Below are 56,800 nucleotides of genomic sequence, written 5' to 3'. Positions count from 1 at the left end.
ATGCAAAAATCGAGGATGCCGCAATAATCATTAGTATGGTGGCGGTTGTTTCTAATGTCTCGCTGGACACCCGCAACATCGACCTCCAAGTCAGAGTTTTATACACAAAGAAACCTAAAAACATGGTGTAGGCTACCGCTGCAATTGCAGCTTCGGTCGGTGTGAAAATCCCTGTAAGAATACCCCCCACTATAATAATAGGGGTCATTAAAGGGGCCACAGCACCTTTAAAAGCATGTAAAAATAAACGGAACTGAAAAGAAGCGTCTCTTGGATAACCTCGTTTACGAGAATACCAAGCCACCATCATCATTAATGAGCCAGCCATTAATATGCCGGGAATAATCCCAGCAGCAAACAGTTTACCAATCGACGCATCCGCAATAACGCCATAGACAATCAAAGGCAAAGATGGAGGAATGATAGGTCCAATCGTTGATGACGCAGCAGTAATACCGACGGAAAAATCTTTATCGTAACCGGCTTCTTCCATGGCTTTTATTTCTATATTACCAAGGCCACCGGCATCCGCGACCGCCGCCCCAGACATACCGGCAAAAATCACACTCGCACCAACGTTTACATGGCCTAAGCCACCATGCATCCAACCCACGGCAGTACGAGCAAAATAAAAGATTTTATGGGTAACACCAGCCACATTCATAATATGACCAGCCAAAATAAAAAATGGAATAGCGATCAATGGAAAGCTATTTATACCGCTAACCATATTATGCAGTACAACCAAACTTGGCATACCGTTGAAAACAATAAACAATAAAGAAGATAGGCCTAAGGAAACAGCAACGGGTACACCTATAACTAACAGGCCGAACAACATAACAAACAATAATAAAATTGACACAAGCGTCTCCTAATCTGAAATCGCGCGTTCTTCAATTTCAGAAACCAGTTGGCTCCCAGAACTTCGGATTTTATGAACCAGCCAAATCAATGAAAAAATAGCCATGGCAGCAAAACTCAGTGAGACAGACCAATATATGTAACTTTTAGGAATCGGAATCGACACCATATTTTGTTTAGTTTTCATGGCAAGGTCTGCCCCCACCCATGCCATGAGTGAATAAAAACCTATGGTGATGGCCTCGGCCAGTACTGCCAACCACTTGGCAGCACCAACGGAAACAAACCGATAAAAAAACTCTAAGAAAATATGAGCCCCTTTGCGAACACACAATACAGAGCCTAAGAAGCCGACTAGAATGAGCAGAAAACGAGACACCTCTTCTGTCCAGCCCATTGAGTCATTCAACACATAGCGTGTGAAAAACTGCAAAAACACCACAGCCATTAACACCCAAAAAACAATCAACCCAGGTAACGCTACCCAGCTAAATTGAAAAGTATTTTCTTCAGGTGATTGTGTATCAGCCGCAAGGGGCTGCGTTGATTTCTCTAACTCTGATTTCGACATTCTTTAGCTCTCTATCCGTATACTGCTTAGTTAAAGCGACTTTAGCCTTTCAACTTGCTCAGCCGTGAACGGTGTATCCAAGTCTTCCATGTAGTTTAGAACCATATCCTGAAAAGCTTCTCCGTCTACTTTCTCTACCACTATACCCTGAGATTTAAACCATTCACCTAACTCTTGCTCAGACTGATTAATCTGATCAGAAGCGCGGTAAGAAGCTTGTTTAGTAATCTCTTTAATTGCTTGATAGTCAGCATCTGAGACTTTAGATTTCACTAATGAAGAGACGATAGTTAAAGACGAAATGGTAATGTGCCCAGTTAAGCTGATGTGAGATTGCACTTCATGAAATTTCTTCGCTTTAATGGTTGAGAGTGGATTTTCTTGTGCATCTACAACACCTTGCTGCAAACCAAGATACACCTCAGAGAAGGCCATTGGCGTTGGGTTAGCCCCTGTCGCACGAGGGAAGATCATGAACAAAGGAGCGTTGGGCACACGAATTTTCAAATCTTTCATATCACTAGGCTTTACGATTGATTTGTTTGATGTGACATGGCGCTGGCCATAAAAACTTAGCGCTGTCACTTCATGCCCAGTCGCGTCTAAGTAGCCTGCTTGCATTTCTTTAAACAAGTCACTATCACGATACTTTTTCCAGTGATCGTAGTCTCGGATCATGTATGGGTAGTTAGACATGGCAATAGGGCCATAGTATTGACCACCGAACGCCGCCCCTGTGTAAATAATGTCTACAGAGCCAATATTCATTCCTTCGTTAATGTCGACCTCTTTACCCAAAGAAGAACTTGGGTGAACAGTCAAAGAAACACGTCCATCCGTTTGCTTGCTAATTTCGTCCGCTGCCCATTCAGCAGCTTGATGGTAAGGGTGAGAGGTCTCATAGACATGAGCCCATTTTAATTTGGTATCTGCATAAGCAGGTAACGAAGTTAATAAACTGGTAGCAGTTAAGGCTGCAGCACCTATGAATAAACGTCGCGTGATGTTGGTGATCATAATAGCGTATCCCTTTTGTTATTTTTTTGAACAATGGACCATTTTTATGTTGGCCGTTTTCTATATGACTCACCAAAAAAAATAAACCAAACAATCACTACAACAAAGAAAAAACCATTTAAATCGATTGAATTTTTTAGTTTGGTCGACCAAAATAACCATTCATAACCATTTTGGTCAAAACAAGCCCTGGATACCATTATGCCTATTGAACCTTTAACTGCCGATTTCAGCATACAAGAAGCCCGCAATACGGATATTGTGATTAATGAACTACAGAGCCTAATCAAGAATGGCAAACTCAATCATGGTGATAAACTCCCTTCAGAAAGGAGCTTAATGGCCCGCTTTCAGGTGGGGCGTCATGCCGTACGCGAGGCGATTTCAGTATTAGCTCGAGACGGCTATTTAGAGGTAAAACCCAGACACAGACCTATTATCACCTACATTCCTCAAGACGCAGCCTTTGATATGATGGGGAGTTTTATTCAGCATTTTTTAAAAGAGAAAGATGGCTATGAGCAGCTATTTAAAAGCCGTGCTTTTATTGAAGCGTCGCTCGTTCGCCATGCTGCTTTATATGCTCGCAAAGAAGATATTCAAACATTGAGAGAAGCGCTTGAAGAAAATAAAGCGGCGATTGGCAATACAGTGCAATTTTATTTAACCGATATCAAGTTTCATAAAGTCTTGTACGACATTCCTAAAAACCCGCTTTTTGCCATGCTTCATAAAGCCTATATCACATGGTTAAGTCGCCATTGGTCGAGAATGGTCCGAAGCGCCGATTTTGATCGTATCGCCTATCATGCCCATGAAAGTATTTTTAACGCCATTGTCGAACGAGATCCAGATGAAGCAGAGCAAGCGCTACAAGATCACTTAAAAGTTTCTTGGGGCCATGTTAAGGGTACATTCAAAAATAGCCCTTTTTCAGGTTAATCCTGTATTATGCCATTTTAAGCAAAGCCCTAATGTGACAACACGCTGCACGACCTAGCGCATCAAGATCATAGCCACCCTCTAAAATAGAGACGATGCGACCTTGGCTATAACACTCAGCCACTTTCATGAGCTCCTGAGTAATCCATGTAAAGTCTTGATCTTCCAATCTTAATTGCCCCATGGGGTCGGCTTTATGGGCATCAAAACCCGCTGAAATTAACAATAGCTCGGGCTCATACTGATGCAGAGCAGGGATCAATTGAGTAGAGATTGCTTGCCTAAACTCATTACTACCTGTGCCCGCCTCTAATGGAATATGCAATATATTGTCATGACTCTTACCTGGGTCACTATAGGGATAAAAAGGATGCTGATAACTCGATCCATAGAAGATACCTGAGTCACCGCTGACAATATGTTCCGTGCCATTACCGTGATGGACATCAAAATCGATAATAGCAATCCGCTTTAGTTGATAGTTTTGCTGTGCATAGCGAGCCGCAACTGCAACATTATTAAAAAAGCAAAAACCCATTGCTTGATGCTGCTCTGCATGATGACCTGGTGGGCGCACAGAACAAAAGGCATTATCTACTTCTTGCTTCATCACCATATCCAGAGCTTGGATAGCGGCTCCGGCTGCATACAAAGCCGCATCTAAAGAGTGTTGCATAAGAATGGTCTCAGGTTCTAAAGAGATCGACTCTTCACCCTGAGCACCCTGTAAAAGCTGAGCTTGCGCTAATATACCATCTACATAGTCACTGTCATGAGCCTTTTTAATCTGTTCAATACTGGCCGGTTGAGCCTCACGCCAATGCAAAAAATCCAACATTTGACCTGCAATTAATCGGTCATGAATGGCGCCTATGCGAGCCGGTGACTCTGGATGTTCAGCGCCCATCTGGTGCTTTTCACATGCATCATGGGTGATGTATGCCGTTGCCATGTTCTCTCCTTTATTATTTTCGTGCTTTAGCAGCTAACTTCACGCAGCACAGATTCGAACATACTTTCAAAGCGTTACTATTATCATAAAGTAGTAAAGACAAGCTATCCTACGATAGTCTACTATCTAGGTGAATTGATTAGAGGACGAGTCTGTGAGTCAGCACGCTTTGCAATCCCTAATGGCCCCACAATCCATCGTGGTGCTCACTGGTGATAACCCCAAAGACCCGATAATGTTGGCCTTGGTTCGCAACCTTCTACAGGGCAACCTTCAACGGACCTTACATGTGGTGGGGGTGGAGCCTACTTGGCCTGAAGATAAACGTCCTGAGAAAAGTTCTTCTGATATTCCGAATCGAGTGCGTCATTTTAGCTCTCTAGACCAACTTACCCAGCCCTTTGACGTTGCCATCCTGGCAGGCTTTCATCAAGAGTCTATGGAGAATATTATCGCCGCCTGTGGCGAAGCCCGTATTCATTCATTGCTTATGCTCAGCTGGACAAAAGAGACAGAACAACGTCTTGTACCATTGTTACGAAAACATAATGTGCGTCTACTTGGGCCTAATAGCTTTGGCATTTGCCGCCCCAAACAAGGCATTTTTGCTTGGCTAGGACTTACTCCCCCTATTCCTGGACGTCTTGCTCTGTTGTCTCAATCAGGCACCATTGCAAGTGCCTTAGTGGACTGGGCAAGTTGGCAAGGTATTGGGTTTTCACAAGTCGTGACAATGGGGGCTCCTGTCGATATTCAGCCCTCACAAATACTGGACTATCTGTCTACGGACTTTGAAAGCCAAGCCATCCTTATGTATTTACAACACGTTGGTAACGCGACTCGCTTTCTAAGTAGCCTACGCGCTACGAGTCGCACAAAACCGGTGGCGGTTGTTGCTGAGCACAGTATCGGAGCAAATGAAAAAGTACTGGATGCTGCATTACGGCGTACTGGTGCTGTACGGGGCCGTCGTTTAAATGATCTGGTCGCAGCGGCATCTGTCATGACCAATGCCAGACGCATTCAAGAAGGCGCGCTCATGATTGTGGGTAACGGTGCTGGCCCCGGTGAGCTAGCAGCACAAAGAGCCACTCAACTGGATGTCCCATTGTTAGAACCAAATAAACAGCTCCACCAAGAACTTGATCACATTATCGACCATCGCGGTCAAGTTGGCCCGGTTACCACAGTCTGGGCCAGTTGCGAAAGTGATGTGTTTGTCAGCTTAGCAGAAACGGCCCTTAAAGAACCTGAGTGCAGTGCCGTTTTATTGATGCTCAGTCCAACAGCACTTGTCGATCTATCCTCTTTTTATGAGCAGATCATAGAATTACACAAGCGGCAAAGAAAACTATTAATGGTCTGTTTGCTTGGCGGTGGTGAGATGATCGCAATTCGAACCCGCATTAATGAAGCAGGGATCCCTACTTTTCGAACCCCTGAATCGGCAATTGAAGGCTATCAATTTTTACAACAGTTCCAACGCAACCAGCGACTGGCAAAACAATCACCTGACAGCCATGCGGCCCATCAAACTTTAGAGGTTGATAAGGCCAGAAGCTGGCTCCAAAAAGCCATTCAAAAGCATTTTTTAGAGGCTGAAAAAGAACTGATTAAAGACGTCTTTGAAGTATTTAACATTCGCCTGTCCCTAAGAAGACAATCTACAAACTTGTTACAAGACCCACTTCATATACGCCTGTATCATGATGAAGTATTCGGTCCAGTGATTGCACTTTCAGTAGGACAAGCATGGCAAGATGAAGTCATCGGCTTACCTCCTCTAAACTCACTATTAAGTGAAGACTTACTAACAAATCTTGGAGTCAGGGGTAACCACCGCCCAATTATTCAATTGTTAACCAATATTTCAACATTGATTTGCGAGTTACCTGAGCTTCATAGCTTTCAGTTATCGGGCCTACGATTACATGAAAGTGGAAGTTGGTCGGCTGAACTACAAGCCACTTTAAAAGATTGCCAACAATTGAGACGTTATGGTCATTTGGCCATTCAGCCCTACCCTCGCCAATGGTCAAGTCATTTACAACTGCGTTCTGGGTTAATGACTCACGTGCGCCCGGTACATCCTGAAGATGCCCCCATCATGGCCGATTTTGTGCGCAGCATGTCGAAAGAAACACGCTACTTTCGTTTTATTTCCAACCTGTCTGAATTAACACCACGCATGCTAGCGAATATGTCTCATATTGATTATGACCGTGAAATGGCATTCATGGCGGTGGCCCAGATAAATGGCCAGGAAACCCTCATAGGCACAGCCCGCTACAGCGACAACTTTGACGACCAAAGCTGCGAGTTTGCCGTTGTGTTAGCAGATCAGATACAAGGCCAAGGGCTGGCCTCATACCTAATGCAGCAATTACTCCTGTCGGCTTATGACAAAGGCTTTAAGATCATGAAAGGCATAGTACTTGCCGAAAACAAACACATGTTGCAATTTTGTCGCCGCCTTGGGTTTTCTGTCATCCGCGACCTAGATGACTTAACACAAGTGGTGGTTAGTCTTTCACTGACCCCTGACTTTATCAGCGATATCCAAGCCGATGTAAAAAAGCGTGCTCAGGAATGTACCTAGCAAGCTTGTAATACCCTGACTCGAATGGCTTTTTGGTCAATGTGCTGAAACACTTTTGGACGAATTTCAGACACCCACCAGTCGTTATAAGTCTCCTCGTATAGACGCTGGCGCTCTGACTCAGAGTCGAACTCGCGCAACCAAACAAACCAGTCTTGGCCATCTTCGTCTTGGTGGGTGTAAGTATTGAGAACTCGCATTCCTTTGGAAACCTGATAAGGCAATATTTCTTCCGCCATCCAAGTTAACCAAGCTTCAAGCTTGCCTGGCAGCACTTTATATTCTCTCAATTCTACAATCGCCATATATACTACTCCCAATAAAAAACCCTGGTAACCAATCAAGGCTAACAGGGTTTGTTAATCGCTCATTAACAGGGTTATTTACCCGTTGCTCGAGAAACGTATTCACCAGTACGTGTATCGATTCGCAATACTTCACCAATGTTGATGAATAAAGGTACACGAACCATTGCACCAGTAGTTAAAAAGGCTGGTTTAGAACCGCCGTTCGCAGTATCCCCTTTCAAACCTGGGTCTGTTTCTGTTACTTCTAGTTCAATGAAGTTAGGTGGCGTTACGGCAAGAGGAACACCGTTATATAGAGTCACAACGTATTTTTCTTGCTCTTTTAGCCAGTTTTTTGTGTCGGCAATAGCGTTCTCATCTGCTGCATGTTGCTCAAACGTGCCATCAACAGCCATAAAGTGCCAGAATTCGCCATCTGTATACAAATATTCCATATCTGTATCCATTACGTCTGCACCTTCTAGGGTATCACCAGACTTAAAGGTACGCTCCCAAACACGACCGGTTTTTAGATTACGTAATTTTAAACGGTTAAAGGCTTGACCCTTACCTGGTTTAACGTGCTCGTTATCTAGAACAGCACATGGGTCGCCATCGACCATAACTTTAGTGCCGCCACGCATGTCGCTCGTAGAAATATTAGCCATACATCCTCACAGTATATATTTAGTGAAAAAGCTCCGACTGACGTATCATGTCTGTCCTAAGATCTATGCAAACCTGCATTCCTAGCAAAATAGAGCTTAGAAAGGGTTTGCGAAGATCTTGAAGAGCCTGAGGCCAAGTGGCCTATATATTTTTTGATGGCGCCATAATAACCTAAATACAGAATTTTTTGCAGACATTTGACGTGATTCCAATTAAAACTCATAACCCACTCTCTTGGAGTGAACACCTCTCCCAGGCCATTACAGATTTGCCCACGCTAATTAGCTTACTTGGTCTGCCACAAGACTTGATCGAGCAAGGTGAACAAGCTCATCAGGCTTTTAAATTATTAATTCCAAGGCCTTACTTAGAGCGTATGGAATATGGCAACCCAAATGATCCCTTGCTACAGCAAGTCTTGCCTATTGCTCAAGAAATGTTGGAGGTTCCTGGTTACGTTAAAGACCCTCTTGCAGAAGCAGAACACAACCCGCAAAAGGCCATTGTCCATAAATACAAAAATCGCTTACTAGTGATTACAACAGGACATTGCGCAGTGAATTGCCGCTATTGTTTCCGTCGCCATTTTCCTTATGGCGAAAACCAACTCGCACAAGCTGAGTGGCAATCGGTCATGGATTACTTACTCGCGCATCCAGAAATAAACGAAGTTATTTTAAGCGGTGGTGACCCGCTGATGATGAAAGACAAACTACTGGCGGATAAAGTTAAAAAGCTTGAAAGCTTGCCGCAAATTAAACGTTTGCGCATTCACTCTCGTCTGCCTGTTGTGATCCCGCAACGGGTTTGTGACGATCTATTAGACTGGGTAAAAAACACGCGATTAGACATTATTATGGTGTGGCACATTAATCATGCCAATGAAATTGATCAAGCCCTTGTTAACAGCGCAAAGCGCCTCACCGCACAGGGGGTTACTTTGCTCAACCAAGGGGTGCTATTGAAAGGCGTTAACGATACTGTTGCGGCTCAAGTCAACCTCAATGAAGCCTTGTTTTCTGCCAGTATCATGCCTTATTACATGTTCACTCTAGACCCTGTTGAAGGGGCATCCCATTTTGATATACCCATCGCAGAAGCGCAAAAATTAATGGGACAAGTTGCTGCCGAACTGCCAGGTTATTTAATGCCTAAACTGGCAAAAGAAATACCGGGGAAAACCGCCAAAACCGTTTATGCTCCTATTTTCACCGATAGATAGACAGTTACCCTCTAAGGGCAATACGGGAGCTTGTCACGGCTTGCTTGCGCAATTTTACGTGTGGAGCAAGTATGAATAGATCGCCATTTTTCCCCACTAATTGACGTGGCACATGGCTCTGGGCCGCCAATGCAGCATTGGCGGCCATGTGTGCTGTTTCTCCATGTGTCGGTATGGCGACCTGTGGCTGACACCATTGATACATATCACTGAGCTCTTTAGCACATGGGTGACCACTGACATGAATAGTATGCTTGCTTTGGTGCGATTGCAGTGTTTGGATTTTGCGCTTTTCTAACTGTTCAACCAGTCGATCAATAGCCGCTTCGTTACCGGGAATACGCATGGCGCTAAAGATCACTAAATCTTCTGCCTCCAAGCTCAAGTCATAGCAAGTGTCTTGAGCTAAGCGGCTAAGAGTTGCTCTTGGTTCCCCTTGGCTGCCTGTCACGACGGCTAAAACCTCGTCCTTTGGCAAATACCCCAAATGGGTTGCGTCTACCAACATGGCCTCTTCTGGCCAATGACCTGTTGCCCTCGCGGCACTCACCATGTTAGTTAATGAGCGTCCTATTAAGGCTAGGTAACGCCCAGTTTGTTGTGCAATGTGGGCCAAGGCCACCAGCCGCGCAATGTTGCTACTAAAACAGGCCACCACGATTCGATTTTGAGCCTTTTCAATGACCTGTAACAAACCTTGATAACAGTCTTTTTCTGAGGGGGAATAGCCTGCTTTCATGGCGTTTGTGGAATCACACACCATCGCCAATATATCTTGTTGCGCTAAGCGCTGAAAACATTCTGGAGCAAAAGCATCGCCCACCACTGGTGTTTTATCGATCTTCCAGTCACCGGTATGGAATACATTGCCTGCTGGGGTTTTAACGACCAAAGCAAAAGGTTCTGGCACTGAATGGGTAAGCGCTAACCAGGTCACATTAAATACGCCAATGCTCTTCGTTTCATTGGCATTCATCTCAATAATATTCACTTGCTCAACAAGCCCAACTTGAGCAAGCTTGCGTCGCAAGATTTCAGCGGTAAATGCCGTGGTGTAAACGGGGCATTTAAAACGTCGCCACAAATAAGGTAAAGCGCCCACATGATCTTCATGGGCATGAGTGATCACAATGCCTGCCAAGCGCTCTCTTTGGTCAGCTATAAACTTAGGGTCCGCGCAAAGGACTTCAGCACAAGAGAGGCTGTTTTTAGATAAGGGCTCATTAAACGACACGCCACAATCAACCATTAGCCATTGGCCATCGTGACCATAGAGATTCATGTTCATTCCGATTTCCCCTGTACCACCAAGGGGAAGAAACCACAGATCTTGTGAGCTAGGAATATAAGAGGCGATAAAACAATCCTTTTATTAACAGACCATGAAAAATAAGCACTAAACTCTACTAGCGGACTATTTTGTCTCGTCCACTGTTCTTCGCCTGATAAAGTTTATTATCAGCTAAATCAATGAGCTTTTCGAGGTGCTCGGGTTGCTCTCCTGTTGAATGCTCAATACCAAAGCTCATCGAGATAGTCTCGTTCTCTATCATGGGCGTATGTTTTAAGCTTTGTCGTATTTCGGCAAGTCTAGCAACAACTTGTTCAGGCTCAGCGTTAAAGAAAATTAAGGCAAACTCTTCACCTCCATAGCGAGCCACTATGTCCCATTGGGCGCGAACGTGTTCTTTTAAACATTTAGCAACTCGAACTAAGGCTTGATCCCCCACGCCGTGGCCATATTTATCGTTAAAGCCCTTAAAGTGGTCTATATCACATAAAACCAGCGTCACTGAGCTCTGTTCAAGCAGACTAGTGCAGCAGTTTTCGTAAGCTTGCTTCATGCCTCTACGGTTATAAATTCCGGTGAGTTCGTCCGTCAGAGCGCTTGCTAGTAAGCTGTTTTTTTCAACTTCAAGGTGCTGTGTTCTTTGAGCCACCTTGTCTTCCAAATTGTGCAAAATGTCGGAAAGGTTAGTAGCCATGCTTTTTAGTTCTTTACCTAGAAACTCGACCTCACGCACCCGACTAATCGAATCAGGCAAGGCCGTCATTTTCTGTAAATCTTTCGTGTGAGCCACATGGTTTAATTGTTTAATGGGCTTAACTATGTAGCGAGCAACTAGCACACCAACAACACTGATACACAGAAATAGTACAAATGTGATGAGTAAAGTGAGCTTAGCATAATCCCCTATGGCCTGCTGGTGATAGGCATTAGGAATAATGATCCCCAGTATCCAAGTCTCACCATACGCAAGACTGATAGGATGCAAATAGAATAAATAAGACTCTCCTTCATAATGAAAGGTATGAGCTCCTATTTCTTTAAATACACTCGCAGCTTTAAAAACACCATCGGGGTGCTCAGCTAAAGTATGTCTTTGAATCTTGCCATTGCGGGAGAGGTATAAAGGCTCATCCGTCGAAGAAGCAATTAGGTCGCCATTCAGTTCCGTTATGAAGAGGCTTCCCCCTTCAACCATGGTTAGGCTTTTTAAATAAGCATTAAGCTCATTTAACGCCACGCTGGTTGCCGTCACAGCAACCAGTTCTCTATTGCGGTTATGTACCGCAGCCGACAGAGTGATACCTAGGGTATCATAGCCATAATAGCGTTCAATTTTACTCCATACTGGAGATTCAGACCGCAAAGCAGATTGATAAAAAGTTCGCGATCTAGGGTCATAACTAAAGTCAGGATCTTGTACTCTTTTAACACCAATACCCTTTACTGGGTCATATTCAAACCCTTCCATTAAAAAGGGTTGATTCACAAAATTAGCGGCTACATGATGGCTTTTGTTGGCAAAAGGGTCCTGTACAGAATTGATGTATTCACCCTTAGCGGTAGCAACAGAAATAAACGTCATTTGTGGAAAAGGGTGAGCTTGCTCATGAAATCTAATCGCCACCTGATCTAACTCGTTGAGAAGTTCCGGCCTTTTCGAAAAGGCTTCTTGGTTAACCTCGAGCAATTTATACATGGGTTCCATGTAGCTAATAATACGCTCATGAACCCGATTCTCTACTTCGTTTATATATTGCAAGCCAACCCGTTCGGATACACTCTCTATGGTATAAGCCGAAACAAAGTATAAAATAATGCCAGAAATGAGCACCAAGAAGACAAACGGTAAAACGATCAATCGGCGCAATGGTACAGACTTCATTGATTCACTCCATGTAGATCAATACGCCAGCAGACGCGATGTTACTCACCGTGCGTTTTATGTTGAGTTGAATAGGAAGCAAACATTTTATGAGTAAAAGCATGTCGTAACAAGGCTTTTTCCGATACCATTTTATTCGAAAATATAATCTAAGTGACTGACTTAAGGAAACAAATAATTTTGAACGAACGGGCGGCAAAATGGGTGGTAAAGCTAGTTGGGGCTTTTTGTGTACTGGTACTGGTTATGTATGCGTTGAAGCACTATGGAACTCAGTACACACGGGATAAAATTAACGAACAACTAAATCAAACGGGCCTATCCCCTTTTGTACATTTTGAAAATGTCCACTTTAACCCACTTACTTTTACGCCTTCTTTAGAAAATGTTCAGCTAGGCCAGAAAGATCGCCCGTGGCTAACTTTAGCCCGTATTACCTTTCATCAATACCCATTCATCCAACCAGATCTTGATGTGGATTTTTGGATTGCACAAAGCTCGGCTGAGCATTTAGCAATAGAGTCACAAATAGTGATGCAAACCTTAGGTATAGACACCTTACTCGGTAAAGGGAGTTGGCAATCTCACACAGGCCAAAACGGTGTCACACAGAGTGAGTTTTATCTAGACATTAAAGATGCCGGAAAGCTAAATTTAAAGAGCAAGTGGCTTTATCAGGCCCCAACTGCATCGCTTCAGACTCTTCGCACAGACCTGCTAGCATCATTAGCCTTAGGCCAACCAGAAGCCATGTTATTACTCTATGGAGACAGCCTATTATTAGAACAAGCGAACTTAAACTACCAAGACGCAGGCTCACTAAAGCACATGATCCCCAGTGAGATTCACCAACAAATGAGTGATGACGAACTGCTCTTTCTATTGCGGCATCTGGCGGCCAGCACCGGCCTTGCTACTGTACCAAGCCACGAAGCTAAAGAAATAAGCGAAAAGGTATTACCCTTTATTCGCCAGTTGGACCAACTCACCATTAATCTTACACCCAAGCAAACAATGAGTGTAAAAGAGCTTAGCCTGAGTTTTTATGAACAAAGCTTATATAAGGACTCATCCATGAGTATTGAAAACTAAAAGACTAGGCCTGTGGGCCTTTGCTTTTTATGCACTCCGCTCTTTACGAACTACCCCTGATAAGGCTGGTTCGAAAGGGCTTTTGCTAACCCCTTTACCATTCGCCATATACTCCAGATCCAAACAGCTAGCAGCACGAGATAACCGATAAAGAACAGCGTTAGAATCAAGCCGACTATACTCCAAATAATTCCCCACCAAAAAGTGCTAATGATATTTGAGTAATGCCCCGCAAATACGGTGCCACGAGCACCCGCACTTTTATACATTGCCCATACGGCGCCGATGAGCCAAAAAATACCGGTGACTACGCCCAACAGCATCATAATGTAAGCGACTAGAGCATGCTGTTTTGCCTCTTCCTCTTTAGGTGTTAATTGGCCAGGCGGTCGATTTGGGTCGAAGTCCTCATCTGGTTCAAAATTTGAAAAATCCATGTTTAGCTTCCTCTTTATTGGAGAACGATACAGATATTTTAGTGTTATGCTTAGACATACTTTTAATTAGTCGCTAGGACAAAAATGACTGACGTAACTATATTAGTGGATGTACAAAACATTTATTACACCACGCGGCACGCCTTTAAATCCTCGTTTGATTACAATACATTTTGGCAACAGGTCACCAAAGGACGCCAAGTTAAAAAAGCCATTGCTTATGCCATTGACCGAGGAGATGAAAAGCAGCGACAGTTTCAAAATATACTGAGGGCAATTGGCTTCGAGGTCAAACTTAAGCCCTTTATCCAACGCTCGGATGGTTCCGCTAAAGGTGATTGGGATGTAGGGATAACACTAGATGCAATTGAATACGGACAAAGCAGTGATGTTCTGGTATTGGCTTCTGGAGATGGCGACTTCGACTTGCTTGCTCAAAGGCTGCGTCATCAACATAACACTCAAGTAGAAGTCTACGGAGTTGCCAAGCTCACAGCGCAATCGCTGATTGACTCCGCAGACCGATTTATTGCCATTGAAGAACCACTGTTACTAAATAAACTCTAGCCCTTTTTGATGGGCCTTTATTAGAAGGTATCTAGGTATAAAGCCTCGACTTTGGCTCTAGCCCAAGGGGTTTTCCTAAGAAACTTTAAGCTCGATTTTACCGATGGGTCTTGCTTGAAACAATTTATGTTGATCCGAAAGGACAACTCTTCCCAGCCATAATGCTCAACAAGGTCCGTTACGATTCTTTCAAGCTTAACACCATGCAAAGGGTTATTTGGTTGTTCTGTACTCATAATGCCCACTTAATTGTCATATAGCCCATCATTATAGCGAATTTTGCCCTGCAGCCTTACCCTTCTCGCGTCAAACATTGACTAATACCGCAAAAGATCGAAGAATAAAGAAAACTAAGGAGAACAATGAATGGGTATCTTATCTGGCCTTAAAGGCTTATTTTCTGGCGGCCCCAGTGCCCCTGAAAAAACTGAAGACGCTGTTGAGTACAAAGGGTTTGAAATCACCCCTGCACCAATTAACGAAGGCGGCCAGTTCCGTGTGGCAGCAACCATCACAAAAGGTGAAGAAGGCGCTGAGCAAGTACATCAATTTATTCGCTCAGACCTCATTCCAAGCCGTGATGAGTGCATTGAAATCACCTTACGCAAAGCCAAAATGACCATAGATCAACTAGGTGACCATATTTTCGGTTAGTCAAAATAAAAGGGGCAGCCATGAACTCTACTAGCAACCCAACCTGGCAGCAGGTTAGTGAGCAGCAAGACTTTCTAGGGCCCCTTTATTGCTCCCGCACCTTTCAGTTTATAGGCAGCCGAGGCCGTACAACATTTAACACCTTGATTCACCATACTGACAACCCTTCTAGCACACGAGCGATTCTCTATATTCACGGCTACACCGATTATTTTTTCCAAACTGAATTAGCGGACTTTTTTATAGAGCAAGGCTATTGTTTCTATGCCATTGATTTACAAGGCTACGGCCGCTCCTTAAGACCCAACCTTCCGCCAAACTGGTGTGAGTCCATTGATCAATACCAACAAGACATTCATATCGCCTTAGCCACCATGAAGCAAGATGGAATTGAGAGCACCTGTATACTGGCCCATTCAACAGGTGGCTTAGTGGCTGCTAATTACTTAGCTTACTCAGAGCAAACAAAGGCCAATACTGCGGACATTGCGAAAGTCACTGGTTTGATTTTAAACAGCCCCTTTCTTGCCCTGCCTTTTTCACCAAACCGCTTACGCCACTTGAACAAACCAATCACTATGCTATTGAATTTGCTACCTTTTTTGTCAATACAAGGCAAGCACCCTACTCTTTATGCGCAAACATTACATAAGAGTTATGGGGGACAATGGGACTATCGGCTAGATTGGAAACCTGCCCAAGGTTTTCCCTTATCGTTTGCTTGGTTGAAGCAAATTCACCGAGCTCAACAAGCGTTAAAATTGGCATCAATTCAAACACCGGCTCTGTTATGTCATTCATCCAAAAGCACTATACAAGCGAAAAACAAACACGATATGGCGCAGGGCGATGGTGTGTTAGACATAGACAGTATGCAAGCCGCCGCTAGAAATAGCTTTGCTAATTTAGCTACGGCTGTCATTGAAGGCGGATATCACGACTTATTCTTGTCACCCAAAGGGCCAAGAAATGCATTCTTACAAGCCGTATCTGAGTGGCTAAAAGAGCAGTCAACAGCTCAAAAAAACTCTTAGGCTCCCTGCTTACGCATAATGAAATCTAACAAAAAAGTTGGTAGTAAACGCCGCATAATTCCGGCCCCATAAGTAGGCAAGGTAACATAGTACCTAGGCTTAGGAGATGGAGATTCTAAGGCATGAATCAGCTTCTTCACGACGGCACTTGCAGGTAGCGTCTGCGACGAAGCAGGCCCTTCTTTACTTAACCGCTCAATGGCTTCTTGATAGCCTTGCTGATGGCGGCTTTTTTCAATATCAATATTCTCTCGCAAAGCCACTAAAGCATTTGCTCTGAAACGACTTTCAATTGGCCCAGGCTCGATTAAGCTGACCTTAATGGGGGTGTCTGCAAGTTCCAATCGCAACGTATCGGTTAACCCTTCAAGTGCAAACTTACTCGCATTGTATGCCCCTCGAAACGGTGCAGCGACTAATCCTAATACTGAGCTATTATTCACAATACGCCCATAGCCCTGTTTGCGCATAAGAGCCAACACTTGAACCGTTAAATCATGCGTACCAAAAAAATTACTTTCAAACTGCTCCCTAAGGGCTTGTACTGGTAAATCCTCAACCGCACCAGGTTGGCCGTAAGCACCATTATTAAATAACGCAAACAAGCTCCCCTGAGTAATTTCTAAAGTATCAGCCAGCCCTTGCTTAATAGACTCAGCATCCGCAAGGTCAAGCCTAACCACATGCTTAAGGCCTTCCAATTTTAGCCGTTCAACATCTTCAGCCTTACGACAGCTCGCCACCACCAGAAAATTACGCTCTTGCAATAGCTTAGCGGCTTCTAAACCAATACCACTTGAACAGCCGGTTATTAAAACGGAATACTGCATACACCCCCCACACGAATCAGATACCTCAATAAAACAGAAAGTAAAATGAAAACCAACCTAAAACCCACATTTATCCAACATTGCACTTTTAAACATGCCTGTCCTAGTTAAAAGGTGGTTGGCGAAGGCGTGATGTTTGATGAGGTAGGCGCAAGTTTCGAAGAAAACATTACGCCGAGCCATATGGAAAATACAGCTATTTAAACATGCCTGTCCTAGCTAAAAGGTGGTTGGCGAAGGCGTGATGTTTGATGAGGTAGGCGCAAGTTTCGAAGAAAACATTACGCCGAGCCATATGGAAAATACAGCTTTTTAAACATGCCTGTCCTAGTTAAAAGGTGGTTGGCGAAGGCGTGATGTTTGATGAGGTAGGCGCAAGTTTCGAAGAAAACATTACGCCGAGCCATATGGAAAATACAGCTATTTAAACATGCCTGTCCTAGCTAAAAGGTGGTTGGCGAAGGCGTGGGGGTTGAGGAGGTAGGCGCAAGTTTCGAGGAAAACATTACGCCATTGGTTGGTTCAATTTATGAAATCAGCCCTAAAGCTTTGCCGTGGTGTTCTAAATGGTCATCGATGAAGCTCGCTATAAAGTAATAGCTATGGTCATAGCCAGCTTGGCGACGCAATGTTAGAGGGTGCCTATTCTCTTCACATGCTGCTTCAAGAGCTTCGGGCTTTAGTTGTTCAGCAAGGAAGTTATCAGACTCCCCTTGATCAACCAACAGAGGCAAGCGCTCTTTAGCTTGAGCGACTAAAAGGCTTGCATCCCATTCTTGCCAATGAGTCTTATCATCCCCAAGATATCCTGTGAATGCTTTTTCACCCCAGGGGCAGTTTGTGGGGTTCGCTATAGGAGCAAAAGCCGATACTGATTGATATTTACCAGGATTTTTTAAGGCACAGATCAGCGCCCCATGCCCACCCATAGAATGACCAGAGATCGATTTTTGTTCGCTTACTGGGAAGTGTTTCACCACCAAAGCAGGTAATTCATCCGTCACATAGTCATACATACGATAGGTCTGTGCATAAGGCTCTACCTTTGCATTAACATAAAAACCTGCCCCTGAGCCAAAGTCGTAGCTATCGTGCTCATTCGGGTAATCCGAACCGCGTGGGCTAGTATCAGGGCAAACAATAGCCAAGCCTAGCTCAACAGCTTTACGAAACGCGCCGGCTTTCTGAGTGAAGTTTTCATCGTTACAGGTTAGACCAGACAACCAATAAAGCACAGGCACCTTAGCCATTTCAGCTTGAGGGGGCAGAAAAATAGCAAAGGTCATTTTGCCATTCACAGCTTGGCTATCGTGTTGGTAGCGCTTTAGCCAGCCACCGAACGATTTTGTACTAGATAGTAATTCCATTCTTTACTCCAAATAACCTTATGGAACCCTTGGCTCCATAAGGTATGCTTAGTTCGGATTATTGATCGAACAAGATAACAGTACGAATACTCTTGCCTTCGTGCATCAGGTCAAAAGCTTCATTAATGTCTTCTAGGCCCATTGTGTGGGTAACAAATGGATCAATATCAATCTTGCCTGCCATGTAATCTTCAACATAACCTGGTAATTGGCTACGTCCTTTTACACCACCAAAGGCAGAACCTTTCCAAACTCGACCTGTTACCAGCTGGAATGGACGAGTAGAGATTTCTTGTCCCGCACCGGCAACACCAATCACAATGGATTCACCCCAACCTTTATGACAGCATTCTAAAGCTTGACGCATCACTTGAACGTTACCGATACACTCAAATGAGTAATCCACACCGCCATCCGTCATATCAACAATGACTTGCTGAATTGGGTCATCAAACTTTTTAGGGTTAATGCAATCAGTGGCGCCAAATTGTTGCGCCATTTCAAATTTAGACTCATTAATATCGACGGCGATGATTCTAGCAGCACCAGCCATGCGAGCACCCTGAATCACCGATAAACCAATACCACCTAAGCCAAAGACAGCAACCGTTGCTCCTTCTTCTACTTTCGCCGTGTTCAACACCGCTCCGATACCGGTCGTAATACCGCAACCTAGCAGACAAACTTTCTCTAACGGCGCGTCAACATGGATTTTTGCCAACGAAATTTCCGGAACAACACTGTATTCAGAAAAAGTTGAAGTTCCCATGTAATGGTAAATTGGCTCGCCATTAATACTAAAACGGCTCGTTCCATCTGGCATTAAACCTTTACCTTGAGTCTCACGAACCGCTTGGCACAAGTTTGTTTTTCCAGATGTACAGAACTTACACTCTCCACACTCAGCCGTGTAAAGAGGAATAACATGATCTCCCGGTTTTAAGGTCGTGACGCCTTCACCAACCGCTTCAACTACACCTGCTCCTTCATGGCCTAAAATGGCAGGAAAAATACCTTCTGGGTCTTCACCGGACAAAGTAAATGCATCCGTATGACAAACACCTGTCGCCACCATGCGCACTAGCACTTCACCTGCTTGTGGATCTTGAACATCGACTTCTTCAATTTTTAACGGTTGGCCAGGACCCCAAGCTACAGCAGCTTTACATTTCATATCGCTCTCCTAAATTCATAAATGATCAACTATTGCTTAATATTAGAAGAAATTACTGACGGCGATAACGGCCACTTTAGAAAAACATTATTGTCATATAGCAACAATAACTTCAATAACACCTTAAAAAGTTATAATATAACACCCTATATGTAATTTATTAAAATGAGGCAGGCATGAAAAACTGGGAAGCTATGGAAGCATTTATCGAAGTTGTTCGCCAAGGGAGCTTTTCTGCTGCCGCGGCCAGGCTTTCTGTTTCTGCCTCCCATATAAGCCGACTCATCACTCAGTTAGAATCTGATCTGGGTACAACCTTATTATTCCGAACCACTCGACGTATCCGCCTTAGTGAAGCTGGAGAGCTCTATTACCAGCATTGTCGTGGCTTACCTGAAGCCTTAACAAGTGCGGAAGAAGTCATTTCAAGTTTAACCAAAGAGCCCATTGGCCCTTTCAGAATGACCTGTGCAACTACCTTTGGTGAGCGTTACATCTTGCCAATAATGAATGACTTTTTGGCTCACCATCCGAAAATTGAGCTCGACTTCCACCTAACTAATCGCTCTGTAGACCTCATTGAAGAAGGATACGATTTAGCCATTCGAATGGGGGCTATGAAAGACTCAAACTTACTTTCCAGAAGATTATGCGATCGGGTCGAGCACCTATGTGCTTCAAAAGAATATATCGCTCAACATGGTACTCCCCATACGTTAGCGGAATTACAACAACACCAGTGCCTAATTGGCTCTACAACTCATTGGTTATTTCAGGAAAACGGGCACCGTAAAGAAGTAAAATTGCAGGGTAGATACCGCAGCAATTCTGGTATGGCTCTACTCGATGCAACTCGAAAAGGGCTCGGAATCGCACAATTACCGGAATATTACGTAAATGAAGACATACAGGCAGGTAATTTAGTCTCTTTACTCAAGCAGTATCAATATCCTTATAGTGGCGTATGGCTGGTTTACCCTAAAGTGCGTCAACCTTCTCCTAAGCTTCAAGCGATTTGTGATTATTTAATTAAGCACTTTGTAGCCAATAAAATGTAAAGATATGGACCTGTCGCAACAAGAAACTTGTAAATAATGTGTACAATTTTGTTGATATCCCATTAGAGGATAGGTAAATTCCCCCTTCCTCAATTTTCATAAGATAATATGAAGCGCAGCAATAGCACCATTTACGTTTTACTGATTTGCTGGTTGGCCTATTTTAGTGTGCCAACCATCAACAATGTCGGTATTTTTAATGGTGTTTACGTCATGTTATGTGTCACACGAGGAGTGATGATACATGACCCAGGGCAAGCTCTAGCAGACAACTCTCATTCCTCTCATCAACACCACAGCCATCATCAACATCAACATCAACATCATAATGAGCACCATAACCATCAGATAGGGCAAGATCTCCAGACTGTCAGCCTTCATTCTAGCGGCGCTCACTCAAGCGATACCCATAATGCAGAAGAACATGAGGCAGAAGGCTGTCCATGTATCCACTTTTTCTATGATACAAACTTATTTCTCGCTTCTAAATCGCAGTTTATTAAGCCGCAAAACGAATTACTTAATAAACTGCCACCAGCAAATTTAAAACATTTCTATAAAGCCCAAGCAAGAGCCCCCCCCGGAACTAATGAGTACTTTTCATACAACTCATTACACCTAATGCCTAATTATATTTAGGCGTTAGATATTTTTACGCCTAAACCTAATTAAGGATTTTTAATGTTTGGCTCAAAATCGTTTTACATGTCAGTGTGGCGCTGGCATTTCTTTGCAGGCTTATACACAGTGCCCTTTTTACTCATGCTTGCAATCACAGGGCTTATCATGCTGTACGCACCTTTATTAGAACGCGCTCAGCATTCTGAGCTCTACTTTGTTGATTCTGCATCAGGACAATCAATTTCATATGAAGAGCAATACCAGCTTGTTCAACAAGCCTACCCCGGCTCGAATGTGTCACGCTTTTACTTGCCCGCAGCAGCTGAAGAAAGCACCCGCTTTCAAGTTAAAACTCCAGACGATACCGTTCAGGTCTTTGTAGACCCTTACCAAGGTGAGGTTTTGGGTGAACTCAGTATCAGCCAATCATTATACGCCTGGGCAGACGACACTCACGGCACCTTTATGATGGGCATTACAGGGGATAGACTCATTGAAGTTGCTGCCAGCTTTACCATTCTACTTATTCTTACCGGAGTATTTTTATGGTGGCCTGAAAAAGGAAAATCAAAGCTGAAAGCCGCAACCACCATTAGCCGCAAAGGAGCTCGCCCTTTTTGGCGCGACCTGCACAGTGTCATTGGTGTTTGGGCGGCAGTGATTTTACTGTTTTTCTGTATTTCAGGATTAGCCTGGGCAGGCATTTGGGGGGGCAAACTCACTCAAGCATGGAGTACTTTTCCAATGGAACAAAGCGCCTCAAGCGTTTCCTCCACCCTAACCCATGAAGACCTGAACGTAAAAGGTGTAAAACAGATCCCTTGGGGGCTTGAGCAAGCGCCGCTACCTGAGTCTGTTTCACTGGGGCCAACCAGCCGAACGCTGGATAATGTGATTGCCAATGCGAAAGCCATGGGGTTCACTCAGTTCCAAGTACATTTTCCTAAGAACGAAGTAGGGGTTTATACAGCAACCGCCAGCACAATGGGCAAAGACATTAAAAACGCATGGGACGACAGAACCGTGCATTTTGATCGCTATTCTGGCGCTGTCTTGGCCGATGTTGGCTTTATGGATTACAACTGGTTCGCTAAATCAATGGCAGCGGGTATTGCTCTACACATGGGACAATTTGGCCTTTGGAATCTAATCGCATGCACCCTATTTGCTTTATCAGTCATCTTATTATGTGTGTCCGGTGTAATCATGTGGTGGAAACGACGCCCGAGTGCTAAATTCGCTTTGAGCCCACCACCTATGCCTAAAAACCTTTCCCGTTGGAAGCATGCTGTCTGGCTCTTATTGCCTATTTCGCTGCTCTTCCCTCTTGCAGCGGTAGCTATGGTGAGCGTCATTGTTATCGATCGAGTTGCTAACTTACTAGCGCCAAAAGTCCGCAATCTCTGGGCATAATTAACACGATAAAAAGCTGTTTTCTCAAAAGGAAAACAGCTTTTTCCTTAAGTTTATGTTTAAATTTCTGGCTTATTTATTTACCCAATAGACGACAATGTTTTCTCAACAAGACCTAATACAAGTTGCACGCCAAAAAATGCCTTTTGGCAAATACCAAGGTAAGCTGTTAATAGATTTACCAGAGGCGTATTTACTCTGGTTCGCTCATGAAGGTTGGCCCGATGGCAACCTTGGGAAATGGCTACAACTGACCTTGGAAATTAAAATTAATGGCCTAGAAAAATTGGTCGCCCCTCTACGAGCACCAGTAGAAGACACACCCGATGAACCCAAAGTCCGCATTCGATTTGATGATTAACCCAAAGGGCGCTCACACTTATAGTTCAATACGCCATCTTTCACATTAACCAGTTGAAAGCCTAATTTTTGAGCTACTTTTTGAGACGCTAAGTTTTCTTCTTTCACTTGTGCCAGCAACACACCAGGAGTTTTATCCATAACGGCTTGTATCATTGGGATGGCTAAGCCCTGCCCTCTTGCGCTTGGAGCCAGAGTCCATGATAACGACCAAAGCTCATTTTGCTTATCCGCACGACATGTCCCAATCGGTTTACCTTGCCATTCCGCGACCCAAATTCGTCGCCTCAGATGGTCAGCAAGAGAGGCCTGTAACCACACCATGTGTGATTCGAAGGACACGATATCCTCACTATGAGACGCCTTTCTTGTAATGAGGTCGTTGCGCCATTCCAGCAAAATTTGAGCATCGTCTAGGGTAGCAGATCGAATAGTAACAGACATTTTTACTCATTTCAGGATTAGGATGAAATGTTATTTTAGCCTCGAAACTCAACGAAAGAAACTGAGACTTACAAGCGCCAAGAGACCGTTTTTTTAATAACAAAAAGCCGACATAAGCCGGCTCCGTTTGCATTACATGAAAAGGGAGTATCACATAATCAAACTATAACCCACCTTGGGTTAACTTCGCAGGATCGAGTAATTTCACTAACTCATCCCGACTAATATCTGTCGCTTCCTGTGCAACATCTACAATAGGGCGACCTTCTTGATAAGCTTTTTTAGCGATATCTGCCGCTTTAGCATAACCAATAATAGGGTTCAGAGCTGTGACTAAAATTGGATTCCTATGCAAGGCCTCATTCAACTTTTCTTCATTAACCACTAGAGTCTCAATCGCACTGTCTGCTAAAAGTTGACCGCTATTTGCCAGTAGTTTAATACTCGCCAACAAGTTTTTAGCGATCATTGGCAACATAACATTCAGCTCGAAATTACCAGACTGACCACCAATACTAATAGCAGCATCATTACCAATAACCTGTGCAGCCACCATAGCAGTGGCTTCAGGAATCACAGGGTTAACCTTACCCGGCATAATAGACGAACCAGGCTGTAGCGCTTCTAAAGTAATTTCGCCTAAGCCTGCCAATGGACCTGAGTTCATCCATCGCAAATCATTGGCGATTTTCATGTAGGTTACCGCCACGGTTTTAAGTTGACCCGATAACGCCACAGCCGTATCTTGCGAACCAATTAATGCAAAGAAGTTTTGTCCTGGAGAGAACGGCACTTTCGCTAGCTCTGACAACTCTTGGGCAAACAACGCTGCAAATTCAGGGTGAGCATTAATACCGGTTCCCACTGCGGTTCCGCCTTGGGCTAGTTGGCTTGTTTTCCCAACGAGATGCGTTAAGTTGTCGATATTATCTTGCAGCTGTGCAGCCCAAGCATTAAAAGTTTGATCTAAGCGAACGGGCATCGCATCCATTAAGTGAGTGCGACCTGTCTTGGTATAGCCTTTTAAGCTCTTACCTTTTTCAATGATGGTGTTTTTCAAATGCTCTAAGGCGGGCAATAGGTGCCCCGTCAATTCCAGTGTCGCGCTGACGTGAATCGCACTTGGGATCACATCATTACTGCTTTGACCAAAGTTCACATGGTCATTCGCGCCAACTGGCTTATCGTAGTAGCGGCTGGCTAGAGTGGCAATTACTTCATTTGCATTCATATTCGAGCTTGTACCTGAACCGGTTTGAAATACATCGACAGGAAAGTGGCTCATTAATTGCTCGTCATCTAGCAGCTCATTACAGGCATTTTGAATAGCTTGTGATAAAGCAGGAGTCAGGCACTCAAGCTTTTCATTGGCACGCGCTGCCGCTGCCTTTATCACAATCAAAGAGCGGACAAATGCCTCAGGCATGGCTTCATCACTAATAGGAAAGTTATTTATTGCTCGTTGAGTTTGTGCACCGTATAACGCATTTTCCGGCACATCAAGTTCGCCCATACTGTCTTTTTCAATACGCATTTTCATTCTTTATTGATTTCCTTCTTGCTGAAATGACGACATAAAATAATGGCTAAGCACTCGTAAATTGTGCTCCATTTTGAAATAAGCCTTGGCATCTTGGTAAGTAACAATTAAGTGCTTAATATTTGCCAATGGCACATACACCTTGTCTAAACAAGTTTGACGCCAATGACAGGGTAACGTGCTGTCACAAACAGTATCGAGGAGGACATTAAAGACCCTTTGATGCAGTTGTACTGCATCTACCATTTCTAACCGTTCTGCATAAGATTCCGTGAGGTTTAAATAATGATAAAGCACTTCGGGAGAGTCGGCGCATTGCCCACTTTGAATCGTCTGTTCTAATACAGAAAATGGAATAAAGTAGTGGCTCATAGTCTTTGCCTCGCTAAGACATTAATGATAACTATTATCAATAATGGTACGAAGCAAGCTGAGCTGTCAAGTTAACAATAACGATTCTTATTATATTTTTAAAAAAACTTGTCCAAAATCAAAATAAGCTCGGACCAGTCACCCCAGTTCCAAGCTTTTTGAATGCTAACGTTCGTCTATCAATGGTTATGGCCACCTGCTCCGTGTGCATGACCATGAGTGATTTCTTCATTTGAGGCATCTCGAACATCAACAACTTGAACAGAGAAGGTCAGGTCTTTACCCGCCAAAGGATGGTTTAGGTCTACCACCGCATGCTTTAAACCTGCTTTGATCACCGTCACTTGGCGAGCACCTTTATCCGTTTGTACCATCGCCGTCATGCCTGCTTGCCAGCGTTTCGCACCTTGTAAATGCTTAATTGGGACTTGTTGAGTATGATTTTCTCGGCGTTCGCCATAAGCATCCGCACATGGAACTGTCACATCAAACTCATCACCCGCGCTGTGTTCAGACATCGCTTTTTCTAGGCCTGGTACAATATTGCCGTGACCATGCAAATAAGCAACGGGGTTCCCACCTGCCGAGGTTTCAATCAGAGCCTGCCCTTCTCGCAAAGTATAATGAAATTGTACAACTTGGTTATCACTAATCGACATAGGTTTCCTTAACACTCTTAATACGAGCGAATCTTGTTAAAATAATTTGAACTCAAGTGCATCTTCTGTGACAACAATGTCTTTCACCATAGCGGCACTGGCTTTCTCAAAGGGAGAATTGTTCAACACATAAATGGGATTTTGATTAAAGTACTCTACCAAGGCTTTCTCAAAATCACCATGCAACGAGCCCAAGACAGAACTGAGCATTTTTTCGCTAAAGCTTGCTCCTTCAACCTGAATATTCGTTACCTTAGGAGCCACAAGGTAAAGCTCATCTTTTTCAATACGAACACCAGATTCAAATGATGGTAAAAGCTCAGTGGATACTGAAAAAGTTTGCCCAAATGCCGTTAACGTGCCGTTCATTTGAGACTCTAAATCTACTAATACTAGGCCGCCATCTCTTGCTGTTAAATCAATATTAGCGCCTTTCACTAATAATTCTAACTCCAGACTATTCCCGTCTAGCAGCAGTTCAATCTGGTTGTTCTGAGGCTCAGCCAAACGCTTAGCCACTTCAGTATTAAGTTCTTGTTCACTGATACGAAAGCTATTACACCCTGTAATCAAAACAAATACACTGGCAATACTAAGCCAACGTAAATTTCTTTTTAGTAACATCATAACTCCTTAGATCTTAGCTCTAGTGGCGTTTTTATCTCGTTGTTCGTACCAGAAATTCATAAAGTCCTCTGTGACTTTTTGCTCAATATCTACCGCCTCTTCTGTCGGACAAAATAGAGAAACGGTAAACACATTATAGCCTTCTGGCGTGGTACCGATGCGCACTCTCGGCTCTGGCCCTGAAATATTAATGTCTAAGCGTTTTTCGATCAGGCTGTTATAACGAATGGCTACCTCATGAAAGTGCTCACTGTACTCTCGTATTTTAAGCAAAATAGGCTCTTTAATCGTAAACAGATTAACCTCATCACTCAGTCTAGAAATGGAAAAGCTATGAGTCACATAACGGCGCATATAATTTAGGTTTTGTGCGGTATGGGTTAATAACATGCTATTTGGGACAACCGTGGTTCGGCCAGTATAGCCATAACTCCCTCCCTTAATATCCACTTCAAACAAGGTGGTAGACAACCAATCACTGTCAGTTACTTCACCTTCAAAATTGGCAATACGTACCCAGTCTCCAACTTGATAAGGACGAGTACTAGCACGATAAAATGCGCCAATAATACAGGCAATAAATTCTTTTGTAGCTATGACCAAGGCCACCATAAAGGCCGCAATAGAAATCGCGATATTCTGCAATTCTGATGACCAAATCAGGATTAAACCGACCACCATAAGAAAATTGAACATATTATCTGCAGCATTGATACGCTGGCGTTTCGTATCATGCTCGAATTTTGGATAACGGCGAATTACCCGCTTGGTGTAACGGCGGATTAAGTAGGATAAGAGAATCCAAATAATGGTTAGACTGATCTCTATGTGCTCTGTCACAAGGGAGAAATTTAACTGAGAAAGATCAAAATGCATGTAAGGGTTACCCTAAAAACAGTCAATGAAACACGCCACTTTAACAATCATCTAATCATCCAACAATGAAAACTCGTAGACAAACCTTAATTAAACACTGTATATTTGTACAGTATTTAATTTTTACTACGAGGTGGCCTATGCCAGTTGTAATCAAATACGTTGTTGAACGTGATGGAATAGAAAAAATGACTTTTACGTCAAAATCTGAAGCCGATGCCTACGACAAACTACTCGACACAGCCGATGCTCTTTATGAATTAATTGAAGGCAGTAAGCTAATGGACAATAACCAACAAATAGACGCTCTAGCCCTCTATTTAGCAGAGCACAAAAGCCAGCTATTAGAAGCTGTCGGTAATAAACGAAAAACGCTTTCTAAAAGTAAAAAGAATGTTCCTGATACCAACAAACAGCTTGACCTGAAGGAAGCATCAGCAAAAGAGAAACTGGACGATATTGTCATCGAGCCAGATGAAGATGCTTTATACGAGAACGAAAATGATATGAGTTATGAAATATCGGGCGAGTTTGAAGCCGATAATGCGGCATAAGTTTTAAGTTTAAAAATCACCAAGTTATTGGATAACTTGGTGATTTTTATAATTAGGCTTTTTTAAGCGCTTTTTTCAACTTAGCAATTTTAGTTTTTTGCTTAGCAACTTTTTCTTTACGCGCTTTGATTTCTTTCTTGATACTTTTCACTTCTTTCTTAGCCACAACGGACTCCTTATTATTCTTTATGAATTGTCATACGATATATCGAGCTATTTACCTTAGAGCATAAATTTGCGATCGAGAACCGTGACGAGCAAATTGTCATAAAAATTTAATAAAATAGACTTTAATTTGAAATTTTGAGAAATATATAACACACTAAATCAGCAAAAATATTCCCGCTTATCGTGATAACTGCTTTTAATGTGTTCAATAAGTAACTTGAGTTTTTCAGGTAAATATTTTGTATATGGAAAAACAGCATACACTCCAAGTTTTCTTGGCTCGTAGCCTGGCAACAAAGTCATTAATCGTCCTGCTTGTAAATCTTCATAAACACAGCATTTAGGCACATAAATAATTCCATAGCCAGCGATGGCGGCCTTACGCAGTGCGTAAGCATTGTTCATTGTCATGCTGCCTTTGATCCGCACGTGGATATCTTGCCCATGATATTGAAAACGCCAGTCGAAAGAACCTCTCGCTTGATAAGTATAAGCCAAGCAATTGTGTTCTTTTAAGGCCTCTGGGTGCTCCGGTAAACCATTTTCCTGTACATAACTTGGGGCACAACAAACCACCCAGTGGGACTCAATAAGAGGTTTAGCGATTAAGCTTGAATCATCTAAAACACCGGTACGAATCGCAATATCTAGCCCTTCTTCAATCAAATCGACAAAGTCATTTTCCAGGCGCATATCAATACTAAGCTGTGGGTGTTGCTGACAAAACTTCGCAACGGCATCGGTGAGCAATAGCTCTCCTGAAATAGTCGGTACAGACATTTTTACAGTGCCACTAAAACCTTGGCTAAATGCAGACACACTGGCGATGGCATCATTTACTTGCCCATCAATATTTTTAGCATGGACATACAAGTTTTCACCTGCTTCCGTAAGACTTAGGCGACGAGTTGTTCTATGGATCAACTGTACTCCCAAGTCCTGCTCCAATCGGCTAATTTTTTTACTCAGAGCGGGTGTAGAAAGGTTTGCTAATTGCGCGGCTTTTCGAAAAGAGCCGGAATCTGCTACACAAGCAAAAAGACTTAGATCACTGGCGTTCATAAAACCATTACGCTGTTTTTGGAAAGAGTTTATTATTTTATGTCATATTTATAACAGATCAAGCGCACGTTATAGTGGGGCTTGTTAATAAGCCCTTTTATTGTCCACATCAGTCAAAAATAAGAGATAACACAATGCGACTCACTGATTGTCATAACTTCCAAGACTTTCGCCGTTTGGCTAAAAAACGCCTACCAGGACCAATCTTCAACTACATTGACGGAGGCTCTGACGATGAGACTACCTATCGTCGTAATACCGCGGCTTTTGACGCTTGTGACCTAGTGCCCAGCGTGTTGACTGGTGTAAAAGAGGTTGATTTATCCGTGACGGTAATGGGCCAGAAGCTCGACTTACCTGTGTATTGCTCACCTACCGCACTGCAGCGTTTATTTCACCATCAAGGAGAGCGAGCTGTGGCACACGCGGCAGAAAAGTTCGGCACCATGTTTGGGGTATCCTCGTTGGGTACAGTAAGTATGGAAGAAATAGCCCAACAAACAACGACACCGCAGGTTTATCAGTTCTACTTCCATAAAGACAGAGAGTTAAACCGCGCCATGATGCAAAGAGCCAAAAACGCAGGCGTGCAGGTTATGATGCTAACCGTCGATTCCATTACCGGCGGGAACAGAGAACGAGACCTAAGAACTGGCTTTTCCATCCCTTTGCGATTGAACTTATCTGGTGTGATGCAATTTGCTCTAAAGCCTATGTGGGCAATTAACTACCTAACCCATGAAAAATTCAGTTTACCTCAGTTAGATCAACACATTGATATGGGAGGCGGGGCCACATCGATCGGTGATTATTTCACGAATATGCTGGACCCTTCTATGAACTGGGACGATGTCGCCGAAATGGTAAAATTTTGGGATGGTGAATTTTGTCTAAAAGGCATTATGAGTCGTGAAGATGCCCGCCGTGCCGTTGACATTGGCTGTACTGGCATCATTGTGTCTAATCACGGAGGGCGCCAACTAGATGGTTCTCGCAGCTCATTTGATCAACTCGCCGAAATTGTCGACGAAGTAGGCGATGAGATTGATGTCATTTTCGACAGTGGTATTCAACGTGGCACCCATGTTTTAAAAGCTTTGTCCTTAGGAGCGAAAGCCGTGGGTATTGGCCGTATGTATCTTTACCCTTTAGCCGCTGCAGGCCAACCAGGTGTTGAACGCGCCTTACAACTCATGAAAGCCGAGCTGGAAAGAGACATGAAACTAATGGGCAAAACCGCCATTAGTCAGCTATCTCCAGACAACTTACGATTTCGGTAAGATCAGTCGTATTGCTTACTTAAATGACGTAACCAACCGTGGGGGTGTTTCCCTCGCGGGTCTTTATGGGTCCAATGAATCACACCACCTTTAGCATTCCACTCATATTCTCCATAAAAAGCCACCCAATCACCTACTTTCAAACCAACAATTTTCGGTGCTAAATCAATGTTATGCGCGACCAGCAAAGTTTGCTTGCTATCAAGCTGTACTATAAACCTTTGATGCTTTGAGCCCTTCAAATCATCTTTCAATAGCTTTATCACTCGCCCTTTACCTGCAACTTGATAATCATAACGTTGCTGTTCAAAAGCTTGTTTCAACAAGGCATCATTAGCCCAAACACTCATGCAAGACAGAAAGCTCAGCAGCACTAAAAGATGTTTAACGTACTTCAAGTTATTCACTCTTAAACCTCAAATGCTTTCTTGTCAGAGTTGATTACAGTAGCATAAGTTCTCATTTTGCTTGTAATGAGACCCTTGTGCCTAAAAACTCAACTAAACACTTTACCACTATTTCCGATGTTGCAAAGTATGCACAAGTTGGCAAAACCAGCGTGTCCCGCTATTTAAACGGTGAACAGGATAAACTTTCGCAGCCGTTACAGGATAAAATCAGCCAAGCAATCGCCGCCCTTGATTACCGGCCCAATAACTCTGCTCGAATGTTGCGCGCAGGACAGTCGAAACTGATTGGTTTAATGCTGGCGGATGTAACCAACCCCTATTCCATTGAGGTACTGCAAGGCATAGAAAAGGAATGTCGGCAACAAGGCTATATGCTCATGGTTTGTAATACCGACAACCAGCAAGCATTACAAAACCAGTATTTATCCTTATTAGATTCCCATAGAGTCGATGGCATCATAGTAAACACTATAGGTTTAGCGACTCAGCAAGTGGACGTCTTAAAAAAAGTTGCCTGCCCAATTGTGCTGATTGATCGTATAGACATGGCTCGGGGAATCGACTCAGTAGGACTCGACAACGAGCAAGCCGCTACCGATGCGGTTCATTACCTCGCCGAACAAGCCTATCAAGCGGTACTGGTGATTAGTGAGCCGTTAACCATTGCTCCCCGCCAGGCACGCGTACAAGCCGTGCAAGACTATGCTAAAACGGCCCCTTATATTGATTGGCAAACGCTCATCGTAGAGAAGACTGAACGTGCATCACTCAGCCAGCACATTCGCACTTTCGTTGATCAGTACCCCAATAGCAAAGTGGCTATTTTTAGTACAAATGGTGTGACGACCATGGCCGTTGCTAAAGCGTGTAAAGCACTCCACTTACAAGTTGGCCGAGATATCGGCTTAATTGCTATTGATGACCCTGAGTGGGCTCAGCTTTTTGAGGGGGGAATCAGTGTCATGAAGCAACCCACTCAACACATTGGTCAACAAGCCTGCCAGCAGTTGCTTAGTCGTATTCACGGTAACCAAGAAGCACCTAAACAAGTGGCATTACAAGCCGAACTAGTCCTTAGACAATCTTGCTGAGCAACGAAATTGAAAGAGTAAATCCGCTCAGAAACTGTTTTTGGAATCGATTCCATGATAAGCTAGACTGATTAATTTATCATCACCCAGTGCTTACAGCGGTATTCGTTCGCGTCTCAATAAGCCCATAACAATAGGACTAGACTATGCAAAGCAGCCAAAAACACACATTTGTTACCTTAGGAGAAGCCATGGCCATGTTCGTTGCAGAACATCCTGGCAAGCTGTCTGAAGTAGATAAATTTGGCCGTTCTTTAGCGGGCGCGGAAGTAAACGTAGCCATTGGTATGTCTCGTTTAGGCTTTGAAGCTAACTACATATCAAAAGTAGGCCAAGACAGCCTAGGTGAGTTTGTTCGTCAGGCCATAGGCCAAGAAAATATCGGCACAGAGCGCATCAGTGAAACAGATCAGCATGCAACTGGCTTTATGCTGAAATCCAACGTTACCGATGGTAGCGACCCTTTAGTAGATTATTTCCGTCGTAACTCAGCGGCGAGCACTCTGGATGTAAAAGACATTGATCCATCACTTTTTACTCCTAACACTCATGTACACCTAACAGGTGTTGCAGCAGCTATTTCGGACTCTGTTCGCAGCGCCATTAAACAGGCGATTAAGTTGGCTAAAGAAAACGGCTGCAGCTTATCCTTCGATACGAATTTACGCCCATCTTTATGGCCCAATAAAGGCACCATGATCAGCACCATCAATGAATTTGCTTTTGCCAGCGACATCGTTTTACCAGGCATAGAAGAAGGTTTAATTCTAATGGGCAGTGAAGAACCTGAAGCTATTGCGGACTTCTATCTAAGCAATGGCGCAAAAGCCGTTATCGTTAAATTAGGCAGTGAAGGCGCTTATTACAAAACCGCTCAAGGTGAATCGGGTGTTGTCGCTGGTTTCCCTGTGGAGCAAGTGGTTGATACAGTAGGAGCTGGCGACAGTTTTGCAGTTGGGGTTATTTCTGCTTTGTTAGACGGAAAAACCATGGAGCAGGCCGCAAAGCGCGGTAACCTATTAGGTTCAATGACAGTACAAGTTCGCGGTGACAGTGAAGCACTACCTAGTCGCGAGGCCTTAACCGCTTTAGAAGGATAATAAGAAACGATGAAGCCTAAAATCCTGGTCTATAAAACGCTGAATGCTGAGCAATTAGAGCGCCTTAATGAACATTTCCAGGTGCAACAACTGAGCTCTCAGGAAGCCTCTAACCCTGCATTTTTCAATGCAGCATTAGAAGATGCAGAAGGTATTTTAGGCTCCAGTGTCCCTATGCCTGCTAGCAGGCTAAAGCTTGCGAAGAGACTCAAAGTGGCGTCTACGATTTCTGTGGGGACAGATCAGTTTGATCTAGCCCATCTTTCTGAACGTGGCATCCCTTTAATGCACACACCGGGGGTGTTAGATGAAACCACAGCCGACACCCTTTTCACCTTAATCATGTGCGCCGCAAGACGGGCCGTTGAATTAGCTAACTATGTAAAAGAAGGTCGTTGGCAACAGAGCATTGGCGCTGAATTATTTGGTACCGATGTACATGGTAAAACCTTAGGCATTATAGGTATGGGCCGCATAGGCTATGCCCTAGCTAAACGCGCTCACTTAGGTTTTGATATGAAAATTCAATATCATAACCGCCGTCGTCATGAAGAAGCGGAAAAGGCCTATAACGCTCAATTTATGGCGCTTGATGAGCTACTTAAAAGCGCTGATTTCATTTGCGTAATGACACCACTAACACCGCAAACTGAAGGCTTAATTGGCGCTAAAGAGTTTGCCCTGATGAAGCCTAGTGCCATTTTTATTAACGGCTCAAGAGGTAAGGTTATTAACGAATCTGCCCTGCTAAAAGCGCTCCAAGAAAAAACCATTCGAGCAGCAGGACTGGATGTATTTGAAATAGAACCGCTCCCATTAAACTCACCATTACGCCATTTGGATAACTTGGTGACTTTTCCACACATAGGGTCAGCCACGATGGAAACTCGTGAAAGAATGACTCAATGCGCCATCGACAACCTTATTCAGGCTTTTCAGGGTGACCTCAGTCAGCACTGCGCTAACCTCGCCGACTTACCCTCGTCAGATTCCTAGCCCAAAGCTAGGAGGAGCGCAATGTCATCTTTGCCCGTACACTTTCCCATAAGGTATTTAAATGAGGATTGTGGTTATCTTTCGCGCGATACAAACGAATGTCCAGTGGCACATGCCAGCGATCATCACCCGCTATAGCAACCTTATTAAAAGCAATAGACTCTTTCACTAAGCGTTCTGGCAACCAACCTAAACCGTAACCTTCTTTCACCATGGCCTTGATACTCGCAGAGTGCAGATTAGTAGTGAGTAACTGCAAATGGGGCGCTTCCGCTTGACGTTGCAAATGATGCGAAATGGCCGGTGCCATAAAAGCCTCATCATCGTAACTGATATAAGGAATGGGTTGTTTACGAGTACCTGGTAGAGTGTGAATAGGTTGCCCGAAGCTATCGACACCTGAACAAGGCACCAACGTTTCTCGGGCAATAGTAATGAACTCAAATTGGCTTTCATCCAAGTCATTCAAAAAGTGCATGGCAGGGTGCCAAAAACACATCATTAAGTCGCTTTCATTAGAGGTCATCGCATTAATGAAGTCACTGCCTGACCATGCACTCGACTTCATATTGACATCTAATTCCACCCCCAGCTCTTGGCATAGTGGTTCAATGGCATTGCGATAAAACTCTAAAAATAAGGTTTGCGTTGTGACAAAGCGAATTTGCGACTGTTCGTCTTCCTTAATTTGCAGGCAGCGAGCTTTGGTTTCCCGTATGTGTCGTGTGATCAATTCAGCACTTTGCAAAAACACTTCCCCGGCGGGTGTTAAAGACAAAGGCAAAGTGTTGCGGTCTACCAAGGTCACTTTCATTTCTTCTTCTAGTAACTTAATACGTCGACTGAAGGTCGGTTGGGTCACATTTTGCTCATCCGCGGCCCGAGAAAAGTGCCGAGTTCGCGCTAAGGCAATAAAGTCTTCGAGCCACCTTATTTCCATAATCGGCCCTCCTCAATGCCATGGCAGGCCACTGAGCTGTTATCTTCTTGCAGCTTGAGTTCTGGCACTTGCTCAAAGCATCGTTGAGTTGCATAAGGGCAACGATTTGCAAAGCTACACCCTTCAATCGCTTGATATACCTTAGGCACTTCTCCGCTTAAATGGGAGGTGGGCTCATCCAGCTTATCAAGCCTTGGCATGGAGGCTAATAACGCTTGAGTGTAGGGGTGCTTAGCATGAGAAAATAAGGTGTCTCGGTCTGCAATTTCGCATACTCGCCCCAAATACATCACCACTACACGACTGGCAAAATGCTCAACCACCGCCAAATCATGAGTGATAAATAAGTAGGTCAAACCGTGCTCAGCTTGTTTATCCATCATCAAGTTCAGCACTTGCGCTTGTACAGATACATCTAAAGCCGCTAATGGCTCATCAGCAATGATCAATTCAGGCCCGACAGACAGGGCTCTCGCTAACGAAATTCGCTGTCTTTGACCACCCGAAAACTCATGGGGAAAACGGTCCTCAGCATCTTGGCCTAACCCTACCGACTCAAGTTGCTCTAAAATCAGTTGGTCTTGTTGCTTTCGAGTCAACTCAGGATGATGCAGTGCTACCGCTTCTAGCAGAATTTGATAAACCGTCATTCTTGGATTTAGCGAGGCATAGGGGTTTTGAAACACCATCTGCATGTTCTTTCGATATGGCATTCTTTGTTTATCATTCATGGCGGAAATTTCTTCACCTTGATAAAGCACCAGCCCTGAATCCGGTTTTTCTAGCCCTATTAGAACTCTCGCTAAGGTGGATTTACCGCAACCGGTTTCACCAACGATACATAAGGTTTCACCACGTTCGACACTAATATCAACGCCATTGAGTGCATGAACACCTAGCTTGAGCCTTTGTTTCTTACTGCGCCATGGGCTAAACCAGCCACGGCGAACAGGGAAGCTTTTATGCAAACCTTGTAGGCGAATCAACTCAGTCATCTTGATTCCCCTCGTTACTAACCAGTTCTTCTAACAAAAAGCAGGCCGCAATCGACACATCGGTATTAATAAAACCCGGTTCTTTTTTTCTGCAACGCTCGGTAGCGTAGCGACAGCGAGGGTGAAAAGCACAACCTGTTGGCCTTTCCATGGGACTCGGCATATTACCTGTAATTTGGTTTAACCTTTGACCTGGTAACGCCATCTGAGGCAAGGCATTTAACAAGCCCTGAGTGTAAGGGTGCTGAGGGTCATTAATGATCTCTAACGTGGCCCCTTGCTCAACAATTTTGCCCGCATACATGACTAACGTGCGTTCACTGATCCGAGCGACAACGCCAAAATCATGGCTAATAAAAATCAGAGCCACCCCATGAGTTTCACACACCGTTTTTAAGAGTTGGATGATTTCCGCCTGAATAGTAACGTCTAAAGCCGTGGTGGGTTCGTCGGCAATGATCAATTCCGGACGCAGCAATAGTACTATGGCAATGATGACCCTTTGACGCATCCCCCCTGACAATTCATGGGGGTACTGATCAAATCGCTGAATCGGTGACGATATTTGCACCTGTGCGAGCTTATCAATGGCCATGCGTCTTGCATCCCGATAACTAATACGAGTATGCGAACGAATGGCTTCCACCATTTGAGCTCCAATACTTAGCACAGGATTAAGAGACAACATCGGGTCCTGAAAGATCATGGCAATGCGGTGGCCACGGATTTCTTGCCATTTACGTGCCGACAGTTTAGTAAGTTCTTTTCCCCGTAGACTCACTGACCCTGACTCAATATAGCCAGGTTTACTTAATAGTTGTGTAATCGCCGCACCAAGCAAAGATTTACCGGCTCCAGACTCTCCAACTATGGCTAAGCGCTCTCCCGCCTGTATAGAAAAGTTAATATCCGTAAGAGCTTTAATGTCTCCCTGCGGGTGCTTAAAGTTAACGTTTAAGTGTTTCACACTCAGTAAGCTCATGATTCTGCCCTCAACCTAGGATTCAAGTGATCCCGTAACCAATCTCCTAATAGGTTCATGACAAAAATCAATACAATAAGAGTCAGACTAGGGAACACACTGATCCACCAGCTGCCAGCAAACAAATAGCTAAAACCCGATGAAATAAGTGCCCCTAAAGAGGGTTGAGTAGGAGGCATACCCAGCCCCAAAAATGATAAGGCGGCCTCAGCAACAATGGCATTCGCAATTTGCACTGAAAAAATCACCAGCACAGGCGACACAGTATTCGGAAAAATATGCCGAAACATAATCCGAGTACGACTCACGCCAATGATTCTAGCGGCATCCACATACTCTTTTTCACGTTCCGCAAGGACATTTGCCCTAACAATACGCGCAAAAATAGGCCATTCAGCCAAACCAATCACTAGAATAATCATTACCATGGCCAGTTCTTGGTAAGCAGTGTGACCAAATACAGCTTGAAACACGGCAACGGCAATGATCGCCACCATCATGGTTGAAAAAGAGAGTTGAATGTCTGCACAGCGCATTAGAAAGTTATCAATCCGCCCACCCAGGTAGCCAGAAAGTAAGCCGATACAAACGCCAATCACTACCTGTAAGATGACAGCCATCACCCCTATGGTGAGTGACAAACGTGTACCGTGAAGAATCACTGTTAATAAATCTCGCCCTTGGGCATCTGTACCGAGCCAGAATCGACTGTCACCAGCTTGCCAATAAGGAGCGATTTCCGCATTAATCAAGTCCATAAAGTTAGGATCATGGATATCATAAGGAGCCAGCAATGGGGCGAGTATGGAGACCAAACAATAAAAAGCTAAGATCAACAAAGCAAAAAGAGCGAATTTATCCCCCAACAAAGCGTAGCCTAGGTGCCTCATTCGGCTATGAGATAATGGCGGCAAAGGTTTCATACTCATAAAGTATTCCCCGCAATTCGTACTCGAGGATTAACCAGCCCGTAGATTAGATCTACCAAGGTATTACTGATCACGAAAATGCCACCCACAACAATGAGGTATGCAGAAATTAACGGTGCGTCCACTCTCGTGACTGCATCCATGAACATATACCCCATGCCCGGCCATTGGAAAACAGTTTCTGTGATGATGGTATAAGCCACCAAAGTACCCGCTTGAATACCACCAACTGTAATAACAGGAAGCATGGTGTTTTTTAACGCATGGACAAAATAAATACGTGGTGCAGATAACCCCTTAGCCCACGCAAAACGCACATAATCACTTTCTAGAACATCTAACATTTCTGCTCGAATAAGGCGCACAAAAATGGGAGTTAGCACAAAGGCTAAAGACACACTGGGTAGAACTAAATGAGAGATTCCATCCCAATTAGTCAGTCCTGAAGGCCAAAAACCCAATAGCATGTCCGTTTCTCCACGCCCAAAACTTGGTAGCCACTGAGCTTCTACTGACACAAAATACACTAAAAAAATGGCCACGATAAAAATGGGCACAGACAAGCCTAAGGTACTGATAAAAAGCAACATACGACTGATAACATGCTTAGGATGAATCGCAGCAAACATACCAGAGGGTATGGCAATCACGAGTACCAGTATAAAGGCACAAAACGCCAATTCGAAAGTCGCAGGAAGGCGGTCTAGGATAACATCTAAAGTGGGCTCTTTATAATAATATGAAACACCAAAATCCCCATGCAATACCTGCTTCAAAAAGCGCCCATACTGCACTATAAAAGTGTCTTCGAGACCCAGCTCTTGCCGTAACGCCTCACGTTCAACGGGAGTGACACTTTGACCAACAAACTGCTGGGTTGGGTCACCAAGTTTCCCCTGCACCACAAAGCTAACAAGGCTAATGGTTAAAAGCACCAAGATAGCCTGTAATGTTCGGCGTGCTAAAAAACTCAACATACTATTTTTTACTCTTCCTCTATGTGACTAACGAGGTCACCGAGATACGGAAAGTTCTGAAAATTTAAAACCGCATCAATGTCAACGTGCTTACTAGCCGCCCAAATAATGGCCTGCCAATGTAAAGGGACGACCACAAAGTCATCGTGAATTTGTTGCTCAATGTTCTGTAGCATGGTCTGCCTAAGTGCCGGATTTAACTCATGATTCGCCGCATCAATAGCCTTATCGAGCTGCGGGTTGCAATAACCGTTGGCATTATAAACACCACGGCCAGTTTCACCACTCTGACAGGCAAAAAGAAACTCATAAATATTGTTGGAATCTAGGGTGTCGGACTGCCAGCCCAGCATCATAATGTCGGCAGCCCGCTTGTCTAATTGCTGAAAGTATTGGGCTTTCGGCAAGGTTTTGAGAGCCACCTTAATGTTAATTTTATCCAACATTCCTACCACCGCTTGAGCTATATGCTCATCGCTCATATAACGGTTATTAGGTGCAATAAATGTCAGTTCAAAACCTTCTTGATAACCAGCTTGTTTCATTAATTGGCGCGCTCTCTTAAGATCATAAGAGGGCTTAAGCTGAGCTTTATGACCTAAAAACTGCGGTGCACTTACTTGCCCTGCAGCCAGCCCATAGCCTCGCAAGATTTTATCCACTATCAGCTCTTGGTTAATAGCGAGATTAATGGCTTCACGCACACGAATATCTCGCAGTTCTGGGCGTTTTTTCTGGTTTAGTTGCAGCATCAAAATTCGACTACTGACGAGGGAAGCAAGTTGCAAATCGGGCTGCCTTTTGACCCGAGCCACATCAATAGGAGACAAGGAGGTTATAACATCCACATCTTGGGTTAATAGTGCCGATAGCCGAGTGGAGTCTGAACGAATGGGCAACCAAACAAGGTGCTCTACATTTCCAAGGGAGGCCTTATCCCAATAATTTGGGTTGCGCGCAAAGACGAGTTTTTGCCCTGGCTGGCGCACTTCTACGACATAAGGTCCTGTGCCAGAAGCATGGGCAGAAGCAAATGAACGCCCAAATTTAACGATCTCGTCACGGCCTTGGTAGAAAGCGCTATCAATGGGAAACACCAATGCCAGCATATTAAGCATCAAAGGGTACGGAGAACGGGTCACCAAGAGCAGGCTATTGTCGCTTTCCACAACAACCGACTCTAATATGCTGAATAAAGCTTTAAAGTCAGTAGAGCGCTTTAACCTTTGTAACGTATAAGCAACATCTTCAGAGCGTAATGGGTTACCTGAGTGGAACTTAACGCCCTCTCGTAGGCTAATTCGCCAGGTTTTATCATCTAACTGTTGCCATTGGGTTGCCAGTCTAGCTTCAAACTCACCATCATTTGTCCAACGAACCAGAGGATCAAATACGAGATGCGAATACTGTAAAGCCCCTTCTGACAGTTGCTCATGAGGGTCTAACGAAATGGGGTCTGCATCTAACGCAAAAGTGACTGTCTGTGCATAACTTGAAACGACACTGACACTGAAAAGGAACACACAAAAAAACCGCAACATAAAACTGCCCTATTATTATCACACCAGCCCTGCAACTGGGTGTTTTTTCTCTGATACTAGCAGTCTTAAGCAAAAAACACACCGTATCTGCCAACCATCTAAAAGTGCTTAATAGAAAAAAAAGCGCCCAGTTACGGGCGCCAACAAGCAACAAAAGGTTGTAGGCATCGCACTGGTTAAGCGGCACCTTGTTCAAATATTTCTATGCGTTTTTCTTCTACTCCATGACACGCAATTAGTTGCCCGCCCTCTTCACTTCGAAGTGTGGGGCTCTCCTCCTGACAACGAGCGTTAGCGTACTGGCAGCGGCCATGGAACGCACATCCCGAAGGCGGATTTAGAGGCGATGGTAACTCACCTTCCAATTTAATACGCTTACGACGCTTTTCTGGGGATAGTTGCGGCGTACTGGATAACAAAGCTTGTGTATAAGGGTGACGTGGCGACTCAAAAAGCTGTTGAGCAGTACCTTGTTCTACCACCTTGCCTAGGTACATCACCATGACTTCGTCAGCAATGTGCTCTACCACAGACAAATCATGAGAAATAAATACGTAACTCAGACCAAACTCTTTTTGCAGATCCATCATTAGGTTCAAAACCTGCGCCTGTACTGACACATCCAGTGCCGATACCGGCTCGTCTGCCACAATCACTTGTGGATCAAGCATCAGACCTCGCGCTATCGCAATACGTTGCCTTTGACCACCTGAAAACATGTGCGGATAACGATCATAATGTTCCGTTTTTAAACCTACTTTAGCCATCATAGCCATTGCTTTGGCTTTGCGCTCAGCCTTGCTCATGTCCGTGTTGATTAATAGAGGCTCTTCTAAAATCGCACCAATCTTCTTACGTGGGTTTAACGATCCATAAGGGTTTTGGAAAATTATCTGGATCTTTTGACGCAAAGTTCTCTGGGCTGATTTTGTTAAGGTTAGTAAGTCTTCACCCTCGCTATCTAGCCTTCCATCTGTTGGCGTTTCTATCATGGTGAGCATGCGCCCAAGAGTCGATTTACCGCACCCAGATTCACCAACAACAGCTAAGGTTTTACCCTTCTCTAAGGTGAAGCTAACACCATCGACCGCCTTTACAACGGCATCGGGTTTAAACATGCCCTGCTTAACTTGATAATGCTGCTTTAGATTCTCTGCTTTTAAAATTAATGACTGGCTCATGCGGCAGGTCTCCCCATTGCATCCAAAGGCGTATGACACTTAACTTGACGGCCTAATGGACCTTGATTTTCTGGTTCTACGTTTTTGCAGTGCTCTGTTGCATATGGGCAACGTGGGCTAAGTAAGCAACCTTGTGGACGGTCATACTGGCCGGGTACTACCCCAGACAAAGCATCGAGTCGCTCTTTTCCAGCTGCCGACTCAGGCAATGAAGCTAACAGAGCTTGGGTATATGGATGCTGAGGCTGACTAAACACTTCAGAAGCGGGACCAGATTCCACAATTTGTCCTGCATACATAACAATGACTCGATGAGCCACTTCTGCCACTAATGCTAGGTCATGAGTAATGAGCACCAAGCCCATTTTCTTTGTACGTTGTAGATCAATAAGTAAATCAATGATTTGAGCTTGAATGGTCACATCTAAGGCGGTGGTTGGCTCATCAGCAATGAGTAAACGAGGGTTACAAGCAATGGCAATGGCGATCATCACTCGCTGGCTCATACCACCAGACAGCTGATGCGGATACGCTGATAAGCGCGTTTCAGGGGCAGGAATTCCCACCTGCGTTAACAAATCAATGGCTCTTTGACGTAGCTCTTGTTTGCTGCCGCCTTGGTGTGTTTTTAATGCTTCAATGATCTGATAACCCACGGTAAAACAAGGGTTTAAACTGGTCATTGGGTCTTGGAAGATCATCGCAATATCAGAGCCAGTAAGCTTACGACGTTGTTTTTCTGGCATGGACAATAGGTCTTGCCCGTCAAACGTTAATTGCTCAGCGCTGACTTTACCTGGGTAATCAATCAATCCCATCACAGATAAAGAGCTCACACTCTTACCTGAGCCGGACTCCCCAACGATACCAAGGACTTCCCCTTCTTCTACCTGGTAACTAATGTTATCAACAGCCTTAAAATTGCCGAAGCTGACAGATAGGTTTTGTAGTTTTAATAAAGACATATCTTGCTCCTACTGCTTTAACTTTGGATCTAAGGCATCACGTAAGCCGTCACCCATGAGGTTAAACGCTAATACCGTGATCAGAATCATCAGTCCTGGAAAAGTCACTACCCACCAAGCTCGCTGTACGAACTGCAAAGCGTCCGCCAACATGCTTCCCCACTCAGGGGTTGGGGGTTGTGCCCCTAAGCCAAGAAAGCCCAAAGCAGCCATATCCAAGATAGCCGTAGAAAAGCCTAAAGTTGCTTGTACGATTAACGGAGCCAAACAGTTTGGCAAAATACAAACAAACATGAGTCGTAACGGACCTGCGCCAATAACGCGAGACGAGGTAACATAGTCACGGGACATTTCCGCCAGTGTTGCTGCGCGAGTTAAACGCACATAGTGAGGCAAAGACACAATTGAAATCGCTAATGCTGCATTCACAATACTAGGGCCAAGTACCGCAACAATCGCAATGGCCAAAAGCAAGCTCGGCATGGCCAGCATGATATCGACGATACGCATAATCAGGGTATCTACAATACCTTTGCAGTAGCCCGCCAATAAACCAAGCAATATGCCCATGGCAAGCGAAGCCGTTACCGCAACCAAGCCAACTGCTAACGACAAGCGTGCACCATGAATTAAGCGCGAAAGGATATCACGGCCAACATCGTCCGTGCCTAGAACATAAGCCCAACTTCCGCCATCTAACCAAGCTGGCGGCAACAAAAGAGCATCACGAGTTTGCGCAGAAGGAGAATGGGGGGCAACCCAATTGGCGAATACCGCCATAAAACAAATAATACAGATGAATATAAGACCAGCAACAGCCCCCTTGTTGCTACTAAAGTAGTGCCAAAATTCCTGAAAAGGAGTCCTTGGTGCTGGTGCAGAAAGTGTTTGAGTCGTCATAAATGTATCCTTAGCGACTGTGTCTAATTCTTGGGTTCACAATGCCGTAGGCAATGTCGACCAACAGGTTGACCACAATGATAATGGTGGCAACAATCAAAATTCCGCCTTGTACAACAGGATAATCACGACGCCCGATAGACTCGATTAACCACTTACCAATACCAGGCCAAGCAAAAACGGTTTCGGTTAGAATGGCACCCGATAGAAGAATACCGATTTGCAAACCTATTACAGTAATAACAGGGATCAGTGCATTACGTAGCGCGTGTACCACAATGACACGCCAAGGGGCGATGCCTTTTGAACGAGCAGTACGAATGTAATCTTCACTGAGCACTTCTAGCATCGAAGAGCGAGTCATACGGGCAATCACCGCCATAGGAATCGTACCGAGCACAATACTTGGCAAGATCAAATGAGAAACCGCTGAACTAAACGCCCCTTCTTCGCCGGATAAAATGGAGTCAATCAGCATGAAGCCGGTTACATCATCGATCCAGAAAATCACATCAATTCGCCCAGATACAGGGGTCCACCCCAAGGTGACCGAGAACACTAGCATGAGCAATAACGCCCACCAGAAAATCGGCATGGAGTAGCCGGTTAATGAAAAGGTCATTACCGAATGATCTAAAAGCGTACCGCGTTTTACCGCGGCAAAAATGCCAGCGGGCAAACCAATAAAAATTGCGAACACAGCGGCACAAAACGCCAGCTCAATGGTGGCAGGAAAAAGCGTTAAAAACTCGCTTAAAACAGGCTCTTTGGTAATCAGAGAATTGCCTAAATCACCCTGTAAAACTCCACCTACATAGCGAAAATACTGAATATATAAAGGTTGATCAAAGCCTAGCTGAGCACTTAACTCAGCGTGTCTTTCTGCGCTAACACCACGTTCACCGGCCATTACTTCAATGGGGTCACCTGGTATTAATCGAATTAGGGTAAAGGTTAGTAAGGTAATACCAATAAAGGTGGGTATTACTAAACTCAGCTTTCGGAAGATAAATTGAAACATATCTGAGTGGCTCTCTTGCTTTTAAGACGATCAAGAGGTGAGCGTTATGCTCACCTCTCGGTCTACAATGATGCCATTCCACACGACACCACTGTATTAGCCCATTAGGGCTTACTTGCTTAGGCTTACATTGTAGAAGTAGTGACCACCAAGTGGGTCGATCTTGTAGCCTTTCACTTCTTGACGGATTGGCTCGTACACAACAGAGTGCGCAACGGTAATCCAAGGTGCTTCACGTTTGAACACGACCTGTGACTCTTCATACAACTTAGTACGCTCAGCTTTGTCAGAGGTACGTTTTGCCGCAAGAAGCAGATTGTTAAACTCTTCATTACACCATTGAGCACGGTTTGAACCACCTACGGCATCACAACCTAGTAATACGTATAGGAAGTTGTCTGGGTCACCATTATCACCAGTCCAACCCAATAGCACGGTTTCATGCTCACCTTTCTTAGAACGGTTTAGGTATTCACCCCATTCGTAAGAAACGATCTCAGCATTTACCCCTACTTTTTTCCAATCCTCTTGTACAATTTCCGCCATACGACGAGCATTTGGGTTGTAAGGGCGCTGTACAGGCATTGCCCAGATATTCGTGTCGAAACCGTTCTCATAACCCGCTTCTTTCAATAGTTGCTTCGCTTTAACAGGATCATATGGGTAATCCTGAATGTTCTTGTTGTAAGACCACATAGTAGGTGGAATTGGGTTTTTCGCAGCTTTACCTGCTCCTTGAAAAACCGCATCGATGATCGCAGATTTATCCGTCGCTAGGTTCAACGCTTGACGTACGCGAATATCGTCGAAAGGTTTTTTCTGAGTATTAAATGCTAAGTAACCTACGTTTAAGCCTTCTTGGCTCATTAGGTTAATGTCTTTGTCTTTTTCCATTTGTGCCAAATCAGCTGGATTTGGGTATGGCATCACATGACACTCACCCGCTTTTAGCTTGGCATAACGTACTGACGCATCTGGGGTAATCGCAAATACCAAACGGTCAATGTCAGCTTTACCTTTCCAGTAGTCTTTAAACGCGGTGTAACGGATTAAAGAGTCTTTTTGGTATTGCACTTTTTGAAAAGGACCAGTACCAACTGGGTTGATATCCAGTTGCTCTGGAGTGCCTTTTTTCATTAGATAATCTGCTTGCTCGGCAGAGAAGATAGACGCGAAATCCATAGCTAAGTTAGCGACAAATGGCGCTTCTGGCTCGGACAATACAAATTTTACTGTGTAATCATCAACACGAACGATGTCTTTGATTAGTGTTTCCATACCCATGCCACTGAAGTACTCGTAAGAGCCGCCAGATACCGTATGGTAAGGGTGTTTTTTGTCCCACTGACGTGCAAAAGTGAAGATCACATCGTCGGCATTAAAATCACGTGTCGGTTTGAAGTCTTTACTAGAATGGAACTGAACACCTTTACGTAAATGGAAGGTGTATTCAAGGCCGTCTGCTGATACGTCGTAGCTTTCTGCAAGACCTGGCTCAGTATCGGTCGTCCCTAATTTGAATTCAACTAAGCGGTTGAACATGTTTTTTGAAGTAGCGTCGAAAGTTGTACCCGATGTATAAAACGCTGGGTTAAAACCTTCTGGACTACCTTCTGAACAATATACCAAGGTTGAGGCGGCATTTGCGGACGTGGACATTGCTCCTGCAGCGACAAGCGCTAGAGATAGAGCCGTTAACCCTTTTTTCATGCTAGTTCTCCAGTTTCGAATTTTAGTGTGATTCTTGTATGGCAATGGCGTTCAAACCCTAAGTTTTAATGCCGACTACCCTTCTAACTTTTTGACACTTTGCAATAAATGCGCAAAAACAGTGTTATTGAAGAGTACTCAAGCTTACAAAAATCACCAATCGAAATAATGAGAGAGGCTATACAAATGACGTATACACTTTTTAAATAACAAAATTAGCCCTTATTTTTCATAAGGTTAATTATATTTTAAAGATGCCAACTAGTAAGAAAAGTGTCAGTTTTATTGTTGTCACAGGTTCAAATACGACGTCGAGCAGGCGATTTCGCTCTTTTGTCTATCCATAAAAAAGAGGAGTAGAGAGCGCAATTGCTATCTACTCCTCAGTGTACTCTTAAGGAAAGTTCGTTAGACGTTTTTGTCGCTTTCGGACTGCTCAGACACTTCGCTTTCAGTGGTGTCTATTTTCTTTATTGTCCAACCCATGACGCCAAACAAAATAGTAATTAAAGGCGAGAGCCAGCAGAAAAATGCAAAAGGTAAGTAAGCAATTGTAGCCACACCAAGAGTAGCCGCTTGGTAAGCTCCACCCGAGTTCCAAGGTACTAGGTTAGCGGTTACTGTCGCGGAATCTTCCACCGCTCTAGATAAATTCTCTGGTGCTAAACCGCGATCACGATACGCCTGCGCATACGTTCTAGCTCCCATTACGATAGACATATATTGATCACATAAAATCATGTTAGAGCCGATACAAGTCAGTACGGTAGACACAATCAAGGATCCATTAGATTTCGCTAAAGTTAATACTTTATCAGCAATGGCTTTCAACTGCCCCGTTCGCTCCATAATGCCGCCAAACATCATGGCGGTAAAAACAAGACTGATGGTATACATCATAGAGTCCATACCACCACGAGTCAGTAACGAGTCTACATCCTCATTACCAGTCGCACCTTCAAAGCCTGCGAATGCGGAAGTAATAAGGGCTTCATAACCTGCGCCTTGAAGCCCAATTGCAATAACCACAGCAGATAAAATACCAATGGTGATGCCAGGGATAGCAGGCATTTGTCGATAAGAGACAAACATGACTAACAGCGGAGGAAGTAGCATGGTAATGTTAATCACAAAGTGCTCATCTAATAGACTACGAATGGTCTCTATTCGTTCAATATTCCCTGCCGCTCCTGCATATTGAAAGCTTAGCACCGTCTCAATAATAAGCGTGAGAATAAATGCCAAACCAGTGGTGTAGGACATGTGTTTAATGTGTGTGAACAAATCTGTGCCCGCCAAAGCAGGTGCCATGTTTGTTGTATCAGATAAGGGCGACATTTTATCGCCAAAATAGGCTCCCGAAAGCACAGCTCCAGCAACCAAAGGCAGAGGAAAACCAAGTCCAGAGCCGATTCCCATGAGGGCAACCCCTATTGTGCCCGTCGTCCCCCAGCTTGTGCCTGTTGCTAGAGACGTTATTGCACAAATAATCACAGTGGCAGGCAAGAAGAAACTAGGAGAAAGGACGTTCAAACCGTAATAGATTAAAGTGGGGACAACACCCGCTAGAATCCATACCCCGATTAAAATCCCAACAAGAATGAGAATAATGGTCGCTGGCAGAGCATTTGTTATGCCATTCACCATACCATTTTGTATAGCACTCCAACTAAAACCACATCGCATTGCAACAACAGCAGCCACAATGACACCCATTAACATAGGAATTTGAGGGTCAAGCCCATAAATCACAATAGAAACACTTATTCCTAAGACAAGTGATGCTAAGGATATGATGGATTCCCAGAAAAAAGGCATTCGAGCCCCGGATGGTATATCTGCATTCATCGTGTTCTCCTTTTTAATATTTTTTTATCATTTAACCACAAAGAAAAGATAAACATCCCTTCGCAATCTTAGTGCCAAAAACATAAAAAAAGACAAAAAAAATGATAATACAAATATAATTTGGAATTGATTATTTTCTTGAAAATTAATTTTTAAAATAGAAGAAAAACAAAATATAATTAGTTAGAGAAAAAACAAAAACGAAAAAAAAGGTCGCCTTTTCGAAGAAAAAACTTGGAACGCCCCTATAAAGGACACAAAAAAACAGTATTGCCCCGATTTTTAGCAAATGCATGACATAGCTAAGCCACTTTCAAGTGGCATAGCGATATAGAACAATAAAGAAGGCAGCTTATCGCAGTGTATTTAAGTCTACATGGGTAAAAGGTTTGTTCTCTTCCATCACGACATAGCTGTTAATTGTCGCCAGGTAGTTTGAGCTGCTGATTAACTTATTATTTATCTGCAAGTATTCAGGCATATCGCGACATACAATTTTTAAGATTAAGTCACACTCACCGCTCACTGTATAGTACTCAACAATCTCTGGAATCGAGTCTACCATTTCTTTGAAAGCAATGAATTCTTGATGAGTATGCCCCTTTAGATACACACCCGCAATACAGGTAACTGAGCGACAAACTTTAAATAAATCTACCTTAGCATGGTAGTTACTGATCACTCCTTCTTCTTCAAGGTGTCGTAAACGTAATGAGCAAGAGCTGGGCGCAAGGTCAACCTGACGCGCCAACTCTTGATTCGAAACCCTTCCGTCTCTTTGTAAGATATCTAAGATCTTGTAATCTATATCATCTAGCTTTTTCATTATTTTCGCCTACTGACCTTATTGTGGTTTTATGATTTTGGCCTATTTTAGAAGCAGTTTAATTTAAATAATCAATCTCTAAAAGATACTAAATAAGGTTTTCAGCCTTTAAAGTAATGCAAAAACCAAATCATATTACAAATAGTTTTTTCGGCGCATTAAAAAGATAAAAGCAACACCGCCAATCATTCCTGTAAGGACACCAATTGGCATATCTTCGGGGGAAATAATGACTCTCGATAAGATATCAGCCGCCACTAGAAATAGAGCGCCTAGTAACATAGAAAGTGGTAGCACTTTGCGGTAGTCCCCTCCTACCAGTAAACGAACGACATGGGGAACCATGAGCCCAACGAACCCTATAATGCCAGAAAACGCCACGGCAGCTCCGGTTAACAAAGAACAAACCACTATCACGATCAAGCGGAAGCGAGTAACAGGAACGCCTAATGTACTAGCACTTTCATCTCCCAGTGTCATGGCATTTAAATAACGCGCATTGTAAATAAGATAGGTTCCTCCAGCCATTAAGGCGATCGCTGGAAACCATAACTGCTCCCATTGGGCGAGCCCTAAACCACCTAGCATCCAGAAAATAACGGTATGAGAAGACTTATGATCTCCCACAAAAATAAGCAAACTACCAGCCGCTGAAATAACAAAAGACACCGCTACTCCCGCTAGCACTAATTGCCCAGCACTTTGGGCAACAGAAAAGTTCGAGACTATTAGCACTAAGAAAGTAGCGAATAACGCACCAACAAAGGCAAATACAGGCAAAGTCAGTGCTCCCAGAACCATACCTGTATACAGTAGAGCAATAACGGCTCCTAATGCTGCTCCAGACGACACTCCGAGCAAATGTGGGTCAGCCAAAGGATTACGAGTAACCGACTGCAAAGCGGCACCCACTATTGCCAAGGCCCCACCAACCACCGCGGCCAATAATGCTCTTGGAAATCGCACGGTCCATATAATGGTTTCACGGCCTTTTGACCAAAACGGCTCAATAGAACTCAGCGATAATTTATGCGCCATTACCCCCCATACTGTCGATTGCTCTATAGCAACAGCACCTAATCCGATCGCAAAACTAATACTTGCGACCAAAAGAGAGAGAAGAAGAAGGATTAATAGTACAAAGGGCATGTTCCCAAGGAGCATGCCTGATGCTTTCTTGTTACTCATGAATTATGTCTAAAGGCCTTGGCTAAGCGCTTAATAGCCGCGATATTCTGAGGGCCTGGTGTCGCCTCAACATACTCCAATACAACAAAACGATTATTTTTAACCGCAGGAATATGAGAAAAAGCCGGATTGTTGCGCATGAAGGCTATTTTTTCTGCCGCCGTCACTTCTCCATAGTTAACAATAACAACCACTTCTGGCTCACGGTCAATAACCGCTTCCCAACCAATTCGGGTCCAGCTTTTGGCCACATCGTCAACAATGTTTTTTCCACCTGCGGCTTCAATTAAAGCGTTTGGCATGCCTAAACGACCAGAAGTGAAGGGCTCTTTTTCGCCCGAGTCATACACAAAGACACTTGGCTTAGTCTCTAGTGGCGATAAAGTACTTTGAAAATCCACTAAGTCTTTTTGATAACTGGCCACCAAGGCTTGAGCCGCATCTTCTTTATTAAAAATCTTACCTAGATTTAAAATATCAGTGTACATATCTTCAATAGAGGCTTTTTCTTTCGACATAATATGAATACAGCTTTCAGTAAGCTCATATACGTTTATGCCTAATGGCGCTAGCGTGTCAGGGGTTACTCCACCACCGACTTTCATGCCGTAGTTCCAGCCCGCAAAGTAAAAATCGGCATCGGCTCCTAACAACACTTCTTTTGTTGGGTACTTTGGCGATAATTCAGGTAGTTCACCAATCCCTTCGCGAATGCTTGGGTGCAAAGTCTTCCAGCCCGACACGCCTGAAAACCCCACCATACTGTCCTGAAGTTTTAGAGCCAACATCATTTCGGTTAAGTTCACATCGTTCGATACCGCCGCCTTTGGCGCTTGTTCAAAAACCACTTCTCGGTCACAACTCTGCACCGTTACAGGGTAATGGGCGGCAAACGATGAGTGAGTTGCCAATACTGCCATTGCACTCACACAAGTAGAAAGTAAGACTCGGTGGAAGCGGCCATTGGTTATTAAAGACATGAAAACTCCTAATGTTTAAAGATCGTAGCTAAAGGTAAAAAGAAAATCGGGGCCGTTGTGTCACAGGGTGCTCATCAATAACAGTCTCCACCTCAAACACTTGTTTAATACTCTGCGGCGTAAAAGCATCACTTGGAGAGGAAATAGCTTGTATTTCACCATGTTGCATCACTAACACACGATCTGCATAAGTTGAGGCTAGAGCTAAATCATGTAATGAAACAATCACTGTGCATGGCAACTGAGATAGCAACGTCAAAATTTCTAATTGATGACGAATATCCAGGTGATTGGTTGGCTCATCTAATATCAAAACATCAGGGCGTTGAATCAGAGCCCGTGCAATCATCACCCGCTGACGCTCTCCGCCAGAGAGCGTATCGAACACACGCGTAGCAAGATGACTAACATTCACCAGCGCCATCACTTCTTCAACTAAAGCGCAATCCGTCTTTGAACGACGCCAAGCCCGAGCGCTGGGCGTGAGCCCAATCTCAATCATCTCAAAAACGGTTAAGCCAAATTGCCCACTGCTTTCTTGTAATACTGTCGCGATTCGTTGTGCAGATTGGCGAGGGGACAAAGACCAAAGGTTCTTACCGTCTAGTAGTACCTGTCCTTGAGTCGGTTTATTTATGCGGTAAATACAGCGCAAAAGGGTTGTCTTACAGGAACCATTGGGCCCGACTATGGCTAAAAATTCTCCCGCTTCCACCTTCATGTCTATATTCTTCAGCAAGGGGCGCTTTTTATCTGGCCCCCAACAAACACGGCTAAGCTCAATGCTTGCTGGCGTGCAATTATTATAAAGAGACGATAGCGCCTGACTTTGGGATGAATGTTGGGATGATACTTGAATTGTCATTTTGGAAATCAACTGAATAATATTGTTACATTATAACATTTTGAGACATTTTCTATCTAGCTGTTAAAGATGAAAAATCTGCATGAGAACATGTTCAAGTAGCAACTTAACAGAAAAGCACAGGTTATTGTTTAAAAGCTGATCGCCTTTATTATGACGAACCGATTAACCAACTTTTTAGCCAATTCAGAAAGTTTGATTGCATGCGTTAGATCAAAAAACAGATGAGAAAAAAGCAGGGCGTTTGGCTGTTACAGTGCAGAGGGAAGAAGGGGAAATCATGTTTCCCCTATAAAAGATGAAATTTAAGGCTGATAAGGTAATGAAGATTGATGAAGAATAATGCGCACTTTACCGTCGTCACATTCTTTAAAAACAAAACTCTTATTCACAAAAATATGACTGTCATCGCTACCGATGAAATGCACATTGCATTGCACTATGGCTAGATCGTTATGCAATATGAAATCTTCTTTGCTGTACCAAACTTTAACCCAAGGCTTAAGTTTAAAACCGTTATCATCTGGAAACTCACTGTTACCACCAACAAAATAAGACAGTGCTCCCTCTTTTGTTGGTCGGTAAGTTTGTTGGCCAAACGTTTGTGTCGGTTTGAACAGCACACGGCCATTGTCATAGTCGTAATTATCCGTGAGAACTTGCTGCGAAAAGGCTTTTGCATCACCTCCTGAAGCGTAGATCTGCCCTACTTTTACAACATTGTCGCACCAGGTTTGCAACGCGGTGTATGCCATTTCCTTAGTAAACATAACGTATTATTTCTCCTTTTTCAGGCGCAGTCCTGCCGCTTTCGTAATATGAAAACTGGCTGTAAAAACGTCGCTTATGGTGTGGAAGGGTATGAATCTAGGCCCAGAAACATAATTGTTACGGTACATAGTAACATAATAAAAAAGTAAATTTTTTACACCAATTTGAAAGTATTTAGGTTCTATTGTCAGTTTACTTCTCAAGACACTAATTATTGAGCCCACCTAAAGCAAAAAAACCAAGTAATCACATTAGCTCCCAAAAAGCTTCCACTAATGGGTTTTTAAGGTTTTTCTGTAAGGCAAATAGCCCGATATCATAGGGTTCTAACTCTGGTTGTACATCTAATACTCGGATTCGATCAACCAGCGGACTGTTATCCAACACAATTTTGGGTACCACACCCACACCAAACCCTAGGCTCACCATGCTAACAATGGCCTCATTGCCTGTTACTTGAGCGTAAATAGTGGGGGTAATGCCTTGCTGTCGAAACCAGTCGTCAATGTGATCCCGTGAGACCCCGCTTTCTGACAGTATCATAGGGATGCGAGCCCAATCTTTTGGGTTCGTTGGCGCTTGTGATGGCACATTTGGGAGTTGCTGCTCTAAAGGGCCAATAAATAATAACGGAGATATAGCTAGGGGTTTGAAGGCTAGGCTACGATTCATCTTGGCTGGTCTAGCTGCAATGGTAATGTCTTCTTTTCCGTCTAGAATATGGGCAATGGCATGTTCTGGGTCCCCCGTTCTTAGCTTTATCTCAATGCCTGGGTGAGCAATGCGGAACTGATTCAACAAATCATAAAGAAAGCTATAACTGGCCGTCACGGAACCATACAGGCTAATCTCCCCTTTCAATAAGGCAGATTGATCTGTGAGCTCGTGACGAATTAGGTTCCACTGACTACTGGTTTCTCGGGCGTACTCTACAAAACGCAGACCTTCTTGAGTGAGTGTGACGGTACGATTGTCTCGATTAAACAATTCAACCCCTAGCTCTTCTTCTAACTGGCGAATATTACGAGACAGCGCTGAAACACTAATGTGACACTCTTCACTGGCGCGACCAAAATGTAAGCTTTCTGCCAAAGATAAGAAGTGCTTCAAAGATCGAATATTCATATAGTAGACCTTATATAGAGTGTTGCAAAATATGGGATATTATATTGCAAATATATCAATTTACGAAAGAAAAGCATTTGCTTATAGTGACATCACTCTTAGCAAGATCACCCTTATAAATCCTGTTGAGAAACCCAATTTACAGATCAAGCTGAAGCCAGTTTGATCAAGGACGATAAACATAATAGGTGCAACCATGTCTAATAACTACTTTAATACCTTACCGCTACGTGAGCAGCTGGCTCAGTTAGCAAAATGCCGCTTCATGGACAGTTCTGAATTTGCCGATGGCGTAGAAGCTCTAAAAGGCAAAAAAATGGTCGTTATCGGTTGTGGTGCGCAAGGTCTTAACCAAGGTTTGAACCTACGTGACAGTGGTTGTGACGTATCTTATGCACTTCGCCCTGAAGCCATTGAACAAAAACGCCAGTCATGGAAAAACGCGACTGAAAATGGCTTCACTGTTGGCACTTACGAAGAGTTAATCCCTACTGCTGACGTAGTATTGAACCTAACACCTGATAAGCAGCACACTGCGGTTGTAACTGCCGTTATGCCTCTTATGAAGCAAGGCGCTTGCCTATCTTACTCTCACGGTTTCAACATTGTTGAAGAAGGTATGCAAATCCGTGACGATCTAACCGTTATCATGGTAGCACCTAAGTGCCCAGGTTCTGAAGTACGTGCTGAATACGTTCGTGGTTTCGGTGTACCAACATTGATCGCAGTTCACGAAGACAACGACCCTAAAGGTGAAGGTCTTGCACTAGCAAAAGCTTACGCAGTTGGTACTGGCGGTCACAAAGCAGGCGTTCTAATGTCTTCTTTCATTGCCGAAGTTAAATCTGACCTTATGGGTGAGCAAACTATCCTATGTGGTATGTTGCAAACTGGTTCTATCCTTTGTTTCGACAAAATGGTTGAAGAAGGTATTGACGCAGGTTACGCATCTAAACTTATCCAATATGGTTGGGAAACCATTACTGAAGCACTTAAGTATGGCGGCGTGACTAACATGCTAGACCGTCTTTCTAACCCAGCTAAGATCAAAGCATTTGACCTTTCTGAAGAGCTAAAAGTCATCATGCGTCCTTTGTACAACAAGCACCAAGACGACATCATCAACGGAACTTTCTCTCGCGTTATGATGGAAGACTGGGCGAACGATGACAAAAACCTTCTTGGCTGGCGTGCAGAAACAGCTGAAACTAACTTCGAGAAAACACCTGCTGGCGATGTAGAAATCTCTGAGCAAGAATTCTTCGATAAGGGTATCTTGATGGTTGCTATGGTGAAAGCGGGTGTTGAGCTTGCATTCGAAACTATGACTGCTGCGGGTATTATTGCTGAGTCTGCTTACTACGAGTCTCTACACGAAACACCACTGATCGCGAACACCATCGCTCGTAAGAAACTATACGAAATGAACGCGACTATCTCTGATACAGCAGAGTACGGTTGTTACCTATACAACCACGCTTGCCTACCTCTACTAGGCGACTTTATGAAAAGCATAAAAACTGATGTAATCGGTAAAGGTCTTTCTGTAGAAGACAACGGCGTAGACAACGCTCGCTTGATCGAAGTTAACGAAGCACTTCGCTCTCATCCTGTAGAAGCGATTGGTAAAGTACTTCGCGGCCACATGGCTGACATGAAAAAAATCGTTTAATACTTTTTAAAGATAAAACTTAAAAGCCAAGGCATTTTTTGCCTTGGCTTTTTTATTGGCGGCTCATTAATTGTCAGCCTACTGGAAACGTAATGCGCCGCTGGATGCGCAGCACCCATGATTCCATTAAACTCCACCCCGCATACACGAGGGCTGCACCCTGTGCGTCAAATTCTCTGAGCGAATCCTGACCTACGCATTAACAATAACTTTGTTTAATATCTTGAACGATCACATCAAGTCGTGATGCCTGCAGGCACAAAATCTATGTCAAAACGCCTTCTGCAAGTTTTTTCTTCGTCTTTTTTACTTTTTATTCCCACTTAAAAAGTGTAAACAAAAAGATTACGCACTCTCTTTAAATGCACATTTTAATTATTTCACCCTTAATTAAAATAATCATGGTGTTGCTAACATTCTTCTTACCTGCTATTTGAATCTTTCTTCCTTATTTTTTTAATCCTTCAACTTTCCTTATGAAATCGAACGATTTTGCGCATTTTATCGATTATACGAATCAAAAAGGGAAGCGCCTCTCAAGCTCTTTTTATTTAAATTTAAAAAGCTATTATACATTCCATCGAAAGCAAACATGCTTAATAAACAAAATCTAATCGGAAAACATATTCCGAAATATGAGGGGAAATATTATGAACACATTTAAAAAATCTGCCATCGCTCTTTTTGCCACTGCTGTTATGACTTCTGGTGCATTTGCAAACACAGACGACAGCCCGATCGAACAAGTACGTACTGCTAAAGCAGGTGTTGATGCGCTAGCTAAAACTCTTGAGCTTCAAGGTGTAGCGGTAGATGCCAGCGTTAACCTAAGCGGTGCACATACGTTCGCTGAAAAAGAAGCAGCTTACCAAGCTAAATATGCTGAGCTTCAAGCACAATTTAACAACCTAGCGTCATAAGCTAGTTTAAAACCAAAATAAAGGCCGAATGTGATTCCATTCGGCCTTTTTATTATCCATGTATCACCTAAAACCGTGTGTCCGTTAGATGCGCAACGCCAATGTTTACATCAATATCCATTGGGATGATACGTCGCCTAATCGTAGGGCGCCGTTAGGCCGAAGGCCGTAATGCGCCGTTGGGTGCGCAGCACCCATGGTTACCTCCCATTTGGATTATTCGTTACCAAATCGTAATGCGCAGCGCCCGTGATTCCATTAAACTCCATCCTGCATACACGAGGGCTACACCCTGACCTACGCATTAACAATAACTTTGTTTAATATCTTGAACGATCACATCAAGTCGTGATGCCTGCAGGCACAAAATCTATGTCAAAAT

The 56,800-nt window shown here is 43.8% G+C and carries 57 protein-coding genes (1 of these 57 only partly in view); 18 read left to right on the top strand and 39 right to left on the bottom strand.

All coding sequences use genetic code 11. The features are described from left to right. The 3 genes in view from ACYVGZ_RS05425 to ACYVGZ_RS05415 are tightly spaced (at most 30 nt apart) and all read right to left on the bottom strand, a layout consistent with a single transcriptional unit that may run on beyond the window. A protein-coding gene (locus tag ACYVGZ_RS05425) for a TRAP transporter large permease (protein WP_460752296.1) crosses the window boundary here: on the bottom strand, positions 1-865 show its 5' portion. 413 nt of this gene lie to the left of the window's left edge; only the first 865 of its 1,278 coding nucleotides appear in the window; the start codon lies at positions 863-865; its stop codon lies beyond the left edge, outside the window. A gap of 9 nt (positions 866-874) precedes the next feature. Continuing rightward, positions 875-1,435, bottom strand: a complete 561-nt coding sequence (locus tag ACYVGZ_RS05420) for a TRAP transporter small permease (RefSeq protein WP_460752293.1) — start codon at positions 1,433-1,435, stop codon at positions 875-877. 30 nt (positions 1,436-1,465) lie between these two features. Further along, positions 1,466-2,452 (bottom strand): sialic acid TRAP transporter substrate-binding protein SiaP, encoded by a 987-nt coding sequence (locus tag ACYVGZ_RS05415; protein ID WP_460752290.1) that lies wholly within the window; start codon positions 2,450-2,452, stop codon positions 1,466-1,468. Positions 2,453-2,653: 201 nt separating this feature from the next. Between ACYVGZ_RS05415 and ACYVGZ_RS05410 the strand changes: the two genes are divergently transcribed. Continuing rightward, a complete protein-coding gene (locus tag ACYVGZ_RS05410) occupies positions 2,654-3,394 on the top strand; it encodes an FCD domain-containing protein (RefSeq protein WP_460752287.1) in 741 nt (246 codons plus the stop codon). Between the two features lie 7 nt (positions 3,395-3,401). On the opposite strand, the gene ACYVGZ_RS05405 is transcribed toward ACYVGZ_RS05410, so the two are convergent. Further along, positions 3,402-4,346 carry a histone deacetylase family protein gene (locus ACYVGZ_RS05405; protein WP_460752284.1) on the bottom strand — a complete coding sequence of 315 codons (945 nt, stop codon included), beginning with the start codon at positions 4,344-4,346 and terminating at the stop codon, positions 3,402-3,404. 154 nt (positions 4,347-4,500) lie between these two features. Here ACYVGZ_RS05405 and ACYVGZ_RS05400 point away from each other — a divergent pair, with 154 nt between their 5' ends. Continuing rightward, positions 4,501-6,945: a bifunctional acetate--CoA ligase family protein/GNAT family N-acetyltransferase gene (locus tag ACYVGZ_RS05400; protein ID WP_460752282.1), complete on the top strand. Its 2,445-nt coding sequence runs from the start codon at positions 4,501-4,503 to the stop codon at positions 6,943-6,945. On the opposite strand, the gene ACYVGZ_RS05395 is transcribed toward ACYVGZ_RS05400, so the two are convergent. Further along, the gene (locus ACYVGZ_RS05395) at positions 6,942-7,250 is read right to left on the bottom strand and encodes an NIPSNAP family protein (protein ID WP_460752279.1); all 309 of its coding nucleotides are present in this window, start codon (positions 7,248-7,250) and stop codon (positions 6,942-6,944) included. The two genes, ACYVGZ_RS05400 and ACYVGZ_RS05395, sit on opposite strands and share 4 nt — an antisense overlap. Before the next feature lie 74 nt (positions 7,251-7,324). After that, positions 7,325-7,900 carry an elongation factor P gene (efp, locus tag ACYVGZ_RS05390; protein WP_460752276.1) on the bottom strand — a complete coding sequence of 192 codons (576 nt, stop codon included), beginning with the start codon at positions 7,898-7,900 and terminating at the stop codon, positions 7,325-7,327. Positions 7,901-8,103: 203 nt separating this feature from the next. Here efp and epmB point away from each other — a divergent pair, with 203 nt between their 5' ends. After that, positions 8,104-9,123: an EF-P beta-lysylation protein EpmB gene (epmB, locus tag ACYVGZ_RS05385; RefSeq protein ID WP_460752273.1), complete on the top strand. Its 1,020-nt coding sequence runs from the start codon at positions 8,104-8,106 to the stop codon at positions 9,121-9,123. Between the two features lie 4 nt (positions 9,124-9,127). Here the strand turns inward: epmB and ACYVGZ_RS05380 are convergent, their stop codons facing one another. After that, positions 9,128-10,411, bottom strand: coding sequence for a ribonuclease J (locus ACYVGZ_RS05380; protein ID WP_460752270.1), 1,284 nt, complete (start codon positions 10,409-10,411; stop codon positions 9,128-9,130). 118 nt (positions 10,412-10,529) lie between these two features. Further along, positions 10,530-12,296, bottom strand: coding sequence for a sensor domain-containing diguanylate cyclase (locus tag ACYVGZ_RS05375; protein WP_460752268.1), 1,767 nt, complete (start codon positions 12,294-12,296; stop codon positions 10,530-10,532). Between the two features lie 180 nt (positions 12,297-12,476). On the opposite strand from ACYVGZ_RS05375, the gene ACYVGZ_RS05370 reads away from it, so the two are divergent. After that, on the top strand, positions 12,477-13,388 hold the full coding sequence (locus ACYVGZ_RS05370; RefSeq protein WP_460752265.1) for a hypothetical protein: 912 nt from the start codon (positions 12,477-12,479) through the stop codon (positions 13,386-13,388). Positions 13,389-13,438: 50 nt separating this feature from the next. Here the strand turns inward: ACYVGZ_RS05370 and ACYVGZ_RS05365 are convergent, their stop codons facing one another. Further along, entirely contained in the window at positions 13,439-13,825 is a 387-nt protein-coding gene (locus ACYVGZ_RS05365; RefSeq protein ID WP_460752262.1) for a DUF4870 family protein, read from the bottom strand. Positions 13,826-13,909: 84 nt separating this feature from the next. On the opposite strand from ACYVGZ_RS05365, the gene ACYVGZ_RS05360 reads away from it, so the two are divergent. Then, entirely contained in the window at positions 13,910-14,392 is a 483-nt protein-coding gene (locus tag ACYVGZ_RS05360; RefSeq protein WP_460752259.1) for a LabA-like NYN domain-containing protein, read from the top strand. A gap of 20 nt (positions 14,393-14,412) precedes the next feature. On the opposite strand, the gene ACYVGZ_RS05355 is transcribed toward ACYVGZ_RS05360, so the two are convergent. Next, positions 14,413-14,628 (bottom strand): VF530 family protein, encoded by a 216-nt coding sequence (locus ACYVGZ_RS05355; RefSeq protein ID WP_460752257.1) that lies wholly within the window; start codon positions 14,626-14,628, stop codon positions 14,413-14,415. Between the two features lie 130 nt (positions 14,629-14,758). Here ACYVGZ_RS05355 and ACYVGZ_RS05350 point away from each other — a divergent pair, with 130 nt between their 5' ends. Further along, complete coding sequence (locus tag ACYVGZ_RS05350) at positions 14,759-15,046, top strand: HlyU family transcriptional regulator (protein WP_460752254.1); 288 nt, start codon at positions 14,759-14,761, stop codon at positions 15,044-15,046. A gap of 20 nt (positions 15,047-15,066) precedes the next feature. Next, positions 15,067-16,080: an alpha/beta hydrolase gene (locus ACYVGZ_RS05345; protein WP_460752251.1), complete on the top strand. Its 1,014-nt coding sequence runs from the start codon at positions 15,067-15,069 to the stop codon at positions 16,078-16,080. Here the strand turns inward: ACYVGZ_RS05345 and ACYVGZ_RS05340 are convergent. The 3 genes from ACYVGZ_RS05340 to ACYVGZ_RS05330 all read right to left on the bottom strand — a co-directional run bounded on the left by ACYVGZ_RS05340 (position 16,077) and on the right by ACYVGZ_RS05330 (position 19,451). Then, positions 16,077-16,910, bottom strand: coding sequence for an SDR family NAD(P)-dependent oxidoreductase (locus ACYVGZ_RS05340; RefSeq protein WP_460752248.1), 834 nt, complete (start codon positions 16,908-16,910; stop codon positions 16,077-16,079). The two genes, ACYVGZ_RS05345 and ACYVGZ_RS05340, sit on opposite strands and share 4 nt — an antisense overlap. Before the next feature lie 527 nt (positions 16,911-17,437). Further along, positions 17,438-18,277 (bottom strand): S-formylglutathione hydrolase, encoded by an 840-nt coding sequence (gene fghA / locus ACYVGZ_RS05335; RefSeq protein WP_460752245.1) that lies wholly within the window; start codon positions 18,275-18,277, stop codon positions 17,438-17,440. A gap of 58 nt (positions 18,278-18,335) precedes the next feature. After that, a complete protein-coding gene (locus ACYVGZ_RS05330) occupies positions 18,336-19,451 on the bottom strand; it encodes an S-(hydroxymethyl)glutathione dehydrogenase/class III alcohol dehydrogenase (protein ID WP_460752243.1) in 1,116 nt (371 codons plus the stop codon). A gap of 176 nt (positions 19,452-19,627) precedes the next feature. On the opposite strand from ACYVGZ_RS05330, the gene ACYVGZ_RS05325 reads away from it, so the two are divergent. The 4 genes from ACYVGZ_RS05325 to ACYVGZ_RS05310 all read left to right on the top strand — a co-directional run bounded on the left by ACYVGZ_RS05325 (position 19,628) and on the right by ACYVGZ_RS05310 (position 22,904). Beyond that, the gene (locus ACYVGZ_RS05325; protein ID WP_460752240.1) at positions 19,628-20,509 is read left to right on the top strand and encodes a LysR family transcriptional regulator; all 882 of its coding nucleotides are present in this window, start codon (positions 19,628-19,630) and stop codon (positions 20,507-20,509) included. Positions 20,510-20,617: 108 nt separating this feature from the next. Beyond that, positions 20,618-21,148: a hypothetical protein gene (locus ACYVGZ_RS05320; protein WP_460752238.1), complete on the top strand. Its 531-nt coding sequence runs from the start codon at positions 20,618-20,620 to the stop codon at positions 21,146-21,148. A gap of 42 nt (positions 21,149-21,190) precedes the next feature. Further along, positions 21,191-22,543: a PepSY-associated TM helix domain-containing protein gene (locus ACYVGZ_RS05315; RefSeq protein ID WP_460752235.1), complete on the top strand. Its 1,353-nt coding sequence runs from the start codon at positions 21,191-21,193 to the stop codon at positions 22,541-22,543. Positions 22,544-22,640: 97 nt separating this feature from the next. Then, complete coding sequence (locus ACYVGZ_RS05310; RefSeq protein ID WP_460752233.1) at positions 22,641-22,904, top strand: DUF3820 family protein; 264 nt, start codon at positions 22,641-22,643, stop codon at positions 22,902-22,904. On the opposite strand, the gene ACYVGZ_RS05305 is transcribed toward ACYVGZ_RS05310, so the two are convergent. The 6 genes from ACYVGZ_RS05305 to ACYVGZ_RS05280 all read right to left on the bottom strand — a co-directional run bounded on the left by ACYVGZ_RS05305 (position 22,901) and on the right by ACYVGZ_RS05280 (position 27,421). Beyond that, positions 22,901-23,347 carry a GNAT family N-acetyltransferase gene (locus tag ACYVGZ_RS05305; RefSeq protein ID WP_460752230.1) on the bottom strand — a complete coding sequence of 149 codons (447 nt, stop codon included), beginning with the start codon at positions 23,345-23,347 and terminating at the stop codon, positions 22,901-22,903. The genes ACYVGZ_RS05310 and ACYVGZ_RS05305 overlap by 4 nt on opposite strands. A gap of 163 nt (positions 23,348-23,510) precedes the next feature. Further along, entirely contained in the window at positions 23,511-24,887 is a 1,377-nt protein-coding gene (locus ACYVGZ_RS05300) for a class II fumarate hydratase (protein ID WP_460752227.1), read from the bottom strand. A gap of 3 nt (positions 24,888-24,890) precedes the next feature. After that, complete coding sequence (locus ACYVGZ_RS05295; RefSeq protein WP_460752224.1) at positions 24,891-25,259, bottom strand: hypothetical protein; 369 nt, start codon at positions 25,257-25,259, stop codon at positions 24,891-24,893. A gap of 179 nt (positions 25,260-25,438) precedes the next feature. Continuing rightward, on the bottom strand, positions 25,439-25,918 hold the full coding sequence (locus ACYVGZ_RS05290; protein ID WP_460752221.1) for an FKBP-type peptidyl-prolyl cis-trans isomerase: 480 nt from the start codon (positions 25,916-25,918) through the stop codon (positions 25,439-25,441). A gap of 36 nt (positions 25,919-25,954) precedes the next feature. Next, positions 25,955-26,545 (bottom strand): DUF1439 domain-containing protein, encoded by a 591-nt coding sequence (locus ACYVGZ_RS05285; protein WP_460752218.1) that lies wholly within the window; start codon positions 26,543-26,545, stop codon positions 25,955-25,957. Between the two features lie 6 nt (positions 26,546-26,551). Beyond that, positions 26,552-27,421, bottom strand: coding sequence for a mechanosensitive ion channel family protein (locus ACYVGZ_RS05280; protein ID WP_460752215.1), 870 nt, complete (start codon positions 27,419-27,421; stop codon positions 26,552-26,554). A gap of 140 nt (positions 27,422-27,561) precedes the next feature. Here ACYVGZ_RS05280 and ACYVGZ_RS05275 point away from each other — a divergent pair, with 140 nt between their 5' ends. Next, positions 27,562-27,975: a YebG family protein gene (locus ACYVGZ_RS05275; RefSeq protein ID WP_460752212.1), complete on the top strand. Its 414-nt coding sequence runs from the start codon at positions 27,562-27,564 to the stop codon at positions 27,973-27,975. A 327-nt stretch (positions 27,976-28,302) separates the two neighbouring features. On the opposite strand, the gene ACYVGZ_RS05270 is transcribed toward ACYVGZ_RS05275, so the two are convergent. Beyond that, the gene (locus tag ACYVGZ_RS05270; protein WP_460752209.1) at positions 28,303-29,205 is read right to left on the bottom strand and encodes a LysR family transcriptional regulator; all 903 of its coding nucleotides are present in this window, start codon (positions 29,203-29,205) and stop codon (positions 28,303-28,305) included. A gap of 134 nt (positions 29,206-29,339) precedes the next feature. Here ACYVGZ_RS05270 and ACYVGZ_RS05265 point away from each other — a divergent pair, with 134 nt between their 5' ends. Continuing rightward, positions 29,340-30,485 (top strand): alpha-hydroxy acid oxidase, encoded by a 1,146-nt coding sequence (locus ACYVGZ_RS05265; protein ID WP_460752206.1) that lies wholly within the window; start codon positions 29,340-29,342, stop codon positions 30,483-30,485. Positions 30,486-30,487: 2 nt separating this feature from the next. On the opposite strand, the gene ACYVGZ_RS05260 is transcribed toward ACYVGZ_RS05265, so the two are convergent. Beyond that, positions 30,488-30,883 (bottom strand): DUF3465 domain-containing protein, encoded by a 396-nt coding sequence (locus ACYVGZ_RS05260; protein WP_460752204.1) that lies wholly within the window; start codon positions 30,881-30,883, stop codon positions 30,488-30,490. A gap of 86 nt (positions 30,884-30,969) precedes the next feature. On the opposite strand from ACYVGZ_RS05260, the gene ACYVGZ_RS05255 reads away from it, so the two are divergent. From ACYVGZ_RS05255 to ACYVGZ_RS05245, 3 genes are all read left to right on the top strand, one after another. After that, complete coding sequence (locus tag ACYVGZ_RS05255; RefSeq protein ID WP_460752201.1) at positions 30,970-31,986, top strand: LacI family DNA-binding transcriptional regulator; 1,017 nt, start codon at positions 30,970-30,972, stop codon at positions 31,984-31,986. A gap of 146 nt (positions 31,987-32,132) precedes the next feature. Beyond that, the gene (locus ACYVGZ_RS05250; protein WP_460752198.1) at positions 32,133-33,086 is read left to right on the top strand and encodes a sugar kinase; all 954 of its coding nucleotides are present in this window, start codon (positions 32,133-32,135) and stop codon (positions 33,084-33,086) included. Positions 33,087-33,095: 9 nt separating this feature from the next. Continuing rightward, the gene (locus tag ACYVGZ_RS05245) at positions 33,096-34,082 is read left to right on the top strand and encodes a 2-hydroxyacid dehydrogenase (RefSeq protein WP_460752196.1); all 987 of its coding nucleotides are present in this window, start codon (positions 33,096-33,098) and stop codon (positions 34,080-34,082) included. Positions 34,083-34,089: 7 nt separating this feature from the next. Here the strand turns inward: ACYVGZ_RS05245 and ACYVGZ_RS05240 are convergent, their stop codons facing one another. The 18 genes from ACYVGZ_RS05240 to ilvY form a co-directional block, all read right to left on the bottom strand. Then, the gene (locus ACYVGZ_RS05240; RefSeq protein ID WP_460752193.1) at positions 34,090-35,022 is read right to left on the bottom strand and encodes a LysR family transcriptional regulator; all 933 of its coding nucleotides are present in this window, start codon (positions 35,020-35,022) and stop codon (positions 34,090-34,092) included. Next, complete coding sequence (locus ACYVGZ_RS05235; protein ID WP_460752190.1) at positions 35,013-36,017, bottom strand: ABC transporter ATP-binding protein; 1,005 nt, start codon at positions 36,015-36,017, stop codon at positions 35,013-35,015. Before ACYVGZ_RS05235 ends, ACYVGZ_RS05240 begins: the two co-directional genes overlap by 10 nt. Beyond that, positions 36,010-36,999 (bottom strand): ABC transporter ATP-binding protein, encoded by a 990-nt coding sequence (locus ACYVGZ_RS05230; protein WP_460752187.1) that lies wholly within the window; start codon positions 36,997-36,999, stop codon positions 36,010-36,012. The genes ACYVGZ_RS05235 and ACYVGZ_RS05230 overlap by 8 nt, the downstream gene beginning before the upstream one ends. Continuing rightward, positions 36,996-37,922, bottom strand: coding sequence for an ABC transporter permease (locus ACYVGZ_RS05225; protein WP_460753722.1), 927 nt, complete (start codon positions 37,920-37,922; stop codon positions 36,996-36,998). The genes ACYVGZ_RS05230 and ACYVGZ_RS05225 overlap by 4 nt, the downstream gene beginning before the upstream one ends. A gap of 2 nt (positions 37,923-37,924) precedes the next feature. Beyond that, positions 37,925-38,905 carry an ABC transporter permease gene (locus ACYVGZ_RS05220; protein ID WP_460752185.1) on the bottom strand — a complete coding sequence of 327 codons (981 nt, stop codon included), beginning with the start codon at positions 38,903-38,905 and terminating at the stop codon, positions 37,925-37,927. Positions 38,906-38,913: 8 nt separating this feature from the next. Further along, positions 38,914-40,446 (bottom strand): ABC transporter substrate-binding protein, encoded by a 1,533-nt coding sequence (locus ACYVGZ_RS05215; protein WP_460752182.1) that lies wholly within the window; start codon positions 40,444-40,446, stop codon positions 38,914-38,916. 176 nt (positions 40,447-40,622) lie between these two features. Continuing rightward, the gene (locus ACYVGZ_RS05210; RefSeq protein ID WP_460752179.1) at positions 40,623-41,627 is read right to left on the bottom strand and encodes a peptide ABC transporter ATP-binding protein; all 1,005 of its coding nucleotides are present in this window, start codon (positions 41,625-41,627) and stop codon (positions 40,623-40,625) included. Continuing rightward, positions 41,624-42,592: a dipeptide ABC transporter ATP-binding protein gene (gene dppD, locus ACYVGZ_RS05205; protein ID WP_460752177.1), complete on the bottom strand. Its 969-nt coding sequence runs from the start codon at positions 42,590-42,592 to the stop codon at positions 41,624-41,626. The genes ACYVGZ_RS05210 and dppD overlap by 4 nt, the downstream gene beginning before the upstream one ends. Positions 42,593-42,601: 9 nt before the next feature. Next, the gene (gene dppC / locus ACYVGZ_RS05200) at positions 42,602-43,492 is read right to left on the bottom strand and encodes a dipeptide ABC transporter permease DppC (protein WP_460752174.1); all 891 of its coding nucleotides are present in this window, start codon (positions 43,490-43,492) and stop codon (positions 42,602-42,604) included. A 10-nt stretch (positions 43,493-43,502) separates the two neighbouring features. Continuing rightward, entirely contained in the window at positions 43,503-44,513 is a 1,011-nt protein-coding gene (locus ACYVGZ_RS05195) for an ABC transporter permease subunit (protein ID WP_460752171.1), read from the bottom strand. Positions 44,514-44,624: 111 nt separating this feature from the next. Then, entirely contained in the window at positions 44,625-46,223 is a 1,599-nt protein-coding gene (locus tag ACYVGZ_RS05190; protein ID WP_460752169.1) for an ABC transporter substrate-binding protein, read from the bottom strand. Positions 46,224-46,631: 408 nt separating this feature from the next. Beyond that, positions 46,632-48,071, bottom strand: a complete 1,440-nt coding sequence (gene nhaC, locus ACYVGZ_RS05185; RefSeq protein ID WP_460752166.1) for a Na+/H+ antiporter NhaC — start codon at positions 48,069-48,071, stop codon at positions 46,632-46,634. Between the two features lie 352 nt (positions 48,072-48,423). Then, positions 48,424-48,897: an Lrp/AsnC family transcriptional regulator gene (locus tag ACYVGZ_RS05180; RefSeq protein WP_460752164.1), complete on the bottom strand. Its 474-nt coding sequence runs from the start codon at positions 48,895-48,897 to the stop codon at positions 48,424-48,426. Positions 48,898-49,032: 135 nt separating this feature from the next. Then, the gene (locus ACYVGZ_RS05175; RefSeq protein ID WP_460752161.1) at positions 49,033-50,085 is read right to left on the bottom strand and encodes a FecCD family ABC transporter permease; all 1,053 of its coding nucleotides are present in this window, start codon (positions 50,083-50,085) and stop codon (positions 49,033-49,035) included. Beyond that, positions 50,082-51,065 (bottom strand): ABC transporter substrate-binding protein, encoded by a 984-nt coding sequence (locus tag ACYVGZ_RS05170; protein ID WP_460752158.1) that lies wholly within the window; start codon positions 51,063-51,065, stop codon positions 50,082-50,084. The genes ACYVGZ_RS05175 and ACYVGZ_RS05170 overlap by 4 nt, the downstream gene beginning before the upstream one ends. Before the next feature lie 28 nt (positions 51,066-51,093). Next, complete coding sequence (locus tag ACYVGZ_RS05165) at positions 51,094-51,930, bottom strand: ABC transporter ATP-binding protein (protein WP_460752155.1); 837 nt, start codon at positions 51,928-51,930, stop codon at positions 51,094-51,096. Positions 51,931-52,235: 305 nt separating this feature from the next. Then, positions 52,236-52,700, bottom strand: coding sequence for a hypothetical protein (locus ACYVGZ_RS05160; RefSeq protein ID WP_460752153.1), 465 nt, complete (start codon positions 52,698-52,700; stop codon positions 52,236-52,238). 247 nt (positions 52,701-52,947) lie between these two features. Beyond that, positions 52,948-53,826, bottom strand: coding sequence for an HTH-type transcriptional activator IlvY (ilvY, locus tag ACYVGZ_RS05155; protein WP_460752150.1), 879 nt, complete (start codon positions 53,824-53,826; stop codon positions 52,948-52,950). 196 nt (positions 53,827-54,022) lie between these two features. Between ilvY and ilvC the strand changes: the two genes are divergently transcribed. Beyond that, positions 54,023-55,498: a ketol-acid reductoisomerase gene (ilvC, locus tag ACYVGZ_RS05150; protein WP_460752148.1), complete on the top strand. Its 1,476-nt coding sequence runs from the start codon at positions 54,023-54,025 to the stop codon at positions 55,496-55,498. A gap of 650 nt (positions 55,499-56,148) precedes the next feature. Continuing rightward, positions 56,149-56,418 (top strand): hypothetical protein, encoded by a 270-nt coding sequence (locus ACYVGZ_RS05145; protein ID WP_460752145.1) that lies wholly within the window; start codon positions 56,149-56,151, stop codon positions 56,416-56,418. The last annotated feature ends 382 nt before the right edge of the window (positions 56,419-56,800 follow it).

This window comes from Marinomonas epiphytica (assembly GCF_054780655.1).
Note: the sequence above shows the minus strand (reverse complement) of the source record. Positions and strands in the feature narration are given on the sequence as shown.

What these genes read in the sequence shown, in the direction of transcription:
- ACYVGZ_RS05315 (WP_460752235.1), top strand. Translation starts at nt 21,191, where the DNA reads ATGTTTGGCTCAAAATCGTTTTACATGTCAGTGTGGCGCTGGCATTTC.
- ACYVGZ_RS05230 (WP_460752187.1), bottom strand. Translation starts at nt 36,999, where the DNA reads ATGAGCTTACTGAGTGTGAAACACTTAAACGTTAACTTTAAGCACCCG.
- ACYVGZ_RS05265 (WP_460752206.1), top strand. Translation starts at nt 29,340, where the DNA reads ATGCGACTCACTGATTGTCATAACTTCCAAGACTTTCGCCGTTTGGCT.
- ACYVGZ_RS05350 (WP_460752254.1), top strand. Translation starts at nt 14,759, where the DNA reads ATGGGTATCTTATCTGGCCTTAAAGGCTTATTTTCTGGCGGCCCCAGT.
- ACYVGZ_RS05285 (WP_460752218.1), bottom strand. Translation starts at nt 26,545, where the DNA reads ATGATGTTACTAAAAAGAAATTTACGTTGGCTTAGTATTGCCAGTGTA.
- ACYVGZ_RS05345 (WP_460752251.1), top strand. Translation starts at nt 15,067, where the DNA reads ATGAACTCTACTAGCAACCCAACCTGGCAGCAGGTTAGTGAGCAGCAA.
- efp (WP_460752276.1), bottom strand. Translation starts at nt 7,900, where the DNA reads ATGGCTAATATTTCTACGAGCGACATGCGTGGCGGCACTAAAGTTATG.
- ACYVGZ_RS05250 (WP_460752198.1), top strand. Translation starts at nt 32,133, where the DNA reads ATGCAAAGCAGCCAAAAACACACATTTGTTACCTTAGGAGAAGCCATG.
- ACYVGZ_RS05310 (WP_460752233.1), top strand. Translation starts at nt 22,641, where the DNA reads ATGTTTTCTCAACAAGACCTAATACAAGTTGCACGCCAAAAAATGCCT.
- ACYVGZ_RS05295 (WP_460752224.1), bottom strand. Translation starts at nt 25,259, where the DNA reads ATGAGCCACTACTTTATTCCATTTTCTGTATTAGAACAGACGATTCAA.
- ACYVGZ_RS05220 (WP_460752185.1), bottom strand. Translation starts at nt 38,905, where the DNA reads ATGTTGAGTTTTTTAGCACGCCGAACATTACAGGCTATCTTGGTGCTT.
- ACYVGZ_RS05365 (WP_460752262.1), bottom strand. Translation starts at nt 13,825, where the DNA reads ATGGATTTTTCAAATTTTGAACCAGATGAGGACTTCGACCCAAATCGA.
- fghA (WP_460752245.1), bottom strand. Translation starts at nt 18,277, where the DNA reads ATGGAATTACTATCTAGTACAAAATCGTTCGGTGGCTGGCTAAAGCGC.
- ACYVGZ_RS05280 (WP_460752215.1), bottom strand. Translation starts at nt 27,421, where the DNA reads ATGCATTTTGATCTTTCTCAGTTAAATTTCTCCCTTGTGACAGAGCAC.
- ACYVGZ_RS05395 (WP_460752279.1), bottom strand. Translation starts at nt 7,250, where the DNA reads ATGGCGATTGTAGAATTGAGAGAATATAAAGTGCTGCCAGGCAAGCTT.
- ACYVGZ_RS05210 (WP_460752179.1), bottom strand. Translation starts at nt 41,627, where the DNA reads ATGAGCCAGTCATTAATTTTAAAAGCAGAGAATCTAAAGCAGCATTAT.
- ACYVGZ_RS05375 (WP_460752268.1), bottom strand. Translation starts at nt 12,296, where the DNA reads ATGAAGTCTGTACCATTGCGCCGATTGATCGTTTTACCGTTTGTCTTC.
- ACYVGZ_RS05270 (WP_460752209.1), bottom strand. Translation starts at nt 29,205, where the DNA reads ATGAACGCCAGTGATCTAAGTCTTTTTGCTTGTGTAGCAGATTCCGGC.
- ilvC (WP_460752148.1), top strand. Translation starts at nt 54,023, where the DNA reads ATGTCTAATAACTACTTTAATACCTTACCGCTACGTGAGCAGCTGGCT.
- ACYVGZ_RS05380 (WP_460752270.1), bottom strand. Translation starts at nt 10,411, where the DNA reads ATGAACATGAATCTCTATGGTCACGATGGCCAATGGCTAATGGTTGAT.
- ACYVGZ_RS05405 (WP_460752284.1), bottom strand. Translation starts at nt 4,346, where the DNA reads ATGGCAACGGCATACATCACCCATGATGCATGTGAAAAGCACCAGATG.
- ACYVGZ_RS05240 (WP_460752193.1), bottom strand. Translation starts at nt 35,022, where the DNA reads ATGGAAATAAGGTGGCTCGAAGACTTTATTGCCTTAGCGCGAACTCGG.
- dppD (WP_460752177.1), bottom strand. Translation starts at nt 42,592, where the DNA reads ATGTCTTTATTAAAACTACAAAACCTATCTGTCAGCTTCGGCAATTTT.
- ACYVGZ_RS05420 (WP_460752293.1), bottom strand. Translation starts at nt 1,435, where the DNA reads ATGTCGAAATCAGAGTTAGAGAAATCAACGCAGCCCCTTGCGGCTGAT.
- ACYVGZ_RS05235 (WP_460752190.1), bottom strand. Translation starts at nt 36,017, where the DNA reads ATGACTGAGTTGATTCGCCTACAAGGTTTGCATAAAAGCTTCCCTGTT.
- ACYVGZ_RS05360 (WP_460752259.1), top strand. Translation starts at nt 13,910, where the DNA reads ATGACTGACGTAACTATATTAGTGGATGTACAAAACATTTATTACACC.
- ACYVGZ_RS05305 (WP_460752230.1), bottom strand. Translation starts at nt 23,347, where the DNA reads ATGTCTGTTACTATTCGATCTGCTACCCTAGACGATGCTCAAATTTTG.
- ACYVGZ_RS05225 (WP_460753722.1), bottom strand. Translation starts at nt 37,922, where the DNA reads ATGAAACCTTTGCCGCCATTATCTCATAGCCGAATGAGGCACCTAGGC.
- ACYVGZ_RS05145 (WP_460752145.1), top strand. Translation starts at nt 56,149, where the DNA reads ATGAACACATTTAAAAAATCTGCCATCGCTCTTTTTGCCACTGCTGTT.
- nhaC (WP_460752166.1), bottom strand. Translation starts at nt 48,071, where the DNA reads ATGAATGCAGATATACCATCCGGGGCTCGAATGCCTTTTTTCTGGGAA.
- ACYVGZ_RS05330 (WP_460752243.1), bottom strand. Translation starts at nt 19,451, where the DNA reads ATGAAATGTAAAGCTGCTGTAGCTTGGGGTCCTGGCCAACCGTTAAAA.
- ACYVGZ_RS05215 (WP_460752182.1), bottom strand. Translation starts at nt 40,446, where the DNA reads ATGTTGCGGTTTTTTTGTGTGTTCCTTTTCAGTGTCAGTGTCGTTTCA.
- ACYVGZ_RS05320 (WP_460752238.1), top strand. Translation starts at nt 20,618, where the DNA reads ATGAAGCGCAGCAATAGCACCATTTACGTTTTACTGATTTGCTGGTTG.
- ACYVGZ_RS05165 (WP_460752155.1), bottom strand. Translation starts at nt 51,930, where the DNA reads ATGACAATTCAAGTATCATCCCAACATTCATCCCAAAGTCAGGCGCTA.
- ACYVGZ_RS05190 (WP_460752169.1), bottom strand. Translation starts at nt 46,223, where the DNA reads ATGAAAAAAGGGTTAACGGCTCTATCTCTAGCGCTTGTCGCTGCAGGA.
- ACYVGZ_RS05325 (WP_460752240.1), top strand. Translation starts at nt 19,628, where the DNA reads ATGAAAAACTGGGAAGCTATGGAAGCATTTATCGAAGTTGTTCGCCAA.
- ACYVGZ_RS05410 (WP_460752287.1), top strand. Translation starts at nt 2,654, where the DNA reads ATGCCTATTGAACCTTTAACTGCCGATTTCAGCATACAAGAAGCCCGC.
- ACYVGZ_RS05195 (WP_460752171.1), bottom strand. Translation starts at nt 44,513, where the DNA reads ATGTTTCAATTTATCTTCCGAAAGCTGAGTTTAGTAATACCCACCTTT.
- ACYVGZ_RS05275 (WP_460752212.1), top strand. Translation starts at nt 27,562, where the DNA reads ATGCCAGTTGTAATCAAATACGTTGTTGAACGTGATGGAATAGAAAAA.
- ACYVGZ_RS05415 (WP_460752290.1), bottom strand. Translation starts at nt 2,452, where the DNA reads ATGATCACCAACATCACGCGACGTTTATTCATAGGTGCTGCAGCCTTA.
- dppC (WP_460752174.1), bottom strand. Translation starts at nt 43,492, where the DNA reads ATGACGACTCAAACACTTTCTGCACCAGCACCAAGGACTCCTTTTCAG.
- ACYVGZ_RS05245 (WP_460752196.1), top strand. Translation starts at nt 33,096, where the DNA reads ATGAAGCCTAAAATCCTGGTCTATAAAACGCTGAATGCTGAGCAATTA.
- ACYVGZ_RS05290 (WP_460752221.1), bottom strand. Translation starts at nt 25,918, where the DNA reads ATGTCGATTAGTGATAACCAAGTTGTACAATTTCATTATACTTTGCGA.
- ACYVGZ_RS05355 (WP_460752257.1), bottom strand. Translation starts at nt 14,628, where the DNA reads ATGAGTACAGAACAACCAAATAACCCTTTGCATGGTGTTAAGCTTGAA.
- ACYVGZ_RS05340 (WP_460752248.1), bottom strand. Translation starts at nt 16,910, where the DNA reads ATGCAGTATTCCGTTTTAATAACCGGCTGTTCAAGTGGTATTGGTTTA.
- ilvY (WP_460752150.1), bottom strand. Translation starts at nt 53,826, where the DNA reads ATGAATATTCGATCTTTGAAGCACTTCTTATCTTTGGCAGAAAGCTTA.
- ACYVGZ_RS05175 (WP_460752161.1), bottom strand. Translation starts at nt 50,085, where the DNA reads ATGAGTAACAAGAAAGCATCAGGCATGCTCCTTGGGAACATGCCCTTT.
- ACYVGZ_RS05300 (WP_460752227.1), bottom strand. Translation starts at nt 24,887, where the DNA reads ATGAAAATGCGTATTGAAAAAGACAGTATGGGCGAACTTGATGTGCCG.
- ACYVGZ_RS05170 (WP_460752158.1), bottom strand. Translation starts at nt 51,065, where the DNA reads ATGTCTTTAATAACCAATGGCCGCTTCCACCGAGTCTTACTTTCTACT.
- ACYVGZ_RS05180 (WP_460752164.1), bottom strand. Translation starts at nt 48,897, where the DNA reads ATGAAAAAGCTAGATGATATAGATTACAAGATCTTAGATATCTTACAA.
- ACYVGZ_RS05160 (WP_460752153.1), bottom strand. Translation starts at nt 52,700, where the DNA reads ATGTTTACTAAGGAAATGGCATACACCGCGTTGCAAACCTGGTGCGAC.